Origin of the sequence: Streptomyces sp. NPDC020898, from assembly GCF_044333925.1 — a bacterium.
Classification (GTDB): domain Bacteria; phylum Actinomycetota; class Actinomycetes; order Streptomycetales; family Streptomycetaceae; genus Streptomyces.
Genome location: NZ_JBIRRV010000006.1, coordinates 118,356 through 176,026, shown reverse-complemented (window position 1 = coordinate 176,026; position 57,671 = coordinate 118,356). Strand labels below are relative to the sequence as shown.

Genomic DNA, 57,671 nt, shown 5'->3' with positions numbered 1-57,671 from the left:
GACGAACTGCGGGTCCTGAAGCCCCTCCGGCGCGTTCCGGGACGGCCTCGGACACAGCACGGTGACCGCGGTGATCTCCTGATCCAGGAGCCACCGGGTCACGTCCATCTCGTGCACCACGGAGTCGTTGATGTGCATCGCGCTGGTCCACCAGGGCGGGGAGGCCGCATTGCGATGCCGGTTGTGCAGCATGAGCGGCCGGCCCAACTGCCCTGTCCCGAGCAGCGACTTGAGCTCCAGGTACTCGGCGTCGTATCGCCGCATGAACCCGACCTGGACCAGGCGCCGTCCGAGCCGCTGCTCGGCCTCCAGTACCCGCAGCGCGGAAGCGGCGTCGGGCGTGAGCGGCTTCTCGCACAACACCGGCAGGCCGTACTCGAAGGCGGCGAGCAGGGCCGCCTCGTGAGCGGCCCCGGGCGAGGCGATGAGCACGGCGTCGACACCGGTGGATGCCATGGCGGCGACAGGGTCGCTGTACGCCGCACAGCCGTCGATGCCGGAAGCGACCAGCTCGGCACGCTCGGCGTCGATGTCCACGACAGCGACCACCCGGGCGCCACTGGTGACTTCCTCAAGACGACGAACGTGATCGGCACCCATCCGTCCGGTACCGATCACGACAACGCCGAGCACATCATGGTTCATCACAGAGAAACGGTGCCCCTTAACGACTTGGGGCGGGCGGTCCAACCTAGGGGCGCGGGGAACTGCGCGACAAGCCACACACAACCCGCACCCGACGAACCACCCGCAGACCGCCCGCTCCTATGCCCCGCAGGATTTAAGAAACTGCCGAGTCCGCACAGCAATAGGCATCGGCTTGTCCGGCTCACACGGATACATGTCCTGCTCGACAATCGCGAACAGATCCACGCCAAGGCCCTGCGCAGCAGTAAGCACAGGCCCCAACTCCGGTACCCCGGACGGAGGTTCACACATGACCCCCCGCTGAACGGCCGGCCCGAAGGGCACCTCGTTCTTCACCACGTCGGCCAGGATCGCCGGATCCACCTGCTTGAGGTGGAGATACCCGATCCGCTCACCGTACGTCTCGATCAGCTTGACGCTGTCGCCCCCGCAATAGGCGTAATGCCCAGTGTCGAGGCACAGGTTGACCACATCGGAGTCCGTGGCGTCGAGGAACCGCTCCACGTGCGTCTCGGTGTCGATGTGGGTGTCCGCGTGCGGATGGACGACGATGTCGAGGCCGTACGTCTCCTTCACCTCGCGCCCGAGCCGTTCCATGCCCCGGGCCAGGTGGCCCCACTGCTCGGCGGTCAGCTCCGGCGGCTCCAGGATCTCGGCGGTCTTGTCGTCCCGCCAGAACGAGGGGATGACGACCAGGTGCTTCGCGTCCATCGCCTGGGTGAGCGCGGCGACCTGGCTGACGTGCTCCCAGGTCGACTCCCACTCGGACGGACCCCGGTGCAGGCCGGTGAAGACGGTACCGGCCGACACCTTCAGGTCACGCTTGACGATCTCGTCCGTCAGACGGGCCGGGTCGGTCGGCAGATAGCCGTACGGGCCCAGCTCGATCCAGCGGTAGCCGGCTTCGGAGACCTCGTCCAGGAAGCGTTCCCACGGCACCTGTACCGGGTCGTCGGGGAACCAGACACCCCAGGAGTCCGGCGCCGAGCCGACCCGGATGCGGTCGAGCGGCGTCGTCATGATGCCGTCTTCCCTTCCGGGGAGGAAGCGACGGGTGCCTGGAGGTCTTCGGCTTCGGGGAGTTTCTCGACGTCGACGCCGCTGACCTGGGCCAACTCGTGCTTGAGGGCGGCGAGTTCGGCGCCGCCGGCCATGTGGTTGGTGAGCTCTTCGAGGCTGACCTCGCTGCGGGCGGCGCTCAGTTCCATGGTGCCCAGGCGCAGGACGCTGAAGTGGTCGCCGACCATGTAGGCGTGGTGCGGGTTGTGGGTGATGAAGATGACCCCGAGGCCCTTGTCCCGCGCGGCGGCGATGTACTTCAGCACCACACCCGACTGCTTGACACCCAGCGCGGCGGTCGGCTCGTCCAGGATCAGAACCCGGGCGCCGAAGTAGACGGCGCGGGCGATGGCCACGGACTGGCGCTGGCCGCCGGAGAGGGTGCCGATGGGCTGGTCGAGGTCGTCCAGGACGATGCCCATGTTGCGCAGTTCCGCGTCCGCGGTCTGCTTCATCTTCTCGATGTCGAGGCGGCGGACGGGCCAGGGGCCCTTGGTCATCTCGGAGCCGAGGAAGAAGTTGCGCCACACCGGCATCAGCGGGACCGTCGCCAGATCCTGGTAGACGGTGGCGATCCCGGCGTCCAGCGCCTCACGGGGGGTGGCGAAGTGGACGGGGTTGCCGTCGATGAGGAGTTCGCCCTCGGTGTGCTGGTGCAGCCCGGAGATGATTTTGATCAGGGTGGACTTGCCGGCGCCGTTGTCGCCCAGGACGCAGGTGACCTGGCCGGAGCGGACGGTGAGGTTCACCCCGTGCAGGGCACGGACGTTGCCGTATGCCTTGCCCGTGTTGCGCAGTTCGACGATCGGCGCGGCGTCCGCAGGCGGACTCTCTTGGGTGAGGGTGCCGTTGGGGGAGGTGGTTTCGTTGGTTGTCATCAGTTCACCTCCGGGTCGCCTGGCGGCGGACCCACAGATTGACGAGGGCGGCGACCAGGAGCATCACGCCGAGGAACGCCTTGAACCAGTCCGGGTTCCAGTTGGCGTAGACGATGCCCTGGGAGACCATGCCGAAGATGAAGGCACCGATGACCGAACCGATCGCGGAGCCGTAGCCGCCGGTCAGCAGGCAGCCGCCGATCACCGCGGCGATGATGTACAGGAACTCGCTGCCCACACCCTCGCCGGACTGCACGGTGTTGAACGAGAACAGCAGGTGCATGCCCACGAACCAGGCACACGCGCCGACGCCCATGAACAGGGCGATCTTCGTGAACTTGACCGGGACGCCGACCGCGCGGGCGCTGGCCTCGCTGCCGCCGACGGCGAAGATCCAGTTGCCGAACTTGGTGCGCAGCAGCAGCCAGGTCGCGATCGCGGCGAACACCAGCCAGTACACGATCGTGATCTTGAAGTCGACGTCACCGATGGTGAACTCGGACGCGAAGACGCTCTTGGCCTGGTCGAAGCCGTCCATGTCGGCGATCGAGTCGGAGGCGACGTTCCCGGTGAAGATCTTCGTGACGGCGAGGTTGGCGCCCTGCAGGATCAGGAACGAGCCGAGGGTGACCAGGAAGCTGGGCAGCCCGGTCTTGATGAGCAGCCAGCCGTTGAACGCACCCACAGCGAGGGAGACGAACAGGGCGACGATGACGCCGGTCCACACGTTCATCGACAGCTGGAAGCTGAGGATCGCCGCCGTGAGCGCGGAGGTGGTGACCGCGACACCGGCGGACAGGTCGAACTCGCCGCCGATCATCAGCAGAGCCACCGGCAGCGCCATGATGCCCATGACGGACGCCTGGTAGAGGACGGTGGACATCGCGCTGGTCTCGCGGAAGGCGGGAGCCGCCGCGAAGAAGAACAGGTACACGCCGATCGCGGCGATGAGGGCGCCGACCTCGGGGCGGGCCAGCAGCCTGCGCCCCAGGGACCGCTGGTTGGTGCGGCCGTCTTTCTGAGCGACCGGCGGAGCCGGCGGCGAGGAACTCGCCGCCGGTGCCGTTGTCTGACTCATCGACATCACCGAGTGCCCTTCGCGGCGAACTCGGCGATCTTCTCGACGTTGGACTTGTCGACGAACGCCGGGCCGGTCAGCACGGGCTGCTCACCGCCACCGCTGTAGTTGCCGTTGTTCTTGAAGAGCCACATCGAGTCGACGGCCAAGTAGCCCTGGAGGTAGGGCTGCTGGTCGACCGCGAACTGGATGTCGCCCTTCGTGATGGCGTCGGTCATCTCCTTGTTGAGGTCGAAGGTGGCGACCTTCGCCTTGCTGTTGGCGTCGCCCACCGACTGCACCGCGGTCAGCGCGTAGCTGGCGCCGAGCGCGACCACGTAGTCAATGGCCTTGTCCTGGTTGAGCTTCGCGGTGATCGTCGACTTCACGGACGGCATGTCGGTGCCGTTGACGTTGAGGGTCTCCAGCGTGCCGGTGAACGTCTTCTTCACACCGTCACAGCGCTGGGTGAGGCCGACGTTGCCCTGCTCCTGGACGACACAGACGGCCTTCTTGGAGCCGAGCTCGTTCAGCTTCTTGCCGAACGCCTCGCCCGCGACGGACTCGTCCTGGCCGAAGAACTGCTGGAGACCGAGGGTCTTCCAGTCGCTCAGACCGGAGTTGAGGCCGACCACCGGTATGCCGGCCGCCGTGGCCTTGGCCACGACGTCCTTCATGGCGTCCGGCTTGGCGAGGGTGATCGCGATGCCGTCGACCTTCTGGTTGATCGCGGTCTGGACGAGGTTGGCCTGGTTGCCCGCGTTCGGGTCGGCCGAGTAGATGAGCTCGATGTTGTCCTTGTCGGCGGCGGCCTGGGCGCCCTTGCGGACGATGTCCCAGAAGGTGTCGCCCGGAGCCTGGTGGGTGACCAGGGCGACCTTCATACGAGGAGTGGTGGCCTTGCCCGCCGAGGCGTCGGTGCCGCCCTCTTCGGAGTCTTTGCCACCGGAACTGCTGGAGCAGCCCGCGAGGACCAAGGCCGCTGCCGCGGCAGCGGCGACGACGGGGGCGATTCTGCGGGAGCGAGAAGAGCGGTCCATCTTTTCCTGCACCTCACTGTGCGACCGGGGAGAGGGTGGGGATCGTAGCGATCCCGGGCCCGGGTCCCGGAGGTCCGGGCCGTGTGCCGCGAACACGGCGATCGTGCTGGGACCGAATCCAAATCCTTGGACAGTCCGCTGTCAATACTTTGTTAAGACATTATTTCACTAGCAGGTCAGAATGTAAGAACATACTCTTGACAGCGTCACCCTTCGAGTCCTACACCTGGGAGACGACAGGCCCCTCGGGACCCGCATCCTCCGCAGCTCGAAGGAGCATCGCATGACCGAGTCAGCCCCGCCCTTCGACCTGGTCACCATGGGCCGCATCGGAGTTGATCTCTATCCGCTGCAGTCCGGTGTATCGCTGACCCTAGTGCAGACGTTCGGAAAATTTCTCGGTGGGTCGGCTGCCAACGTCGCGGTCGCGGCAGCCCGTTTGGGCCGTTCCTCGGCCGTGGTCACCCGTACCGGCGCGGACCCCTTCGGCGACTATCTCCACCAGGCGCTCGAGGAGTTCGGCGTCGACGACCGCTGGGTGACGCCGGTCGAGGGTCTGCCCACCCCGGTCACGTTCTGCGAGCTCTTCCCGCCGGACGATTTCCCGCTGTACTTCTACCGCCAGCCGACAGCCCCTGACCTGCAGATACGCACCGACGAGCTGGATTTCTTCGGCATCCGCGCCGCCCGCGTCTTCTGGATCACCGGCACCGGTCTGAGCGAGGAACCGAGCCGCTCGGCCACCCTCGCCGCCCTCAAGGCCCGCGACCGGTCGGGCATCACCGTGTTCGACTTGGACTGGCGGCCCATGTTTTGGAAAAACCCGGCGGAGGCCCGCCCGTACTACGCCGAGGCCCTGCGCCACGCGACCGTGGCGGTGGGCAACCTGGACGAGTGCGAGATCGCCACCGGCGTACGCGAGCCGCGTGCCTGCGCCGAGGCGCTGCTGGCGGCCGGGGTCGAGCTGGCCGTCGTCAAGCAGGGCCCGAAGGGCGTGCTGGCGGTCCACCGCGACGGCACCACCACCGAGGTCCCGCCCGTGCCCGTCGAGGTGGTCAACGGTCTGGGCGCCGGCGACGCCTTCGGCGGTTCCCTGTGCCACGGCCTACTGTCCGGCTGGGAGCTGGAGCGGACCATGCGGTACGCCAACGCGGCCGGCGCCCTCGTCGCCTCCCGTCTCGCCTGCTCGTCCGCGATGCCGACCCGGTCCGAGGTCGACGACCTCCTCGCGAGCGGATCGCACCGATGAGCGCGGACACGACCGCGACGATTCCGGGGGCGGCCGATCGGCCGCCCCGAACCCCTGAACGGAGCTTGTCTTGACCATCGGCATCCCCGACCTCGCCAGGGTCAGAGCCCGGCACCCGGAGGCCGTCGCGGAGGCCGCCGCCCGCCGGGTCCGGCGTCCGCTGATCGGCGACAGCGGGCGGCTCATGATCGTGGCCGCCGACCATCCGGCGCGCGGCGCCCTGGCCGTCGGCGACCGTCGGCTCGCCATGGCCAACCGCGCCGACCTGCTGGAACGCCTGTGCGTGGCGCTGTCGCGGCCCGGTGTGGACGGGGTGCTGGCCACCGCCGACATCCTGGACGACCTGCTGCTGCTCGGCGTGCTCGACGACAAGGTCGTCATGGGGTCGATGAACCGCGGCGGGCTGGCCGGCGCGGTCTTCGAGATGGACGACCGCTTCACCGGCCACCGCGCCCAGGACATCGCCCGGCTGCGCTTCGACGCGGGCAAACTGCTGGTGCGGATCGACTACGACGACCCGGGCTCACTCACCACCCTGGAGTCCACAGCCCGCGCCGTCGACGACATGGCCGCGCTTCAACTCCCGCTGTTCGTCGAGCCGTTCATCTCGCGCCGGGTCGACGGACGGGTGCGCAACGACCTGTCCGCCGAGGCGGTCACCCGCTCGATCGCCATCGCGTCGGGCCTGGGCGGCACCTCCGCCTACACCTGGCTGAAGCTCCCCGTCACCGACGACCCGGACGACATGGCCGAGGTGCTGGACACGTCGACGCTGCCCGCCGTGCTGCTCGGCGGCGAGGTCGGCGACGACCAGGAGGGCGCGTACGAGCGCTGGCGCAAGGCGCTGCGGCTGCCGACCGTCCAGGGTCTGGTCGTGGGCAGGTCGCTGCTCTACCCGTCCTCGGGCACTGTGGAGACGGCCGTGGACACGGCCGTGGGGTTGCTGTGAACAGGAGTGACAGATCATGACCACCGCCTACCACCTCCCGGCAGGCAAGGCCCTCGGCGGCCCCTACGTCGTCGACGTGAACCCCGAGAAGGCCGGCTGGGGCTACTCCAGCCTCCGGGTGCTGGAGCTGCCGCCGGGCGGCTCGCACAGCTTCTCCACCGGCGACAGCGAGTGGATCGTGCTGTCCCTGAGCGGTGGCTGCACGGTCGACGCGACGGACGACTTCGGTCACTCCACCTTCGAGCTGCACGGCCGTGACAGCGTGTTCAGCGGCGTCAGCGACTTCGTGTACGTGCCACGTGACGCCCGTGCGACCCTCACGTCCCACGCGGGCGGGCGCTTCGCGCTCACCGGCGCGCGCTGCACCCGGCGGCTGCCCGCCCGCTACGGGCCCGCCTCCGAGGTCCCCGTCGAGCTGCGCGGCACGGGGAACTCCTCCCGGCAGGTCAACAACTTCGGCGCGGCGGGCGTCTTCGAGTGCGACAAGCTGATCGCCGTCGAGGTGATCACGCCCGGCGGGAACTGGTCGTCCTTCCCGCCGCACAAGCACGACGAGCACCGGCCCGGTGAGGAGTCCGTCCTCGAAGAGGTCTACTACTTCGAGTTCGCCGACCACGAGGGCACGCCCGGCCTCGGCTACCAGCGGGTTTCCCCGTCCGGACAAGGCCGGAACACGGACGTGCTGGCCGAGGTGCGCGGCGGGGACGTCGTGCTCATCCCCGACGGCTGGCACGGGCCGTCGATGGCCGTGCCCGGCCACCACATGTACTACCTGAACGTCATGGCGGGCCCCGAGGCCGACCGCGCCTGGCTGATCTGCGACCACCCCGATCACGCCTGGGTCCGCGACACCTGGCCCGAACAGCCCGTCGACCCCCGCCTGCCCCTCTACACGGCCCCGGAGAAGTCCTGATGAGCACCACCCCTACCCGCCGTCTCACCGTCGCCCAGGCGCTGGTCACGTTCCTGTCCGTCCAGTACACCGAGCGCGACGGCGTCCGCCACCGGCTGATCTCCGGCACGTGGGGCATCTTCGGCCACGGCAATGTGGCGGGCCTCGGGCAGGCGCTCCTGGAGGCAGGTGAGGACACGATGCCGTTCCACCAGGGCCGCAACGAGCAGGCGATGGTCCACGCGGCGGTCGGCTACGCCCGTCAGCTGAACCGGCTCTCCACGCAGGCCGTCACCACGTCCATCGGCCCGGGCGCCACCAACCTCGTCACCGGCGCCGCCCTCGCGACGATCAACCGCCTCCCGGTGCTCCTGCTCCCCGGCGACTACTTCGCGACGCGCACCGCCGATCCGCTGCTCCAGCAGCTGGAGCACCCGGTCGAGGCCGACCTGTCCGTCAACGACACCCTGCGCCCGGTCTCGCGTTACTTCGACCGGGTGACGCGCCCGGAGGCGCTGATCCCGTCCGCGCTGAACGCCGTACGCGTCCTCACGGACCCGGTGGAGACCGGTGCCGTCACCCTCTGCCTGCCGCAGGACGTGCAGGCGGAGGCGTACGACTGGCCGGAGGAGTTCTTCGCCGAGCGCGTCTGGCACGTCCGGCGTCCCGCGCCCGACCCCTACGAGCTCAGCGCGGCCGTCGAGGCCGTCCGGGCCGCCGAGCGGCCGCTGATCGTCGCCGGCGGCGGGATCCACCACAGCCAGGCCGAGGAGGCGCTGAAGGCCCTGGTGGACGCCACCGGCATCCCCGTGGCCTCCACGCAGGCCGGCAAGGGCTCCCTGCGCTATGACCACCCCGCCGACCTGGGCGGCATCGGCCACACCGGCACGGCCGTCAGCGACGACCTGGCCCGCACCGCCGACCTGATCATCGGCGTCGGCACGCGCTACACCGACTTCACGACCGCCTCGAACACCCTCTTCCAGAACCCCGCCGTACGGTTCGTCAACCTCAACATCACCGCCTTCGACGCCCACAAGCTCGCGGCACGGACCCTCGTCTGCGACGCCCGCACGGGCCTCACCGCGCTCACCGAGGCGCTGGCCGGACACCGGGTCGGGCAGGCGTACGAGGACGAGTACCGGGCGGGCCGGGAGCGCTGGGACGCGGTCGTCGAGGCCGCCTACCAGGGCGACGACGACGCCGTGCCCACCCAGACGCAGGTGCTGGGCGCGCTGGACGCGGTCGTCGGCGACGACGACGTGATCATCAACGCGGCGGGCTCGCTCCCCGGCGACCTGCACAAGCTGTGGCGGGCCCGCAGTCCGCGCCAGTACCACCTGGAGTACGGCTTCTCCTGCATGGGCTACGAGATCCCGGCCAGCATCGGCGTCCAGCAGGCCGCGCCGGACACGCCGGTCTGGTCGCTGGTCGGTGACGGCACCTATCTGATGATGCCGACCGAGATCGTCACCGCCGTCCAGGAGGGTCTCCCGGTCAACCTGCTCCTCATCCAGAACCACGGATACGCCTCCATCGGCGGCCTCTCCGAGGCGGTCGGCGGCGAGCGCTTCGGCACGCCCTACCGCTTCCGGGCCGCCGACGGCACCTTCACCGGCGACCCGCTGCCGGTCGACCTCGCGGCCAACGCGGCCAGCCTCGGCATGGACGTCCTGCGCGCCAAGACCCTGGGCGAGCTGCGCACGGCCCTGGCCACGGCTCGCGCCTCGGACCGGCCGACCTGCGTCTACGTCGAGACGGACCCGGCGCCGACCTCTCCCCCGGCGGAGGCCTGGTGGGACGTACCGGTCGCCGAGACCGCCACCCGCGAGTCCGCCGTACAGGCCCGTGAGGACTACGACCGCCAGGTGGCCGACCGGCGCCGGCACCTCTGACTCACCCGGCCCCTCCCCCCTAGGAGGCCGCACCCCCCTTGAAAGGCCCGCACCATGAAGACCATCACCCACTGGATCGACGGCAAGCCCGTCGAGAGCACGTCCGGCCGCTTCGGCGCCGTCTACAACCCGGCCACCGGCGCCCAGGAGAAGCAGGTCGGCTTCGCCTCGGTGGACGAGGTGGACGCGGCCGTCGCCTCCGCGAAGGCCGCGTACGAGAGCTGGGGTGCGGCCTCCCTCGCCAAGCGGACATCGGTGCTGTTCAAGTACCGGGAGCTGCTGGACGCGCATCGCGACGAGATCGCGGAGCTGATCACCGCCGAGCACGGCAAGGTGCACAGCGACGCGCTCGGCGAGGTGGCCCGGGGGATGGAGATCGTCGAGCTGGCCTGCGGGATCAGCGTGCAGCTGAAGGGCGAGCTGTCGACGGAGGTGGCGACCCGGGTCGACGTCTCGTCGATCCGGCAGCCGCTGGGTGTCGTCGCCGGCATCACGCCGTTCAACTTCCCGGCCATGGTGCCGATGTGGATGTTCCCGCTGGCCATCGCCTGCGGCAACACGTTCGTGCTGAAGCCGAGCGAGAAGGACCCGTCGGCGTCGTACCGGCTGGCCGAACTGGCCTCCGAGGCGGGCCTTCCGGACGGGGTGCTGAACATCGTGCAGGGCGACAAGGTCGCCGTGGACCGCATCCTGGAGCACCCGGACATCGAGGCGGTGTCGTTCGTCGGCTCGACGCCCATCGCGAAGTACATACAGATCCAGGCGGTTACGCACGGAAAGCGCGTCCAGGCTCTCGGCGGCGCCAAGAACCACATGCTGGTCCTGCCCGACGCCGACCTGGACTACGCGGCCGACCAGGCGATCAACGCCGCCTACGGCTCGGCGGGCGAACGCTGCATGGCGGTGTCCGTCGTGGTCGCGGTCGGTGACACCGGTGACGAGCTGGTCGGGAGGATCGCCGAGCGGGCGAAGGGCCTGCGCATCGGCCCCGGCACCGACCCCGAGTCGGAGATGGGGCCGCTGATCACGCGCGAGCACCGCGACAAGGTGGCCTCGTACGTGGCGAGCGCGGCGGCGCAGGGTGCGGAGGTCGTCGTCGACGGCACCGGATTCACGGTCCCGGGGCACGAGGACGGCTTCTTCCTCGGCGTGTCGCTGCTGGACAGGGTGCCGGTGACGGCTGACGCGTACCGGGACGAGATCTTCGGCCCGGTGCTGTGCGTGGTGCGCACGGAGACGTACGACGAGGCCATCGCGCTGATCAACGGCTCGCGTTGGGGCAACGGTACGGCGATCTTCACCCGGGACGGCGGCGCCGCCCGCCGCTTCCAGCTGGAGGTGAAGGCGGGCATGGTCGGTGTGAACGTGCCGATCCCGGTGCCGGTCGGCTACCACTCCTTCGGCGGCTGGAAGGACTCCCTCTTCGGCGATCTGCACATCTACGGCAGCGACGGCATCACCTTCTACACCCAGGGGAAGGTCATCACCACGCGCTGGCCCGATCCGTCCGACGGCGGTATCAACCTCGGTTTCCCCAGCCATTCCTGACGAACCGTCACAACCTGAAGGGAGGTGCCCCGGTGGCGACGACCGGTGATCGTGCCCGTGCGGCGTCCGGCTCCCCGCTCGACACGCTGGACTTCGCGCTGGACCGCTCCAGCCCGGTCCCGCTCTACTACCAGCTGGCCCAGCAGCTGGAGGCGGCGATCGAGCACGGGGTCCTGGCGCCGGGCAATCTCCTGGGCAACGAGATCGACCTCTCGGTCCGCCTGGGCCTGTCCAGACCCACCGTCCGCCAGGCGATCCAGTCCCTGGTGGACAAGGGCCTGCTGGTACGCCGCAGAGGCGTCGGTACGCAGGTGGTGCACAGCCAGGTCAAGCGCCCGCTCGAACTGAGCAGCCTGTACGACGACCTGGAGGCCGCCGGACAGGGGCCCACCACCCAGGTCCTGCGCAACGAGGCGGAGCCGGCGTCCGCCGAGGTCGCCGCCGCTCTCGGGGTGAAGGAGGGCAGCGAGGTCGTCGTCCTGGAGCGGCTGCGCTGTGCGCACGGCGAGCCGGTGGCGTTCCTCGTCAACCATCTGCCGTCGGGACTCCTCGAACTCGACGCCGCCCGGCTGGAGTCGACGGGTCTGTACCGGATGATGCGCACCGCGAGCATCACGCTGCACAGTGCCCGTCAGACGGTCGGCGCCCGTTCGGCCACCGCGGCGGAGGCGAAACGCCTGGCGGAGCGCGAGGGCGCCGCCCTGCTCACGATGCAGCGCACGGCGTACGACGACACCGGGCGGGCCGTGGAGTTCGGCACGCACATCTACCGGGCGTCGCGTTACGCCTTCGACTTCCAGCTGCTGATGCGGCCCTGATCGCCCCCACCCCGGTCGTCTTCGGTCTCTTCGGTGAGTTGGGCGAAGTCGGTGACGACTGGGGCGAGTTGGCCAGCCGCCCACAGGGGCAGCTGGTCGCGGTGGTGGGCGTTCCCGGGGATGCCGTTCGCGCCCAGGGGGACGATCCAGAGGCTGTGGTCACGGTCGGCGAGGTCCCAGACGTACCGGGCGGAGGGGCCTCGTGAGCTGAGGTCGGTGATACCGGGGACGCTGGAGGTGGCGAGGACGCAGTCGTGGTCGCCGCCGAGGCCGGGCCACTGCTCGTCGGCGCCGCTACCGGGCAGGGCCCGCAGTGGGGCGAGGCGGTGCAGCTCGCCCCACGTCACGGGGTCCGCGTCGGCGGTCTCCTCCAGTGCGCCGGTGAGGATGGCCGGGCGGTCGAGGCCGGGGAGCAGGTCGGTGACCAGGAGGTTGTCCAAGGCGAACGCGACCTTGCCGGTGAGGTTCAGCCAGGGCTCGAACACCGCCGGGTAGGGCAGCGGTCCGGCGAGGCTCTTCAGCTGCGGGGCGGCGGCGATCCGGCGTACGACGGCCGAGCGCAGGCGCGCGTAGTCGGCGGCGGCGCCGCTTTCGGCGTCCATGCGTCGGTCCCAGGAGAGGAGCCGGTCGCGCAGGCGTGCGGCGGCGGGAGTGAGGCCGTCGAGCCGTGCCAGCCCGTCCAACAGGGGTGCGGTGGCGGGGAGTCGGGTGTCCATGTGGACGGCCGCCATCTCCGGGGCCGTCCACGCGTGGGACCGGCGGAGCAGTTCGGTGATGCGGTCGGCGCGGTGCGGCGGGGCGAACTCCGCGCCCAACGGGGTGGCGATTCCCCGCGCGTTGGCCATGACGGCGAGGTCGTCGACCTCGGCGCGCGGGGTGTCGTGGCAGCCCCGCCACTCGTGCCCCGGCTGCCGTGCCGGGACGACGCGGAGCGTGTTGTCGGGGTGGCGGACGGGGACGTACCCGGCGACCCGGTGCAGCAGCCCGCCCTGAGTGTCGGCGGCGTGGACGACGTTCACGGGCTCGATCCAGCGGTCGAACGCCCGGTCGATGTCGGCGACGGTACGGGCGTGCAGGAGTTGCGGGATCGCGGCGAAGCCGAGGTCGGCGGTGACGCGGGGCGGATAGCGGAGGCTGATGACGGTCGCTTCGGCGCGGCTCGCGCCCGCGAGGCTGCCGGTGTCGCCGATGATCACCGGGCCGCGTTCCGTCTCGATCACGTCGACGTCGACAGGGTCGCCCCCCGCGACCTCGACCGTCTCCCGGTGCCGGTGGAGCACGGGTCGCCAGCCGTCGGGGCCCAGCGCTTCGACCCGGCCGCCGGTCGTGCCGTCGTCCGCGCCGCGCAGCGTCTCCTCGTACAGGTCGTGGTAGTCGGCCATGGCGTTGGTGATGGCCCAGGCGACCGTGCCGGTGTGGCCGAAGTGGGCGATGCCGGGGACGCCCGGGACGGCGAAGCCGACGACGTCGAACTCCGGGCAGGAGAGGTGGAGTTGCTGATAGAAGCCGGGGTTCTGGAGGGGCCGGTGGGGGTCGCCCGCGATGATCGGGGCGCCGTGCGCGGTGCGGTGTCCGGGAACGAGCCAGCCGTTGGAGCCGGAGGTGCCCGGGCCGTCCGTGGCGAAGAGTTCGAGGGCGGGGTCGCCGAGGCGGCGGGCGACCTCCTCGCGCCACAGCTTGGTCGGGAAGCCCGCGAAGAGGATGTGGTGGGCGAGCCAGACGCCGAGGGGCGTCCACGGCCGCCAGGGTGTCGGCGTGAGTCCGGTCGCCGCGAACTCCGGTGCGGCGGCGGCCCCTTGCTCCAGGCCTGCGTTGACGCCGTCGACGTACGCCGTGACCCAGGCGGCGGTCGCGGGGTCGAGGGCGTCGAAGCAGCGTCGGGCGGTGTCGTCGAGGCGTGCCCGGCGGGCGAGGAGGTCCCAGGAGAGGGCCGGGGCACCGAGGAAGGCGGCGGCGGTGCCCTGGGAGCGGTGGCGTTCGACCTCGATCTGCCAGGCGCGGTCGTGGGCAGCGTTTTGGCCCTGTGCGTGGGCGAGTTGGTGGGGACCGGCGGCGCGGAGGTGCGGGATGCCCCAGGCATCGCGGTAGGTACGGCTTCTGTTCGGCACTGGATACCCCTTAACACCGACACGGAAAGTTAGCTTAGGCTAAGCTAACTTCACGGGAAGCGGCTCGTGCACGCACGCCGTCAGGGGGAGGTACCACGCCATGGGCACCACAGTCGTCGACTCCTATCCGATGCCCGACAGCTCCGCCGTACCGGGCTCGGCCCGCCCTTGGGCCATCGATCCGGCACGCGCCGCCCTGCTTGTCCACGACATGCAGAATCCCTTCGTCCAGGCGTTCCCGAAGGACTGCTCGCCCGTCGTGGAACTGGTCGAGAACATCGCCACCCTGCGCGAACTCGCCGGCACACTCGGCATGCCCGTCGTCTTCAGTACCGAGACCAACGCGGCCTCGATCGTCCCGCGGCTCGCTCCGCGCGTGGGCGAGCATCTGCTGCTGAACGTGCGCCACAACGCCTTCCTGCGCAGCCATCTCGGACGGCTGCTGCGGGAGGCGGGACGCGACCAGCTCATCCTGTGCGGGGTCCGCGCCCACCTCGGCATACTGCTGACGGCGGCGGACGCCTTCATGCACGACATCCAGCCGTTCATCGTGGCCGACGCGGTGGCCGACTTCTCCGCGGAGGACCACGCGATGGCCCTCAAGTGGGTGGCACGCACAGGTGTCGTCTGCACGACCGACCACCTGCTGCGGGAACTGCTGCACGGAAAGGCCGCCGCACAAGGATTTTGACGGCCCGTCAACATCCGTTCCCCGCACGGCTATTGGGAGCAGGGGCGCCCCGGGTACTCCGCGCTCTCCGGTACGCCCGCCGCGCGCATCCGGCGCAGCACCTCGCCCCGGATCGCCTCGTCGTCGATGTAGAGGGGGCAGTTGACGTCCCGGTCGAAGACCAGAACGTCCCCGGCGGTGTCCCAGAGCACCCAGCGGGGTGCGTGGGACGAGTCCTGCCACAGCTGGGTGTACTCGCCGATGAAGTCCGTCGTCGGAGCGCTCACAGCGTTCCCTCCTCGTTCTCCCGGCCGTCGACGAGTGTCGCCACGACCTCGATGTCCCCGATGCGCGAACTGTCGACGCTTCGGGGGTCGTCTCCCAGCACGACCAGATCGGCCCGCTTGCCGGGCGTGACGCTGCCCGCGCTGTCCTCCCAGTGACAGGCCCAGGCGCCGTCGACGGTGTACGCGCGCAGCGCCTCGTCGACGGTGATCCCCTCGTCCGGGCCGATCAACTGCCCTGACACAGAGGCCCGTTCGACCATGAACTGAACGGCCCGCAGCGGCGACCCGTCCGCCACCGGCCGGTCGGAACTCCCCACCAGCCGGATGCCGTGCTCCAGGAACCCCCGCCCCCGGTACAGCCAGGGCGCCCGCTCCTCCCCCATGATCGACGCGTAGTCGTCGCCGAAGTACCGCAGGAAGTTGGGCTGTACGACGGCCGATGCGCCGAGCCGGGCCAGCCGGGGCAGCTGATCGGGCCGGATCAGCCCGGCGTGCTCGATGCGGTGCCGGGCGCCCGGCCGGGGCCGCAGTCGCTGCGCCTCCTCCAACGCGTCGATCGCGACGTCTGCCGCGCGGTCGCCGATGGCGTGCACGGCGAGCTGCCAGCCCGCGAGGTGCCCGTCCACGATGGTCTGTCTGAGGAGTTCGGGGTCCTCCTGCAACTGCCCTGCGGTGTCGAGCCCTTGGTAGGGGCTGCTGAGCGCGGCGGTACGGGCCATCATGCCGCCGTCGGTGTAGACCTTCAGCGCGCCGACGGACAGCCAGTCGTCGCCGAAGCCGGTGCGCAGTCCGAGGTCGAGGGCGCGCGGGATGCCGTCGGCCTCGTGGGCGGAGATGGAGTGCAGCCGGTCGGCGGCCACCATCAGCTGCACCCGCAACGGCAACAGGCCGCGTTCACGGGCGAGTTGATAGGCGCCCAGTTCGACCGGACTGTTGCCGAGCAGGGCGCCGCCGATGCCCGCCTCGGCGCACGCCGTGATCCCCTCGGCCAGACAGGCCCGGGCGGCCCGTCCGATCGCCTCCGCCAACTCCTCCTGGGAGTGCGGGAGTCGAAGCGCCCGTGCCGCGCCCATGGCCCCCTCGGCGAGGAAGGCGCCCTCGTGCGGGACCACGCCGGGCAGCAGTTCCAGCACCGGGCTGCTGACCGCGCAGCCGTGTCCGGAGTCGTGCATCAGGAGCACTTTGCGCCCGTCGGCGGCCTTGTCCAGCTCGGGGAGGGTCAGATGACGACCGAGCCCCCGCTGGTCGTAGCCCGCGACGTCCACCCAGCCGCCCGGCGGCACCTGCGCGGCGGCCTCGGCGACGACGGCGAGCACGTCCTCGACGCGAACGCACGGCGCGACTGTGGGCGTGGCCGCCTTGAACCCCGTCCAGGCCAGATGCACATGGCTGTCGATGAACCCGGGCAGCACGGTCGCTCCCTGGAGATCGATCACCCGCTCGGCGGGCAGCCCGGTCACCGCCTCGTCCAGGCCCACGATCCGGCCCCGCCAGATGCCCACGTCGTGGGCGACGGGGTGGTCGGGGTCCATGGTGAGGACGCGGGCGTTGGTCAAGCGCGTGCTGAGCATGGGCGGTTCCTCGTTCCGGGGCCGGGGCCGGGGCCTGGTGCTGGTCCTGGTCCGGTTCTCAGCCGGTCCGCTCCATGCGTTCCGCCAGGCTCTTGGGCCGCATGTCCGTCCAGTTGGTCTCGATGTGGTCCAGGCACTCCTGGCGGGGCGCCGGGCCGTGGACGACGGTCCAGCCGGCCGGCACGTCGACGAAGTCGGGCCACAGGCTGTGCTGGCCCTCCTCGTTGACGAGCACGGAGTAGACGCCGTCGGGGTTCTCGAAGGGGTTGGTGCTGCCGGCGCTCATGCGCGTTCTCCTAGGTCGGGGTGGATGAGTGGGGTCAGTGCTGGTCAAGGGTTTCGGCGCGGGCGACCAGCGCCCTGAGCGCCCGGAACCAGGTCTCCGCCAGGTCCCGGACCGCCTCCTCGGACAGGACGGCCGCGGGCCACGACAAGTGCGCGGCCAGGACCGGGCCGTCGGCGCGGTCCTCGGTCACGACGTTGAGTTCCAGGGCGTGGCCCTCCCGCATCTCCGGCTCGGCGCCGATGTCCGAGACGTCCTCTTCCGGAGCGTACGACCAGTCCGTCGCCTCGGGGATTCCGAAGCGGCCGAGGTAGTTGAACTCGATCGCCGGTGCCGCGAAGCCCGCCAGGACAGGGGCCGTACGGGGGTTGAGGTGGCGGAGCATGCCGTAGCCGGCGCCGTTCGCGGGCAGCGAGCCGAGGTGGGCGCGCACCCGGGCGAGTGACTCCTCGATCTCCGGCCCGCCCGCCAGAGCCGCGTCCAGGTCGACAGGACCGGGATCGAGGAGGACCGGGAAGACGCTGGTGAACCAGCCGACCGTACGGGACAGGTCGGCGTCCCCCGCCAACTCCTCGTCGCGGCCGTGGCTTTCGAGGTCGACGAGGACCGGGCCCTGTTCGCCGTCTCCGTGGCGCCGCCGCCAGTCGGAGACGGCGAGGCCGAGGCCGGTGAGGAGCACGTCGTTGACGTTCGCGGTGAAGGCGGCGGGCACCGCGGACAGCAGCGGGCCGGTGTGCTCGGCGGGCAGCCGCAGTTCCAGTCGCCGTACCGTGCCGGCCGTGTCGCGGGCCGGGTCGAGCGGCCTGTCGAGCGGGAGGGGCGTGGCTCCTTCGAGTACGCCGGTCCAGAACGGCAGTTCCGCCTCGCGGGCCGGATCCTGGGCCAGCTCTTCGAGCCTGCGGGACCAGGTGCGGAACGAGGTGTCGACGGGCGCGAGCGTCGTCGGCCTGCCTGCCTCGACGTCGGTCCAGGCGGCGGCCAGGTCGGGCAGCAGGACGCGCCAGGACACACCGTCGGTGACGAGGTGGTGGGCCATCAGGAGGAGCCTGCCGGGCTCCGTGCCCGCGTCGAACCACACGGCCCGCACCATGGCGCCCGTGTCCGGGTCCAGGGTCGCGCGGGTGGCGTGAGCACGCTCCCCGACGACCGCCCGCAGCTCGTCCGCGTCCATTCCGGCGACGTCGACCCGCTCGATCCACGTCCCGGTGTCCACCGATCCGGCCGCCGGCACTTCGAGGCTCCAGTCACCGGTTTCCGTACGGACGAGGGTGCTGCGCAGCATGGCGTGCCGGTCTGCGAGCGCCAGGAGCACGGCGGCGAGCTTGTGCCGGTCCAGGGCGGCGGGCGTCTGGACGAGGGCCGACTGGTGATAGCTCTTGAACGGGCCGCCCAGTTCGCGCAGCCAGTGCATGACCGGCGTGAGCGGTACGGTGCCGATCCCCTCGTCCACGGGACGGGCGGCGGCGGAGCCGGTGGTCGTCGCCACCTCGGCGAGAGCGGCCACCGTACGGTGGCGCAGCACGAGACGCGGAGTGATCCGCACGCCCGCCGCCCGTGCCCTGCTGACCAGTTGCATAGCCATGATGCTGTCGCCGCCGAGCGCGAAGAAGTCGTCGTCGACGCCGATCTCGTCCAGCCCGAGCACGTCGGTGAAGACACCGCACAGGGCCTTCTCCACCGCGGAGCCGGGTGCCCGGCCCGTGGAGAGGGCGGCGAAGTCCGGGGCGGGCAGGGCCGATCGGTCCAGCTTGCCGTTGGCGAGTTCGGGCAGCCGGTCCAGGAGGACGACGGCCGCCGGCACCATGTGGTCGGGCAGATGCCTGCCGACATGGGCGCGCAGCCGCCCCGGGTCGGGGAGTTGCCCCGGTACGGGGACCACGTACGCCACCAGCAGCTTCCGCGTGCCTTCCTGACGCACCGTCACCACGACCTGGGCGACGTCCGGTTCGGCCGCGAGCACGGACTCGATCTCGCCGGGTTCGATACGGAACCCGCGGATCTTGACCTGGTCGTCGGCCCGGCCGAGGTAGTCCAGGTATCCGTCGGCGGTCCAGCGGGCCAGGTCGCCGGTGCGGTAGAGCCGGGAGCCCGGTTCGCCGAACGGGTCGGCGACGAAGCGCTCGGCGGTCAGCGCGGGGCGGTCCAGATAGCCACGGGCGAGGCCGCCGCCGGCCAGGTACAGCTCGCCGGTCACGCCGGGCGGCAGGGGTTGCAGCCGGTCGTCGAGGACGTACGCCCGGGTGCCCGCCACGGGGCGGCCGACGAGCGGCCGGTCGCTATCGCGCACCCGTGCGACCAGGGCGTCGACGGTGGACTCGGTGGGTCCGTACAGGTTGAACGCCTCGGTGCCGGTCAGCCGCCCGAGCCGCTCCCACAGCGCCATGGGTACGGCCTCGCCGCCGACGCCGACGACGGCGAGGGGGCAGCTCCCGTCGTCCCGGACGAGGCCGGTCTCGGCCATCTGTGCGAAGAACGACGGCGTGACCTCCAGGAAGTCGAAGCCGTGCTCGACGACAGCTGCCGCGAGCAGCTCCGGGTCACGCCGGGTCTCGTCCGACACGACGTGCACGCAGTGCCCGTCGAGCAGCCACAGTTGCGGCTGCCAGGAGGCGTCGAAGGAGAACGCCCAGGCGTGTCCGGCTCGCAGATGACGGCGGCCGGTGGTGGCCTTCGCCGGTGCGTACAGGGTCTCGCGGTGGCTGTGGAAGAGGTTGCCGACGGTCTCGTGGGTGATGACCACGCCCTTCGGGCGGCCGGTGGAGCCGGAGGTGTAGATGACGTACGCCGGGTGGCGCGGGGTGAGGGGCGCGAGGCGGTCGCCGTCGAGGAGGTCGGTCGCGTCCTGGGCGGCGAGCAGTTCGGCGGTCGCCGGGGCGTCCAGCTCCAGCATCGGCGGGCCGTCCGCGGGGAGTCGCTCCGCGATGCCCGTCGTGGTGAGCGTCAGCACCGGGCGGGCGTCGGCGAGCGTGTCGCGGAGGTGGTCGGCCGGTGCGTCCGGGTCGAGCGGCAGATAGGCGGCGCCGGCCTTCTGGACCGCCAGGATGGCCAGCAGCGTACGGGCGGTGCGGGGCAGGGCGAGCGCCACGAGCCGCTCGGGTCCGGCGCCCTGCGCGACCAGCAGCCGGGCGAGGCGGTTGGCCTTGGCGTTGAGCTGGGCGAACGTCAGCTTGATGCCCTCGGAGGCGACAGCGGGTGCGTCCGGCGAGAGCTCGGCCTGCCGCTCGAAGAGGGCCGGCACGGTGGTCGGCTCGGAGAGCAGCGGCCGGGCGTTCCACTCGGTCAGGATGCGGCGGCGTTCGGCGGTGCCGAGGATGTCGATCCGGCCGATCGGGGCGTCGGGGGCGACGACCACGGCCCGCAGCAGCCGGACCAGTCGCTCGCCGATCGCCTCGGCGGTCGCGGGGTCGAACAGGTCGGTGCTGTACTCCAGCACTCCGTCGACGCCGTCTCCGCCGGCACGTTCCACGAAGTCGAAGGAGAGGTCGAACTTGGCGCCGGCCGCGCCGATGTCCTCCCGTCGCGACTCCAGCCCCGCGAAGCCACCCCCGTCGACGCCTGCGGCCAGGTACACGACCATGACCTGGAAGAGCGGATGCCGGGACAGCGAACGGGCGGGGCTGAGCATGTCCACGACCCGCTCGAACGGCACCTCCTGGTGGTCGAAGGCGGCCAGGTCGGTCTCCCGCACCCGGGCGAGCAGTTCGCGGAACGCCGGGTCGCCGGAGGTGTCGGTGCGCAGCACCAAGGTGTTGAGGAAGAACCCGACCAGATCCTCCAACACCTCTTCGGTGCGTCCGGCGATCGGGCTGCCGAGGGGGATGTCCGTGCCGGCGCCCAGCCGGGTCAGCAGTGCCGCCACCGCCGCCTGGACGACCATGAACATACTGACGTTGCTCGACCGGGCCAACTCGCGCAGCCCTGCTGTCAGTTCCGCGTCCAGGGCGATGTCGGCCGTGCCACCGCGGTAGGTGGCCTCCAGCGGGCGCGGCCGGTCGACGGGCAGGGCGAGCTCCTCGGGGAGCCCGTCCAAGGTCCGCTTCCAGAAGGCGAGTTGACGGAAGGCCAGGCTCTCCTGGTCCTTCTCGTCACCGAGCAGCGCCCGCTGCCACAGGCTGTAGTCGGCGTACTGCACCGGCAGCGGCGCCCGCTGGGGCGCCCGGCCCGCCGCGCGCGACTCGTAGGCGGCGGTCAGGTCGCGGGTGAGCGGCGCGTCGGACCACTCGTCGCCCGCGATGTGGTGGAGCAGGAGCAGCAGGACGTGCTCGTCCTCGGCGGTGCGGAAGAGGTGCACGCGGAGCGGTGCTTCCCGGTCCAGCTCGAATCCGTACGAGGCGGCCTCGGCGAGCCGCTCGGCGAGTTCCTCCTCGCTGCGGACAGCCTCGGTCGTCACCTCGACACAGGCCTGTCGCGGCTCCAGGACCAGCTGGTACGCCCGCCCGTCCTCCTCGGGGAAGACCGTGCGCAGCGGCTCGTGCCGGGCGACCAGGTCGTCGACGGCCAGTCGCAGCGCGTCGGCGTCGAGCCGTCCGGTGAGGCGCCAGGCGAGCGGGATGTTGTACGTGGGGCTGGGCCCTTCCACCCGGTACAGCACCCACAGGCGCTGCTGGGCGAAGGAGAGCGGCATCCGCTCCGGCCGCTCGGCCGGTGCGAGGACGGGCAGGCCGGCGCCGGTCTCCTCGCCGCCTTCCCTGAGGCGCTCGGCGAGCCGGGCGACCGTGGACGCCTCGAACACCGTACGCAGCGAGACCTCGACGGCGAGCACGGCCCGGATGCGGGCAGCCAGTCGCATCGCGACGAGGGAGTGCCCGCCGAGGGCGAAGAAGTCGTCGTCGACGCCGACGCGTTCGAGGCCCAGGACGTCCGCGAACAGGCCGCAGAGGATCTCCTCACGCGGGGTACGCGGCAGCCCCTCGCCGGTCCCGGTCCCGGCCGCCGGCGTGAAGTCGGGGGCGGGCAGGGCACGGCGGTCGAGCTTGCCGTTGGGGGTCAGCGGCAGCGCGTCGAGGACGACGAAGGCCGCGGGGACCATGTGCTCGGGCAGCTCGGCCGCGGTGTGGCGGCGGAGTGCGGCGCTGTCGATACCGGAGGGGGTGGCGGGGACCACGTACGCCACCAGCCGCTGGTCGTTCGCGACGACGACGGTGTGGGCGACGGTGTCGTGCCGTACGAGGACGGTCTCGATCTCACCCAGCTCGACACGGAAGCCGCGGATCTTGACCTGGTCGTCGGTCCGGCCCAGGTATTCGAGCGTTCCCTCGGTTGTCCAGCGTGCCAGGTCACCCGTGCGGTACATGCGTGAACCGAGTTCACCAAACGGGTCCGCTGTGAACCGCTCGGCCGTGAGACTCGCGCGCCCCAGGTAGCCACGGGCCAGCTGAACACCGGCCAGGTAGAGCTCTCCCGCCACACCCGGCGGCACCGGCCGCAGAGCGCCGTCGAGGACATACGTACGCGTGTTCCACACCGGGCGGCCGATCGACACCCGCTCCGTCGTCTCCGTCACCTGGGTCGCGGTGACGTCGACCGACGCCTCCGTCGGCCCGTACAGGTTGTGCAGCTCGGCCGGCAGCAGGGCACGGAACCGCTGGGCCAGTTCGTCGGACAGCGCCTCCCCACTGCACAACACCCGCCGCAGACCCAGGCAGCTCTCCGCCGCGGGTTCCTCCAGGAACATCTGGAGCATCGACGGTACGAAGTGCACGGTCGTGATGCCCTGCTCCCGGATCAGCCCGGCCAGGTACACGGGGTCCTTGTGCCCCTCGGGCCTGGCGACCACCAGCGCGGCGCCGGTGATCAGCGGCCAGAAGAACTCCCACACCGAGACGTCGAAGCTGGACGGCGTCTTCTGCAGGACGCGGTCGTCGGCATCCAGCCCGTACTCGCCCTGCATCCACAGCAGACGGTTGACGATGCCCTCGTGCGGCACCACAACGCCCTTGGGACGCCCGGTCGAACCGGAGGTGTAGATGACGTACGCCGGGCTCAACGGGTCGTAGGAATCAGGCAGTTCACCGGTCGCGGGTCCGTCCGGCAGCGCATCCCGGATCACGGCCACCGGACGGGCGTCCGCCAGCATGAACGCCAGCCGCTCCTCCGGATAGTCGGCATCGAGGGGCAGGTAGGCCCCGCCCGCACGGTGCACCGCCAGCAGCGCCACCACCAGATCCACCGAGCGGGGCAGCGCGACGGCAACCGTTCGCTCCGGCCCGACTCCCATGCCGGCCAGCACACGCGCCGTGCTCTCGACGCGCTCGTCCAACTCGGCGTAGGTGAGCTGCTGTTCGCCGAAGATCAGAGCCGGCGCGTCCGGCGTGCGGGACACCTGCGCCCGGAAGAGCGCAGGAAGGCTGGTCTCCGCCACCTCGTGCGCGGTGTCGTTCCAGTCACCCAGAACCGATCGGCGTTCGGCGTCTTCCAGCACCTCCACGTCCCGTACCAGCACGTCGGGTTCGCCCGCGACCTGCGCCAGCAGCCGCACCAGCCGGTCGGCCGTTCGCTTGGCCGTCGTCTCGTCGCAGAGGTCGGTCGCGTACTCCAGGAGAAGCGCCAGGCGGTCCGACTCGTCCACGAAGGTGAAGTGGAGGTCGAACTTGGCCATGCCGGTGTCCATGTCGGACCACTCGGTCGGCATGCCGAGCACGTCCGGGTCGCCGTCGGGGCGGTAGTGGTAGCCGAGCATCACCTGGAAGAGCGGGTTGCGACCGGCCACACGGGCCGGGTTGACGGCCTCGACGACCTGGTCGAAGGGCAGGTCCTGGTGCTCGAACGCGGCCAGGGACGATTCCCTCACCCGTGCGACCAGTTGGCGGAAGGTCAGGTCGTCGCCCGACACATCCGTGCGCAGCACGAGGGTGTTGACGAAGAAGCCGACGAGGTCGTCCAGGGCATCGTCCGTGCGGCCCGCGATGGGGGCGCCGAGGGGGATGTCGTCCCCGGCGCCGAGACGGTGCAGCAGCGCGGCCGTGGCGGCCTGGAACAGCATGAACATGCTGGTGCCGGTGGCGCCCGACAGGTCGCGCAGGGCCAGACCCGTGTCGGCGGGCAGCTCCAGCCGGACCTTGCCGCCGCGCCCGGTGGGCTCGGCGGGGCGGGGCCGGTCCAGGGGCAGGTGCAGTTCCTCCGGGAGGCCGCGCAGGGTCTCGGCCCAGTGGGCGAGTTGGGCCTCGCCGACCTGGCCGAGCAGCTCGTCCTGCCAGAGGGTGTAGTCGGCGTACTGGACCGGCAGCGGCGCCCACTCGGGGGCGCGGCCCGCACGCCGGGTCCGGTAGGCGGTGGTGAGGTCGGCCAGGAACGGGCGGTCGGACCACTCGTCGGTGGTGATGTGGTGGAGGACGACGGCCACGACATGGTCGGCCGGTCCGATCCTCAACACCTCGCAGTGCAACGGGAGTTCGCTGGTGAGGTCGAAGGGGCGGCGCTGGGCCGACTCGATCCGGCCCGCCAGCTCCTCCTCCCCGCAGTCCGTCACGGTGAACTCGGGGTCGGCCTCGGCCGCCGGGACGATCTGCTGGTACGGCTCCCCGTCCTGCTCGGAAAACAGGGTCCTCAGCGCCTCATGGCGTGCCGCCACATCCCGTAGGGCCGACCGGAGTGCGTCGAGGTCCAGGTCGCCGCGGAGTCGGAAGACCAGCGGGAAGTTGTAGGCGACACCGCTGCCGGTGATGCGTTCGACCAGCCACAGACGACGCTGGGCGGCCGAGAGCGGGATGCGCTCGGGCCGGGCGACGGGGGCGACGGCCGGGCGGGCCGGGCCTGAGCTGTCGGCGCGGGCCGCCAACTGCTCGGGCGTGGGCGCCTCGAAGAGGTCCCGGATGGCCAGTTCGGCGCCCAGCTCGGTGCGGGCCCGGCTGATGAGACGGGTGGCGAGCAGGGAGTGCCCGCCGAGGTCGAAGAAGCCGTCCTCGGCGCCGACTTCGGGCAGGCCGAGCACCTCGGCGAAGAGCCGGCAGAGCACCTCTTCCTGCGGGGTGCGCGGTCCCCGGCCGGTGCCGAGGGCGACGGCCGGTTCGGCGTCGGGCAGGGCGCGTATGTCCAGCTTGCCGTTGTCGTTCATGGGCAGCCGGTCGAGGGTGACGAACGCGGCCGGGACCATGTACTCGGGCAGCCGCTGCTTGAGGTCGTCGCGGAGCTGCCGGATCAGGCTGTTGGCATCGCGGGCAGCCGTCGGGGAGTTGGCGTACGGGGCCTCTCCACCGCCGGGAAGGTAGAGCCCGGCGGTCAGCTGAGGTACCTCACCGGTGACGAACACGGCATCGTACGTGCCGTGTTGGCCGGACCAGGTGGTCAGGACACGGTGCCCGAGTTCGGCGGCGAGGTCGCGCAGCATCTCCGGGTCGACTCCCCCGGGGGTACCGATACGGGCGTCGGGGATGCCGGTGAGGCGTACCGGGGCCGTGGTCAACAGGTCGGCCAACTCGCCGCTGTCGACAGCGGCTTGATGGGCCTCGTAAGGAACGGCCGGCACATCCGCCAACCGCAGGCCCGGCTCGTCGGCGTAGAGCACGGCGTCGTAACGGTAACGGGTGAGTTCGTTGTGGTGGCGGGCCTGCTTGGTGCGCAGGTCGACGCCGTAGCCGAGGGTGGTGAAGTAGTCCGGGTCGACGAGGAGTTCCTTCTCCAGACGCAGGCCGCGTTCGACGGCCCGGCCCAGCGCGTCGCCACTGACGCCCTTCGCCTCCTGGATCTCGGTCTGGAAGGCGCGGGCGAGCCGCAGGTTGCGGACGTCGCCGACGAACAGCGCGCCGCCGGGGGCCAGCAGCTCCATCGCGCCCCGGATCACCGAGGTCAGGTAGTCGATGCTGGGGAAGTACTGGATGACGGAGTTGATGACGATGGTGTCGAAGTAGCCGTGGCCGGGCAGGCCGGTGAGGTCGTCGGCGGGCTGCGCGCGGAGAGTGATCCTGGCCGCCAGCTCCGGGTCCTGGAGCAGCTCCTGGCCGATCTTGCGGATGACGGGGGCGGCGAAGTCGGTGGCCCAGTACTCCTCCGCGTCCGGGGCGAGCTTGGACAGCAGCAGGCCGGAGCCGACGCCGATCTCAAGGATCCTGCGGGGTCCCAGGGAGCGGATGCGCTCCACGGTGGCCTCGCGCCACTCCCGCATGTGGTCGAAGGGGATGGGCTGTCCGTCGTACGAGGAGTCCCAGCCGGCGTACTCCTCGGTGAAGACGGCGGTGCTGATCTCCTCGTACTCGTCGGAGTAGATCTCCTGCCATTCGCCGACCTGGTCGCGTTCCGCCACGGACCGCTCGGTGCCCGCGAGTTGGGCGGGGACGACGTATCCGACGAGGCGCTCGTCGCGGACGATCACGGCGGCGTGGGCGACCCGCTCGTGCTGGGCGAGGGCGGTCTCGATCTCGCCCAGTTCGACGCGGTAGCCGCGGATCTTCACCTGGTCGTCGGTGCGGCCGAGGAAGTCGAGGTTGCCGTCGGGGTTGCGGCGGACCAGGTCTCCGGTGCGGTACATGCGCTCGCCGGGTTCGCCGAAGGGGTCGGCGACGAACCTTTCGGCGGTGAGCGACGGCCGGTCCAGGTAGCCGCGGGCCAGGCCGATACCGGCGATGTACAGCTCACCCGGCACGCCCTCGGGCACCGGTCGCAGCCAGGCGTCCAGGATGTGGGCGCGGGTGCCGCGGATCGGACGGCCGACGGTCGGCGTGGCGCTGTCGAGGGTGCCGCCGCCCAGGGTGTTGATGGTGTACTCGGTCGGCCCGTAGAGGTTGTAGCCGTACGTGCCCTCGGTGTCGCGCAGCCGGTTCCACACCGTCTCCGACACGGCCTCGCCGCCGAGCAGCACCAGCGGCGGGCGGTGACCCTCCAACAGGCCCTCCTCGATGAGGAGATGGGCGTAGGTCGGGGTCACGTTGACGACATCGACGCGATGACGCTCGCAGTAGGCGACCAGAGCCTCGGCGTCGCGCCTCAACTCCTCGTCGCAGATGTGGACTTCATGCCCCTCGACCAGCCACAACAGCTCCTCCCACGACATGTCGAAGGCGAAGGACACAGTGTGCGCGATGCGCAGCCTGCGTCCGCCCGCCGACGCGATCGCCGGTTCGAAGATCTCCTTCTGGTGGTTGAGCTGCATGTTGGTCAGACCCCGGTACGGCGTCACTACGCCCTTGGGGCGGCCGGTGGAACCGGAGGTGTAGATGACGTACGCCGGGTGCTCCAGACTGAAGGAGACGGAGACCAAGTCCCCCGGGAGCGCGGCCAGTTCGGCGGCGATCACCGGGTCGTCGAGCAGCACACGGGGTGTCTCGCCCACCAGGCGCGCCGACACGGCGGCCGTGGACAGCAGCATCGCCGGGCGGGCGTCGTCGAGCATCGCGGCGAGCCGGTCGTCCGGGTAGTCCAGCTCCAGCGGGAGGTAGGCGGCCCCCGTGCGCAGTACGGCGAACAGGGCGACGACCATGTCCAGGGAGCGGGGCAGGCCCAGGGCGACGACCCGCTCGGGAGCGGCGCCCCGCGCGATCAGCAGACGGGCCATCTGGTTGATACGGACGTCGAGTTCGGCGTAGGTGAGGGTCTGTGCGCCGAAGACCAGTGCCGTGTCGTCCGGAGTGGCGGCGGCCTGGGCGGCCAGCAGGTCCGCGATCGTGTCCGTGGGGTCGGGGACCCGTCCGGCGGCCCGCTCGTGCTCCAACTCGGTGTGCTCGGCGGGCAGTAGCGGGTCGAGGCGGCCCACCGGGGCGTCGAGGTCGTGGGTGAGGCGGTCCAGGAGGAGGGTGAAACGGTCGAGGAGGTCCTGGGCCTGTGGGCGGGCGATGACATCGGCCCGGTGGGTGAGGGTGACCTGGATGGAGCGGCCCGGGGTGACGACGAGGTTGACCGGGTAGTGGGTGGCGTCGACGTTGGCGACGGCGGCGGCGCCGTGCCGGTCGCTCAGTTCGGCGAGCCGCTCCTCGGTGTCGCTGTTGCGCAGCACGAACAGCGTGTCGAACAGCCGCCGGTGCCCGGTCTCCGCCTGGAGGACACCAAGGCCCAGGTACTCGTACGGCATCACCGCGAGCCGCTCGTCCTGGACGCGGCGCAGCAGGCCGAGCACCGGCTCGGCCGGGTCGTAGGCGATACGGGCGGGGACGGTGTTGAGGAACATGCCGATGACGTTCTCGATGTCCGGCACCTCGCTCGGCCGGCCGGCGACGGTCGTGCCGAAGACGACGTCGGTACGTCCGGTCGCGCTCGCCAGGGTGAGCCCCCAGGCGGCGTTGAGCACGGTGTTGAGGGTCAGCCCGTGGAGCCGTCCGATGGCACGCAACCGGTCGCCCACCGCGTCCGGGACGAGGACGTCGAGGCTGGCCGGGATGTCCGGTTCCAGGCCCTGGTCGGCGGCGGCGAGCAGCGTGGGCTCGTCGAGTCCGGCGAGGGCGCGGCGCCAGGCGCCGGTGGCGACGGCCGTGTCCTGGACCTCCAGCCAGGTCAGGTAGTCACGGTAGTTGCCGGGGGCGGGCAGGGTGCTCGCGTCGCCGCCGTTCTCGTACAGGGCGAAGAGCTGGTCGAGGAAGATCCAGGCGGACCAGCCGTCCCAGAGGAGCAGATGGCGTCCGACGATGAGCCGGTCGCCTCGGTCCGCGCCGAGGCGGACGAGGAGCATGCGGAAGAGCAGCGGCCGGGTGAGGTCGAAGCGGCGGGAGCGCTCGGCGTCGGTCAACTCCCGCAGCCGTACGTCCTGTTCGGCCTTCGGCAGCCCGGACAGGTCGACCTCTTCGAGCGGGATCTCGGGGTCGCGCACGATGAACTGCACCGGCTGGCGCAGGCCTTCACTGGTGAACCCGGCGCGCAGGCTGGGGTTGCGGTCGAGCAACACCCGTACGGCGGTGCGCAGTCGGTCAGTGTCGAGGGGTACGGCGAGGTCGAAGGACTCGTGGACGGTGTAGACGTCCAGGGCGCTGTCGTCGTACGTGGAGTGGAAGAACAGGCCTTCCTGGAGGGGGGCCAGCGGCCAGATGTCCTCGACGGGGGCGGGGCTGAGCCGGTGGACGCGCTCGGTCTCCTCGGCCGTGAGGGTGAACGAGGAGCGCAGGGCGGCCACTTCGGCCACGGGCGCCGCCGCTGCCGCGAGGGCGGCGGGGGTGCGGTGTTCGAAGACGTCACGCGGGTTGAGGTCCAGGCCGGCCCGGCGGGCGCGGCTGGAGACGCCGATGGAGGTGATGCTGTCGCCGCCAAGCATGAAGAAGTCGTCGTCGATACCGACCTCTTCGAGCTTCAGTACGGCGGCGAAGATCCCCGTGAGGGCGTGTTCCCGTTCGTTGCGCGGGGCGCGCGTCTCGGCCCGTACCGCCTGCGGGGCGGGCAGCGCGGCCCGGTCGAGCTTGCCGCTCGGGGTGAGCGGGAGGGCGTCGAGGACGACGTAGGCGGCCGGGATGACGGCGGCGGGCAGTTCCTGGGCCAGTGCGGCCTGGAGGTCGGCGGGCGGCGGGACGTCGGCGTCGCGGGCCGGGACAACGTACGCGACCAGTTGGCCACCGGTCACGGTGACCGCGGACTGGGCAACCGTCGGCTGACGGGTCAACGCGGCCTCGATCTCGCCGAGTTCGATGCGGTTGCCCCGGATCTTCACCTGGCGGTCGGTGCGGCCGAGGTACTCGATCACACCGTCGGCGCGGCGCCGTACCAGGTCACCGGTGCGGTACATGCGCGCACCGGGCTCGCCGTACGGATCGGCGACGAAGCGCTCGGCGGTCAGTTCCGGCCGGGCGTGATAGCCGCGCGCCAGCTGGACACCCGTCAGGTACAGCTCGCCGGGGACCCCTTCGGGCGCCGGGCGCAGGCAGGAGTCCAGCACGCGCAGACCCGTGTTCCACACCGGACGCCCGATGGGCACGGTGGTGCCGGGCGTGCCGTCGTACGGGTGGTACGTCACGTCGACGGCGGCCTCGGTGGGGCCGTACAGGTTGTGCAGCGGTACGCCGGTCAGCTCGCGCCAGCGGGCGGCGGCGGCGCCGGGCAGCGCCTCGCCGCTGCTGAAGACGTTGCGCAGGGAGGCGGCCCAGATCGGGTCGGCGGTGATCTCGTCGGACTGGAGGAAAGCCTCCAGCATCGACGGGACGAAGTGCATCGCGGTGATGCCCTGTTCGCGGATCAGTTCGGCCAGATAGGCCGGGTCGCGGTGCCCGTCCGGGCGGGCGAGGACCACGGCGGCGCCCTCGCACAGCGCCCAGAAGAACTCCCAGACGCTGACGTCGAAGCTGGCCGGGGTCTTCTGCAGCACCCGGTCGGCTGCCGTCAGTCGGTACTCGCCCTGCATCCACGCCAGCCGGTTGAGGATCGCCCGGTGGGTGACGACGACACCCTTGGGACGGCCGGTGGAGCCGGAGGTGTAGATCAGGTAGGCCGGGTCGTCGGGGTGGGCGGTGAGGGGTGCGGGGCCTTCCTCGGACGACGGGGCGTCGAGCAGCAGGAGGGCGTGCCCTGACGGGAGTTGAGGGGCGGTCGCCGAGGTGGTGACCACGGTGGCGGCGCCGGAGTCGGCGAGCATGTGGGCGACGCGGTCGGCGGGATAGTCCACGTCGACCGGCAGATAGGCGGCGCCGGCCTTCAGAACGCCGAGCAGCGCGACCATCAGCTCCGCCGAGCGCGGTACGGCGACGGCGACGACCGTGCCGGGGCCCGCGCCCCGGGCGGTGAGACGCCGGGCCAGCTCCCCTGCTCGGGCGTCGAGTTCGGAGTAGGTGAGCGTCTCGCCCTCGTACACGACCGCCGTGGCCTGCGGGCTGCGGGCCACCTGTGCCTCGAAGGCCGCCGCGAGGGTCGTGCCGGGGATGTCACGGTGTTCGCCGGTCGGGTGGGCGCCGAGGAGTTCCTCGGCGGACAGCAGGTCCACGTCGGCGACGGACTGGCCCGGGTCGGCGGCCAGAGCGTGCAGGATGCGGGAGAGACGGTCCGCGATCCGGCGTACGGCCTCGGCGTCGAGCCGCTGGGCGTGGTGCTTGAGCCGCAGGTCGAGCCGTTTGCCGGGCTTGACGATGAGGGCGAGCGGATAGTGGACGGCGTCGTGGAACTCGTGGCCCGTCAGCCGGAGCGTGCCGGTCGGGTCGGCGAGGCCGGTCGCGCCCGGGTAGTTCTCGAACACGACGAGGGTGTCGAAGAGTTCACCGGCGCCCGCGAGGCCCGCGACGCGCTGGAGTTCGGCGAGGCCGAGGTGCTGGTGGTCGAGGAGCTGGGACTGCTCGTCCTGGAGGCGGCCGAGGAGACCGGCGAGGGTGTCGGAGGGTTCCCAACGGAAGCGCGTCGGGAGGGTGTTGATGAACAGGCCGATCATCGACTCGATGCCCTCGACCTCGGCGTCACGCCCCGAGACCGTCGTACCGAACACGACGTCCTGACGTGCCATCAGCCGCCCGATGAGCAGCCCCCAGGCGCCCTGGACGACTGTTCCCAGGGTCACGCCGTGCTCGCGCGCCCGCGCCGCCAGCCTGGCGGTCACCTGCTCGGACAGTTCGAGGCGGATCTGCGCGGGCTCGACGGGCGTACCGTCGGCCGGTGTCTCGACGAGCCTGGTGGGCTCCTCGACGCCCGCGAGGGCCGTACGCCAGGCGTCACGTGCCGCCTGGCGGTCGGCGGTGGCCAGGCGGCGCAGGTAGGAGCTGTAGGGCGCGGGTTGCGGCAGCGCGGCCGGGGTGTCCCCGTAGGCGGCCATCAGTTCGCGGTGCAGGACGGGCAACGACCAGCCGTCGGCGACGATGTGATGGAACGTCAGGAGCAGGCGGCTGCGGTGGTCGTCGAGGCGGATCAGCGCGCAGCGCACCAGGGGCGGGTGGGCGAGGTCGAAGCGGCGGGCACGCTCGGCGGCGGCGACCGCGTCGGCCAGCGGCACGCGGGCGGGCCCGTCGTGGACGGTCAGGTCGACTTCGCGCCAGGGCAGGTCAAGTCCTGCGGCGATGATCTGCACGGGCTGCCCGTCCGGGCGGCGGCGGAAGCAGGCGCGCAGCGGGGCGTGCCGGTCCAGGACGCGCTGGGCGGCCCGGCGCAGGGCTTCGCCGTCGACCGGTCCGGTCAGGTCGAGTGCCTGCTGGACGACGTACGCGTCGAGGTCCGTGCCGTCGACGAGGGAGTGGAAGTAGAAGCCCTCCTGGAGGGGGCTCAGCGGCAGTGACTCCTCGACGGTGACGGGGAACTCGCCCTGGATCTCGGCGAGTTCGGCGTCGGTGAGGCTGACCAGCGGGGCGTCCGGCTCCGCGTCCTCCCGGACGGGGACGAGTTCGCCGGCCGCTGTCGCCAGCGCGGCGACCGTGCGGTGCTTGAAGACGTCCCGGGAGCTGAGGCGCAGGCCTGCCCGGCGGGCGTGGACGAGGAGCTGGATGGCGGTGATGCTGTCGCCGCCGAGGGCGAAGAAGTCGTCGTCGATGGTGGCGGAGCGCAGACCGAGGACGTCGGCGTAGGCCGCGCACAGGAGTTCCTCGCGGGCGTCGCGGGGCGGCCGGCCCGCGCTGAGGGCGCCGTAGTCGGGCGTCGGGAGCGCGGCGGAGTCGAGCTTGCCGCTGGGGGTGACCGGGAGACGGTCGAGGGGGACGACGGCCGCGGGGACCATGTACTCGGGGAGGTGCTCGGCCGCGTACGAACGCAGCGCTCTCATCAGGGCGTTGACGTCCCGGAAGGGGGCGGGGCGGTTGGCGTGCGGGGCGGTGCCGGAGGGGCGGTAGAGGCCGGTGAGCGGTGTGTCGCCGAGGGCGAACACGAGGTCGAGGCTGCCGTCGTCGGCGGTGCCGTTCCAGGTGACGGCGGTCCGGTGGCCGTAGCGGGCGCCGAGTGCGTGGAAGACCTCGGGGTCCGGGGCGTCGGCCGTACGGCTGCTGTCGTCCAGGGCGGACAGTGCGGCCAGGTCCTCGGCGAGACGGGCATTGGGCACGCCGGTGACGCGGAGGAGTGCGGGGCCTTCGGCCAGCTGGGCTTCGAGTGCCCCCGGCCCGCTCCAGACGATCTCCGTACCGGAAACCGGCTCCGCAGCCGGGGTCTGCTTGCTGAGCACCACGTCGTACCGGTACCGCGTCAGTTCGTTGTGGTGGGCGCCGCGCTTGACGTGGATCTCGGCGTCGAAGCCGTCGAGGGCCGCGAAGTAGTCGGGGTCCAGGAGGAGTTCGCCCTCCCAGGCGACCGACCGCTCGACGGCGGTCCGCAAGGCGTGCTTGTCCTCGGCGTCACCGGTGCGGCGGCTCTCGACGGCGGCGCACAGGCAGCGCAGCAGCCGGGCGTTGCGCACGTCGCCGACGAACAGCCGGCCGCCGGGGGCGAGGAGCGTGCCGACCGCGCGGACGACATCGGTCAGATAGTCGGCGCTCGGGAAGTACTGGGCGACGGAGTTGATGACGACGGTGTCGAAGTGGGCGGCCGGCAACCCCGTGGTGTCATGCGCGGGTCGGGCGCTCAGCCGTACCCGGTCGGCGAGTTCCGGTACCGCCTCGACCTGGGTGCGCAGGGCGCGTACGGCCTCCTCGGAGAGGTCGGTGCCCCAGTACTCGTCGCAGTCGGGCGCGAGGCGGGAGAGGATCAGGCCGCTGCCGACGCCGATCTCCAGCACCCGGCGGGGTGCCAGGTCCGTGATGCGGGCGACGGTCGCCGCCCGCCACTCACGCATCTCCTCGACGGGGATGGGCAGCCCGTCGTACATGCTGTTCCAGCCCGCGAAGTTCTCACGGAGGCCCGCCCCGCCATCGGTTCCGCCTTCCGATCCGGCGGCGGAGTAGAGCAGTTCGTGGAGGTCCTTCCACTCCTGCACCTGGTCGGCGGTGTCGTGGCCGGCGGTGTCGCCGTCCAGTGCGGGTACGACGTACGCGGCGAGGCGCCGGTCACCGGGCCGGTCCTCGCGCACGACGACCGCGGCCTGGTCCACGGCCGGGTGGGCGCGCAGTACGGACTCGATCTCGCCCGGCTCGATGCGGAAGCCGCGGATCTTGACCTGGGAGTCGGCGCGGCCGAGGAACACCAGGCGGCCGTCGGCCTGCCAGCGCACGAGGTCGCCGGTGCGGTAGAGGCGTTCGCCCGGTGCGCCGAACGGGTCGGCGACGAACCGCTCGGCGGTCAGGTCGGGCCGCCCGAGGTAGCCGCGGGCGAGGCCTGCGCCGCCGAGGTACAGCTCGCCCGGAACACCGGCCGGGACGGGCTGCAGGCGGGCATCGAGGACGTAGGCGCGCGTGCCGGGGTCCGGGAGGCCGATGGGGACGATGGAGCCGGCCGGGATGTCGGGGTCGCACAGGCCGAGGGTGGAGTTGGTGGTCGCCTCGGTGGGGCCGTACGCGTTGAACATCATCCTGCCGCGCGCGTACCGTCCGACCAGCTCGGGCGAGACGCGTTCGGTGCCCGCGAGCAGGGTGGCGGGCGGCAGTTCGACGCCCTCGGGCATCGCCGCGAGCAGGGCGGGCGGCAGGATCATGAACGTGATGCCGTGCGCGTGGGCGTAGTCGGCCAGCGCCGGTCCTGGCACCCGGCGTTCGGACGGGACGACGACGAGCCGACCACCGGAGAGCAGACCGAGGCACAGGTCCCAGAACGCCACGTCGAAGCTGGGCGAGGCGAACTGGAGCACCCGGCTGTGCGGGCCGATCCCGAACCGCTCGGTCTGCGTGGCGACCAGCTTGGCGACACCGGCGTGGGTGAGGACGACGCCCTTGGGGCGGCCGGTGGAGCCGGAGGTGTAGATGACGTAGGCAGCGTTGGTGATGGTCAGCGCGACCGAGTCGGCTCCTGCCGGCTGATGCCCCTCCAACTCCCTCACGGTGTCCGGCGCGTCGAGGACCAGGACGTCCGTGCCGTCGTTCGCCGGGATGTCCGCGGCGACCTCGGCGGTGGTGACCAGGCAGACGGGGTGGGCGTCGGCCAGCATGTAGGAGATGCGGTCGGCCGGGTAGTCGGTGTCCACGGGGAGGTAGGCGGCGCCGGACTTCAGCACCGCGACCTCGGCGACGATCAGCTCTGCCGACCGGGGCACCGCGAGGGCGACCACGCGCTCGGGTCCGGCCCCCCGTGCGATCAGAGCGGCCGCCAACCGGCCCGCACGCTCGTCCAGTTCGGCGTAGGTGAGCTCGGTGTCCTCGAAGACCAGCGCGATGTCGTCCGGGCGCTGGCGTACCTGGTCGGCGAACATCTCCGGCCAGGTGCGCAGCGGGACGGCGTGGTCGGTGTCGTTCCACTCGCGCAGGACGCGGTGACGCTCCTCGGCGCCGAGCAGGTCCAGTTCGCCGACGGGGGCGAGCGGACGGGCGAGGGCGTCGGCGAGCAGGGTCGTGTAGTGGTCGGCCATGCGCTCGGCGGTCGCGGCCTCGAAGAGGTCCTGCCGGTAGGTCACGTACAGGTCGCCGTCGCGGACCTCGAAGGCGAGGTCGAGCCGGTCGCCGCCGTCCGCCGCGCCGAAGGCCGTGTTGAACAGCAGGCCGCCGCCCCGGGTGGGCTCCGGGCGCAACCAGGTGACCAGCGTGGCGTGTTCGACCCGGTGGGCGCGGGCGTCGTCGCGCGCCTCGGTCACCCGCCGTACGAGGTCCGCGAAGGACGTGCCGTCGTCGACAGCGAGCCGGAGCGGCAGACCGTCGTACCCGATGGTGATGTCCTGACCGCCGCTGTAGCGGTGCAGCAGGGCTGCGTACGCGGCCAAGAGGGCCGGCTCACCGACCGTCGCCGTCATCAACGGGCGGCTCAGTGTCCGCCGTTCGCCGGTGGGGTGCAGGGGGTACGGAAAATCGACCGGGAGAGCTGTCTCCTGCGGGAGCGGTGCCAGGCGCCGCCGCCAGAAGGCGGGGACCGCACCTTCCGCGCCGTCGTCGATACCGGGCACACGTGCTTCGAAACCGGACACAGGCGACCGTGCCTCCAGGGTGTACGGACCGGCTCAGCCGGAGGACCGCAGGCCATACTAAGGTAAGCATTACCTAACCAAAAGACCCCACTCTCGGCGGACCTGCTTCTCACCACTACGATTAAGGCCTGCCTAACCTAAGGGAGTTGCCCGTTGGAGACCGCACGGTGACGCGGGGCAGAAGAGTTCGCCCCCTTCTTCTCGTGGCAGTGCTCGGTGCCGTACTGCTCGGGCTGTGCCTGCTGTCCCTCGCTCTGGGCGCGGCCAGCATTCCGCCCGATCAGGTGGTGCGGGCGCTGTTCGGCGACGCGCCCAGCCGGTTCGTGGACAACGTCATCTGGTCGGCTCGGGTACCTCGTACCGCGCTCGGACTGGCGGCGGGGGCGGCGCTCGGACTGTCGGGGGCACTCATGCAGGCACTGACCCGTAATCCGCTTGCCGACCCCGGAATCCTCGGGGTGAGCGCCGGTGCCTCGTTTGCGATCGTGGTGGCCGTGGGGGTCCTCGGAATCGGGTCGTTCTACGGATACGTGTGGTTCGCGTTCGCGGGTGCGATGGCTGCCAGCATCCTCGTCTATCTGCTGGGCCGGCTCGGGCGTTCCGGGCTCACGCCGGTCAAACTGGCGCTCTCCGGCATCGCGGTGACCTCCCTGCTCTCCTCCCTGACCAGTGCGATCGCGCTGACCGACGCCGACGCGCTCGACCGCTACCGCTTCTGGTCGGCCGGTTCGATGGCCGACCAGGACGGCGAGACCGTCCTGCGGATCCTGCCCTTCCTCGCGGTGGGCGCGCTGCTGGCCTTCGCGTCCGCGCCCGCCCTCAACAGCATGGCCCTGGGCGACGACGTGGCCGCCTCGCTCGGCCGGCGGCTGGGTCTGGTGCGGCTCCAGGGGGTGACCGCAGTGACATTGCTCACCGGAGCTGCGGTCGCGGTCATCGGACCGGTCGTCTTCATCGGTCTCGTGGTGCCCCATGTCGCCCGCGTGCTGGCCCAGATGGCGGGCATCGGCCCCGACCAGCGCTGGCTGCTGCCGCTGTCCGCCGTGCTCGCGCCGAGCCTGCTGCTCACCGCGGACATCATCGGGCGTCTGGTGGCCCGGCCCGTCGAGGTCCAGGCCGGGGTGATCGTCGCCTTCATCGGCGGGCCCTTCTTCATCGCGCTGGTCCGGCGCCGGAACCTGGCGGAGGTGTGAGCATGACGAGTCCCAAGACCGCCGGCTCCGCGACGACAACGACTCCGGCGGCCGCTCTCCCTTCCGGCCGCGGCCAACGCACCTACCGGCTGGCTGTGCCTCCGGTCTCCGGGATTCTCCGTCCCCGCCTGGTGGCCGTCACCGCGCTCCTCGCCGTGGGCACGTTCCTCGTCTTCTGCTGGAGTCTGACGACCGGCGACTACCCGATCGCCTTCACCGACGTCGTACGCGCCCTGGTCGGCTCCGGCGACCCCGGCACGGTGCTCGTCGTCCAGGAACTGCGGCTGCCGCGTGCCCTGGTGGGGCTGCTGGCCGGGATCGCGTTCGGGATGTCCGGCGGGCTGTTCCAGACCATGACCCGCAATCCGCTGGCCAGCCCCGACATGATCGGCCTCACCCAGGGCGCGGGCACGTTCGTGGTCGTGGGCATCGTCCTGGGCTGGGACGGCGGCCTCGGCACCCAGGCGCTCGGGCTGCTCGGCGCGCTGACCACCGCTCTCGTCGTGTACACGCTGGCCTGGCGGCGCGGCACCACCGGCTACCGGATCATCCTGGTCGGCATCGGCGTCGCCTGGATCTGTACGAGCGCCACCGACTACCTCGTCGCCAGGGGCGGCCGGTTCCAGGCGCAGGCCGCGCTGGGCTGGCTGGTCGGCAACCTCAACGGCCGTACGTGGTCGCAGGTCGGCCCGCTCGCGCTCGCCCTGGCCGTCCTCGTGCCGACGGCGCTGCTGCTCGGCAGGCTGCTGCGCACGCTCCAGCTGGGCGACGACGTCGCCACCGGCCTCGGTACCCGCGTACAGCCCGTACGCCTCGGCATCCTGCTCACCGGCGTCGGGCTGATCGCCTTCGCGACCGCCGCCGCCGGACCGGTGGCCTTCGTGGCGCTCGCCGCCCCGCAGATCGCCCTGCGCCTCGCGCGCACCGCCTGGCCGCCCACGCTCGCCTCGGGACTGACCGGGGCGCTGATGGTCCTGGGCAGCGACCTCATCGCCCGTACGCTCATCTCCGGCACGGAACTGCCGGTCGGAATCGTCACCGGCGTGCTCGGCGCGCCGATCCTGCTCTGGCTGCTCGTCCGCGCCAACCGCGCGGGTTCAGGAGGCTGATCCCATGTCGACGGACCCCACGATGCCGACTGACGCCCTGTCGACGGCCAAGGCCACGACCACGACCACCGAGGACGCCATGCCGGCCGATCCCCTGCCCACCACCCCGGAGCCGCCCGCGGACCCGGACCTGAGAGCGACGGGACTGCGGCTGGCGTACGACAGCCGGGTGGTGGTGGACGGCCTCGACCTGGCCGTGCCGCCCGGCCGGATCACGGCCATCGTCGGCGCCAACGCCTGTGGGAAGTCGACGCTGTTGCGCGCCCTGGCACGGCTGCTCACCCCCAGCGAGGGCGCGGTCCACCTGGACGGCAAGGCTCTGCACTCCATCCCCTCCAGGGAGTTGGCGCAGCGCCTGGGCATCCTGCCCCAAAGCCCGGTGGCACCCGAGGGGTTGACGGTGATCGACCTCGTCAACCGGGGCCGTTCACCGCACCAGACGTGGTGGCGGCAGTGGTCGAAGGCCGACGAACAGGCCGTGCACGAAGCGCTCGCCGCGACCAACATGACCGACCTCGCGGACCGCCCGGTGGACGAGCTGTCCGGCGGTCAGCGGCAGCGGGCGTGGATCGCGATGGCGGTCGCCCAGGGCACCCCCGTACTCCTCCTCGACGAGCCGACGACGTATCTCGACCTGGCCCACCAGATCGACGTACTGGATCTGATCACCGACCTCAACCGGCGAGAGAACCGGACCGTCGTGATGGTCCTGCACGACCTCAACCAGGCCTGCCGGTACGCCGATCACGTCGTCGCCATGAAGGCCGGCCGGATCGCCGCGCAGGGCCCGCCGGCGGAGGTCATCACGGAGGAGACGGTGGAGGACGTCTTCGACCTGACGTGCCGCATCACCCTGGACCCCGTCAGCGACACCCCGATGGTCATCCCCATGGGCCGACACCACCAGGACGTACGTGCTAAGACGACCTCATGACCCTGAAGTCCAGCCGAACCGACGCCCGCACCTGGCCTGTTGAGCCGCTGAAGGAACTCTTCAGCGAGAGCTTCCCCCTGTTCATCACGGCCGACCGGCTGGTGTCGGAGTACATAGGCCGGGTCCGGGAGTTGTTCCCCGCCTGGGACCTCACGCTCGTGGACGAGCACGAGGTGCCGGTGGCGGCGGGCTGGGGCGTGCCGGTCCACTGGGACGGGTCGGCCGAGGGGCTCCCGTCCGGGTACACGGACTCCCTGGTGCGGGCGGTCGAGGGCCACCAACAGGGTGTGACACCGGACACGTTGGTGATCTGCGGCGCGGTCGTGACCCCTTCCCTGAAGGGGCGCGGCCTGGCGGGCGAGACCCTGTCCGCCCTGCGCCGCACCGCCCTGGAATCCGGCCTGACCCGAGTGATCGCACCGGTCCGCCCGACGACCAAGGCACGCTATCCCCTGACACCGATCGAAAAATTCATGTGCTGGCGGCGCGCCGACGGAACAGCCCTCGACCCGTGGATCCGCGCCCACGAGCGCCTGGGCGCCGAGATCCTGGCTGCGGCCCCGCGCTCCCAGACGATGACCGGCACGGTCGCCGACTGGGAGGAGTGGACCGGCCTCGCCCTCCCCGAATCGGGCGACTACGTCATCCCGGACGGCCTGAGCCTGCTCCACGTCGACCGCGCCGCCGACGAGGGCGTGTACCAGGAGCCCAACGTCTGGATGCGGCACGTCTGACCTCGGGGTACCGGTCAGCGCCAGGCGCCGGCCCGGATCCCGAACACCACGTTGCGGCGCAGCGGCCCCTCCGGGACGGCCGGGTCGTCGAAGTCCTTGTCCGGGTCGTGGCTCATACCGAGTCGGCGCATCACCGCCTGTGAACGGAGGTTGGTGGCCGTCGTGATGGCCAGGACCTCTTCGAGGCCGAGGCCCTTCTCGTCGAAGGCATGGGCAACCACCGCCCGGGCGGCCTCGGTCGCATAACCGTGCCCCCACGCGGACCGGGCGAGCCGCCACCCCGCCTCGACCCCGCCGAACGCCATGTCGTCCTCCACGGGGTCCAGCCCGGCGAACCCGATGAACTCACCGGTGCCCACGACCTCCACCGCCCACCAGCCCCAGCCCCGTTCGTCGAGGCCGGTCTGGAAGTGGGCGGCGGAGGCATCGCTCTGCTCGCGGGTGAGGACGTCCCCGAGGTGCTCGCGGACCTCCGGGTCGGCGTTCATGGCCGCCCAGGGGACGAGGTCGGACGCGCGCCAAGCGCGCAGGAGGAGACGTTCGGTTCGCAGGTCTGGCATGGGAGCCATCCTGTCGTGATCACGAACCGGCGTCGATCACATATCCACCTGCCCGCGCCCCGCCCTCAGGGCCTGGCCGTCAGATACCCGCCCATCGTCCGGAAGTACTCCGTCGCCGCGATCTCCGTGCCGTCCTCCGTCCGGACCCTCTTCACCAGGAGCCCCCGCAGGCGTCCGTTCCGGGCCTCCGTGCCCGCGACGACGACGATTCCGTCGCCCTCGCGGATGAAGATCCGGCCCGGGGTGCCGCCGTAGCAGCCCTCGGAGACCTCGGCCTCGACGATGCGTATCCGCTGGCCCTTGTGATGGGTGAAAGCGTTGGGGTACGGGTCCGACTGGGCGCGGACCAGGCGTTCCAGGGCCTCGGCCGGCCAGGTCCAGTCGATGCGGCTGTCCTCCAGAGAACGCTTGTGGAAGAAGCTCGCGCGGCTGCGGTCCTGGGGAATCCAGTCCGCACGGCCGGAGGCGATGAGATCCAGAGACTCGTGGACGACCGGTGTGATCAAGTCCACAGTGCGATGGAAGAGGTCGGTCACCGTGTCACGCGCTCCGACCGGCACCGCGCGCTGAAGCAGCACGTCACCGGCATCCAGCTCCGCGTTCATACGGTGGGCGGTGACACCGACCTCCCGCTCGCCGTTGATGAGCGCCCAGATCAGCGGGGAGAAGCCCGCGTACGCCGGGAGCAGCGAGTCGTGGATGTTGAGCGTGCCGTGCGCCGGGAGGTCGAAGATCTCCGGCGGCAGCACCGTTCGCCAGTTGTTCGCGACGATCAGGTCCGGCGCCAACTCCCTTAGGGCAGCCAGGAGTTCGGGATCGTCCGGGCGATTGCGCAGCAGCACCGGGATGCCGTGCTTCTCGGCGAGGTCGGCCACCGAGTCGTCCCAGATCTTCTCGTATACGTGGTCGCTCTTGGGGTGGGTGACCGCCATGACCACCTCGTGATCGGAGTCCAGCAGAGCCTGGAGCGTGCGATGCCCCCAGGTCTGATAGCCGAACATGACGACCCGCATAGCCGATCCTTCCGTAGGACACACCATTGCAAGGTAAGGCTAACCTTATTTAACATCAGTGGCGCCTAGGGGAAGGAAAGTTGCGGTGAACGCACTGCACGACGAACCGGACGCCGTCCATGACGTGCTCGGTATTGGATTCGGCCCGTCAAATCTGGCACTGGCCATAGCCATCGCCGAACACAACGCACAAGCGGCGCCCGAGGAGCGGATCCACGCCGAGTTTCTGGAGCGCCAGCCACAGTTCGGCTGGCACCGCGGCATGCTCATCGACGACGCGACCATGCAGGTGTCCTTTCTCAAGGACCTGGTCACCATGCGCAACCCCACCAGCGATTTCAGCTTCCTGTGCTTCCTGCGGGACCGCGGCCGGCTGGTGGACTTCCTCAACGCGAAGACCCTCTTCCCGCTGCGGATCGAGTTCCACCAGTACTTCGAGTGGGCGGCGGCCCGCGTCGCCGACCAGGTCACGTACGACTCCGAGGTCGTCTCCGTGGAGCCCGTACTGGCCGAGAACGGCGAGATCCGCTGGTTCGACGTGGTCAGCCGCGTGCCGAGCGATCCACGGCGGACGGTGGTCCGCCGGGCCCGCAACATCTCGGTGGCCGTCGGTCTCGAACCTCACGTACCGCCGGACACCGCGCTGTCGGACCGCATCTGGCACAACAGCGAGCTGGTGCCGCGTACCCGTGAACTGAGCGGTTCGGGCGCCTCCGTGGGCCGGATCGTCGTCCTCGGGGCCGGTCAGAGCGGCGCCGAGGCGGTCGACTACCTGCACCGTTCCTTCCCCGATACCGAGGTCTGCGCGGTCTTCGCCAAGTACGGCTACACGCCCGCCGACGACAGCCCGTTCGCCAACCGGATCTTCGACCCCGAGGCGGTGGACATCTACTTCCGGTCCAGGCCGGAGGTGAAGCAGTCCCTGTACGACTACCACCGCAGCACCAACTACTCGGTGGTCGACATGGACCTGATCGAGACGCTGTACGCCACCATGTACCGCGAGAAGGTCCAGGGCAACGAGCGGCTGCGGATGCGCAACGTGTCCCGCATCCGGGACGTCGAGCAGCTGGACGACCGGCTGGACGTGACCGTCGAGTACCTCCCCACCGGAGAACGGGAGGTGCTCTCCTGCGACGTGCTCGTGCACGCCACCGGGTACCGCCCCCGGGAACTCGAAACCGTGATCGGCAGGGCCGCGAAGCTCTGCCTGCGGGACGACAACGACGCCGTACGGGTCGGCCGCGACCACCGGGTCGAGGCCGCGCCCGAAGTCACGGCCGGGATCTATCTGCAGGGGGCGACCGAGCACACGCACGGTCTCACCTCGACCCTGCTGTCGACGACAGCCGTACGCTCCGGCGAGATCCTCGACTCCCTGCTCATCCACCGCACGAGCGATGCGAGCGCCAGCGCTGGGCAACCGTCACCAACTTAGAGTAGCCTCACCTAAGTTTTCGGGCCTGCCGAAGTGCACGCACACGCACTTAGGCAGGCCTTACTGGCCCCAACCGAAGTCCGATCCCCGGAGGGGTGCGGGTGAGTAGTCCTTCACAGCTGTCGGGGCGAGACGTCCTGCGACAGACAGTCAGAGGGCAGCGGCGTGACGTCGCCCTCGGCGCACTCCTCAGTTCCGGTCATCAACTGGGCGAGGCCATGGTGCCCGTCCTCATCGGCCTCGTCATCGACCGCGCCGTCACCGGCTCCGACACCGGCGCCCTGCTGCGCTGGCTCGTCGTCCTCGCCGTCGTCTACGTCGGTCTCGCCCTCAGCTTCCGCTTCGGCGCCTGGTCCGGCGACCGGGCCGCCGCCCAGGCCGAACACACCCTCCGCATCTCCCTCGTACGCCGGGTCCTGGCACCCGGGGGCGGCGCCGAGGAGGGCCGGCTGCCCGGCGCCCTCGCCAACATCGCCACCGAGGACGCCAAGCGCGTCGGCGCCGTCAACATGGCGGTCATGTACGGGATCTCGGCCATCGTCGGCATCCTCGCCGGCGCGGTCATCCTGCTGCGTACGTCCATCACGCTCGGCCTGGTCGTGCTGCTCGGCACACCCGTGCTGCTGTGGCTGGGCCATCTGCTGAGCAAGCCGCTGGAGACGCGCAGCGAGGCCGAGCAGGAGCAGGCCGCGCACGCCTCGGCCGTCGCCGCCGACCTGGTCGCCGGCCTGCGCATCCTCAAGGGCATCGGCGGTGAGTCCACCGCCCTGGCCCGCTACCGCACCACCAGCCGCGACTCCCTCCGGGCCACCCTGAGGGCCGCCCGCGCGCAGGCCTTCCAGAACGGCATGGTGCTCTCGCTCACCGGCTGTCTGATCGCCGCCGTCGCCCTGGTCGGCGGCCGGCTCGCCGCCCAGGGGGACATCAGTCTGGGCCAGTTGGTGTCGGCGGTCGGGCTCGCGCTCTTCCTGCTCGGCCCCCTGGAGACTCTCGCGTGGGTCAACGCCGAGCTCGCCCAGGGCCGGGCCTCGGCGACCCGCGTCGCCGAGGTGCTGGCCGCACCGCCCACCGTCACCGCGGGTGAGCGCACCCTGGACCAGCCGGTGCGCGGCGCGGTCCGGCTGACCGGCGTCACCCTCGGCGGACTCCGGGGCCTCGACCTCGACATCGCACCAGGTGAGCTGCTCGGCGTGGTCGCGACCGATCCCGTGCACGCGACCGACCTCCTGCGCTGCCTGGCCCGCCGGTGCGACCCGGAGACGGGCACCGTCGAGCTGGACGGCGTCCTTCTGCGGGACCTGGACCCGGCCGAACTGCGCACCGCGCTGCTGGTGGCCGAGCACGACGCCGACCTCTTCGAGGGCACCGTCCGCTCCAACGTCACGGCGGCCGCCCCCGACGGCACCGACCCGGAACCGGCGATGGCGGCGGCCGGCGTGACGCAGGTCGCCCAGACCCTCCCGGACGGCGAGGACACCGCGGTCAGCGAGCGGGGCCGCTCACTCTCCGGCGGGCAGCGTCAACGGGTCGCGCTGGCAAGGGCGCTGGCGGCGGAGCGGCCCGTCCTGGTGGTCCACGATCCGACCACCGCCGTCGACACGGTGACCGAGGCGGGCATCGCCACCGGCATCCGCGAGATCCGCAAGGGCCGTACGACGGTCCTGGTGACCAACAGCCCCGCCCTGCTGTCGGTCACCGACCGGGTGGTGCTGCTGGAGGACGGGCGGGTCACCGACACCGCCCTGCACGCGGACCTGATCGACCGTCACGAGACCTACCGAGCGGCGGTGTTGGCATGACCGATGACGAACTCCCCGGCGCAACCCGGGAGTTGCTGCCCACGGCGACCACCGCGCGCACCCGTGCCGCGGTGGGCGAACTGGTCCGCCCGCACCGCGGGCTGGCCCTCGGGGCCTTCGCCGTGATGGTCGCGGCGACCGCTGTCGGGCTGCTCGTCCAGCCGCTGCTGGGCCGCATGGTCGACCTGGTCGCCGAGCAGCGCCCGCCCGACGACCTCACCCTTCCCGTCGTCTTCCTGGTCCTGGTGGCCGTCGCCCAGGGCGGCTCCACCGCGCTCGGGCTGTCCCTGGTGTCCCGGCTCGGGGAGACCGTGCTGGCGCAGTTGCGTGAGCGGTTCGTCGAACGGGCGCTGCAACTGCCGCTGGAGCAGGTGGAGAAGGCCGGGTCCGGCGACCTCAACGCCCGGGTGACCAGGGACGTCTCGGTGGTCGGCGAGGCGGTGCGCAACGCGTTGCCGGAGCTGGTCCGCTCCCTGCTCGCCATCGTGCTGACCTTCGTCGCGATGGCCGCGCTGGACTGGCGCTTCCTGCTGGCCGCACTGCTCGCGGTGCCCGTCCAGGCGGGGACCGCGCGCTGGTACGTGCGCAACGCCGTGCCGCTGTACGCCAAGCAGCGCATCGCCACGGGGGCCCAGCAGCAGCAGCTTCTGGACAGCATCGCGGGCGCCGGCACCGTGCGGGCGTTCCGCCTGGAGGAGCCGCACACCGAGTCCGTCACCCAACGTTCGTCCGCCGCCGTCGCGTTGACGATGCGGGGCGTGCGGCTGGTGCTGAACTTCTACAACCGGCTGCACATCGCCGAGTACACCGGCCTCGCCGCGGTCCTGGTCACCGGGTTCCTGCTGGTGCGCGCCGACTCCGTGTCCATCGGTACCGCCACGGCCGCCGCCCTCTACTTCCACAGCCTCTTCGGCCCGGTCAACCAGGCCCTCGCGCTGCTCGACGACGCCCAGGCGGCGACGGCGGCCCTGGCCCGGCTGGTCGGCGTCGCGGACGTACCGGCTCCCGAGACGGCTCCCCCCGCGCCCACGGCACAGCACCGGGAGCCCGGCACGGTCACCGTGACCGGCGTCCACCACGAGTACGTGCCCGGGCGTCCCGTCCTGCGGGACGTGCATCTCACACTCGCGGCCGGGGAGCGGGTCGCCCTGGTCGGACCGAGCGGTGCGGGCAAGACGACGCTCGCCAAGCTGATCGCGGGTGTGCACGAGCCGACCTCCGGCACGGTTCACCTGACCGGCGCGTCGACGTCCGCCGGCAGCCTGCCGGTTGCCCTGGTCACCCAGGAGACGCACGTCTTCGCCGGTCCGCTCGCCGACGACCTGCGTCTCGCGCGCGCCGACGCGACGGACGAGGCCCTGCACTCGGCCCTCACCGAAGTGGCCGCGCTGGACTGGGTGCTGGGCCTGCCCGAGGGTCTGGCCACCGTCGTCGGCGAGGGCGGGCACCGGCTCACCGCCGCCCAGGTGCAGCAACTGGCGCTGGCCCGGCTGGTGCTGGCCGATCCGCCGGTCGCCGTACTCGACGAGGCGACGGCCGAGGCCGGCAGCACCGGCGCGCGGCTGCTGGAGAAGGCCGCCGACCGGGCGATCGAGAACCGTACCGCCCTCGTGGTCGCCCACCGTCTCACCCAGGCCGCGGACGCGGACCGGATCGTCGTCATGGACGGCGGCCGGATCGTGGAGAGCGGCACCCATGACGAGCTGTGCGCGGCAGCCGGAACCTACGCCTCCCTGTGGCAGGCCTGGTCCGGCACCCGTACTACAGCCGAGAAGCCCCCCACGCCCCGTACCGGCACCGACACAACCACCACCAAAAAGGAACACTGATGCTCGGCTCTCCCAGAGGCACTCGGCTCGCCGCGGCGCTCACCTCTGCACTACTCCTCTTCGGTACCGCCACCGCCTGCGGTTCCGACGACGACTCCTCCGACACGGCGGGCTCCGAGGCCACCGCGTCGGCCAACTCCGCCTTCCCGGTGACCCTTTCGCACAAGTACGGCAGCACCACGATCAAGTCCGAGCCGAAGCGGATCGTCACGGTCGGCCTGACCGACCAGGACGCCGTGCTCGCGCTGGGCAAGGTGCCGGTCGGTACGACCGAGTGGCTGGGCGGCTACAAGGGCGCCATCGGCCCGTGGGCCGCGGACAAGCTGGGCAGTGCGGCGGCGCCGACCGTCCTCACGGACACCGGCACGGGCCCGCAGACGGAGAAGATCGCCGCCCTGCGGCCGGACCTGATCCTCGCGGTCTACAGCGGTCTGACGAAGGCGCAGTACGACACACTGTCGAAGTTCGCCCCGGTGGTGGCCCAGCCCAAGGAGTACAACGACTACGGCGTGCCGTGGCAGAACCAGACCGAGATCATCGGCAAGGCGCTCGGCCAGGAGGCCAAGGCCAAGGAACTGGTCACCGGGGTCGAGTCCGACTTCAAGAAGGCCGCTGCCGAGCACCCCGAGTTCGCCGGTGCCACCGCCGTGATGGCGACCCCGTACGAGGGCACCTTCGTCTTCGGCAGCCAGGACCCGCGCTCGCGTGTCCTCACGAACCTCGGCTTCAAGCTGCCCGTCGACCTGGACAAGGTCATCGGTGACGAGTTCGGTGCCAACATCAGCAAGGAGCGCACCGACCTCCTGAACACGGACGCGATCGTGTGGATCGTCTCCGACATCGCCAAGGACGAGGCCGCGCTGAACAAGAACGCCCTCTACGCGGACCTGAAGGTGGCGAAGGAGGACCGCGAGGTCTTCGTCAAGGAGAGCAGCGACTACGGCAACTCGGTGTCGTTCGTGTCGGTGCTGAGCCTGCCGTACATGCTGGAGCGGCTCGTCCCGCAGCTGACGGCCGCGGTCGACGGCAAGCCGGCCACGAAGGTGACCGAGCCCGCGAACTGACCGTCAGGTCAGCTGAATTGACTGCACGTCACGTGAGTGTGGCCCAACCGGAGTTCCGGTTGGGCCACACTCACGTCACTGACCAGCGGTTCAGGTGGTGGGCTTGAGCTGCCACTGCTGGCAGTTGTTGTTCAGCCAGGACCACTGCCGTACGTCGGCGCCGTTCGCGGTGGAGCAGTCGGCGACGTCGGCGACCTTGCCGGTGGACTCGTTCACGATGCGCACGTAGTCACCGGTGGCGGTGTGGACGAGCCTGAACTTCTGGCAGTTGTTGTTCAGCCAGGACCACTGGCGCAGATCGGTCCCGTCGGCCGTGGCGCACGCCGCGGTGTCCATCACCTTGCCGGTGGCGACGTTGACCAGTCGGCTGGTGTCGCTCGCCTGGTCCTCGATGCGCCACTTCTGGTTGTTTCCGCCGTTGCAGGTCCACTGGAAGATGTTGGTGCCGTCGGCGGTGTTCCCGCCTTCCACGTCAAGGCACTTGCCGCTCTGGCGGTTCACCAGCGTGTACGCGGTCGGGGTCACCGCGGTCTCGCCGGACGGGCCGGGCAGGGTGGTGCCGAGCGCGACCGGGGTGCCGAAGTTCGGGGTGCCGTCCGCGTTCCAGGTGAACTTCTGGGCGCGGGTCGTGCGGCCGTTGCCGCAGCCGCCGGAGGCCGAGTCGTTGGCGTGGTAGACGAGCCAGTTCTCGGTGCCGTCGGGCGAGGTGAAGAACCCGTTGTGGCCCGGCCCGTAGACCCCGGCCGCGTCGTTGCGCTGGAAGACGGGCGTCTGCTTCTTCGTCCAGGACGACGCCAGCAGCGGGTCGGTGCCGGTGAGTTCGAGCTGACCGAGCTTGTAGTCGGCTGTCACGCAGTAGCTCGCGGAGAAGGTGAGGAAGGTCCGGCCGTCGTGGTAGAGCGGCTCGGGGCCCTCGTTGACGGGCGCCCCGGAGGTCTCCCAGGCCAGCGTCGGCTGGGAGATGAGGCTGAAGGTGGAACCGCTGACCGTGTACGGGTTGGTCATCGGCGCGATGACCAGGCTCTGCTTGCTGCCGCCGATGGCGCCGCTGCCGACCAGGTAGAGCTTGTTGTTGTACTTCAGCACGGTGGCGTCGATGAGCCAGCCGCCGGGCGTCAGATTGGACCCGGTGAGCTGGCCCTTGAAGGTGTACGGACCCATCGGGTCGGTGCCGGCGCTCTCCACGACGTACGTCCGCTGCTCGTCGCAGCACGCGGCCCCGCTCGGCGCGCCGGAGTAGTACAGATACCAGCGGCCGTCGAGGAAGTGCAGCTCGGGCGCCCAGAAGTTGTTGTTGCGGGTCGAGGTGGTGTCACTCCAGACCTGCACGCTGGCCGCCGTCGACAGGCCGGCCAGGGTCGGCGACTTGCGCATGGTCAGGACGCCGGTGAAGGACGTGGTGACCAGGTAGTAGTTGCCGTTGTAGTACTCCAGCCAGGGGTCGGCGCCCTTCTGGGACTTGACCGGGTTCGTGTACGGGCGCCCCTCGGCCGCGACGGCGGGTTGGATGGCGACGGGCACGAGCAGCGCCAGCAGCGCCGCCAAGAGGGTCAACCAGTGACGGGTACGGAACACAACGGGTCCCTTCTCATTCACATCTCATTCACATTGTTCGAAATCCCGGACAATGTACGTAACTTCGACCAGAACATAGGTACGCGAGGTGCACACGTCAACGTTTGTGACAGGTTCGGTTCCGGTTGACGTCCGTCGCGTTAAAACAAGTTGTCCGACCTGCCGAACGTTGTTCGAAAACCCTTGACGCTCCCGGTCGCAGCGATTGACACTCTCGCAACGCGAGGTCACACAGACGAAATCTGATCCCTCCCGTTACCTCCCCCGTGCCTGAACAGAGGAAGCCCACACGATGCAACTCGCGAGATCGCGCGGCCGTACGAGATCCTGGTCGGAACGGCTCGCCGGACTGACCGCCGCATCGCTTCTCCTCGGGCTCGCCGGGCCGTTGGCGATGTCCTCCTCCGCCCAGGCCGCCGCGGCCGACATCACCGACGGGCTCGCCCTCTGGTACAAGCTCGACGCCGCCTCCGGCACCGCCGTCGCGGACGCCTCGGGCAACGGCCGTACCGGCACGGTCAACGGCACCGCCGGCTGGTCGAACTCCGGCGAGGGACTGGGCTTCAACGGTTCCGACACCTACATCAAGGTGCCGGACAACATCATGAGCGGCCTGAACTCGATCACCGTCTCGATGGACGTGAAGATCGACTCCACCCAGTCCAACCCGTACTTCATCTACGGCTTCGGCAACACCAGCGGCACGGCCGGCAACGGCTACCTGTTCACCACGGGCAACTCCTACCGGACCTCCATCGCCAGCGGCAACTGGTCGACGGAACAGACGACCCGGTCCCCGGGCACGAACCTCCAGCGCGCCGTCTGGAAGCAGATCACCTACACCCAGACCGGCACCACGGGCGTGCTCTACGAGGACGGCGTGGAGGTGGGCCGCAACACGGCGGTCACCCTCACACCCGGTTCCATCGGCTCGGGCACGACGACCGCCAACTACATAGGCAAGTCGGTCTACCCCGGCGACAACCTCTTCAAGGGCAACATCCGCGACTTCCGCGTCTACAACCGGGCGTTGGCCGGCACGGAGGTCGAGGAACTCTCCCTCCCCGTCGCCACGCAGGGCGTCGCCGCCGACAAGTCGGCCCTGACGCTGGGCGACACCAGCGCGGTGATCGCCGACCTGACCCTGCCGAGCGCGGGCCCGGCGGGCGGCTCCGCCATCACCTGGGCGAGCGACAACGCGTCCGTGGTGTCGTCCTCCGGCGCCGTCACCCGCCCCGCCGCCGGGCAGCCGGACGGCCGCGCCACGCTCACGGCGACCCTGAAGAAGGGCCCGGTGAGCGACACCAAGACCTTCGACGTCACGGTCCCGGCCACCTTCGACGACGCCACGGCCACCCGGCAGGCCGCCGAGGCGCTGACCGTCCCGGACATCGATGACGTACGAGGGAACCTCACTCTTCCGTCAACGGGCGCCTTCGGTACGGCTGTTGCCTGGTCCTCGGCGAACCCCGCCGTCATCGCCACCGACGGTGTGGTGCACCGCCCCGCGCACGGAGCCGGCGCCACGACGGTCGAACTGACCGCGACCGTCACCAAGGGCAGCGCCACGGCGACCCGCGTCCTGACGGCCAAGGTCCCCGAACTCCCCGTGAAGGAAGCCCTCAAGGGCTACATGTTCAGCTACTTCACCGGCGAGGGCACCTCGGACGGCGAACAGCTCTACGCGGCCCTCAGCAAGGGCAACGACCCGCTGAAGTGGCGGGAGTTGAACGACGGCAAGCCCGTCCTGACGTCCACGCTCGGCGAGAAGGGCCTGCGCGACCCGTTCATCATCCGCTCCCCCGAGGGCGACAAGTTCTACCAGATCGCCACGGACCTGCGGATCTACGGCAACGGCGACTGGGACGCCTCGCAGCGCACGGGCAGCAAGTCCATCATGGTGTGGGAGTCCACCGACCTGGTCCACTGGACCGACCAGCGGCTGGTGAAGGTCTCCCCCGACGCGGCCGGCAACACCTGGGCGCCCGAGGCCTATTACGACACGAACCTCGGCTCCTACGTCGTCTTCTGGGCCTCGAAGCTGTACGACAACGCCGACCACTCCGGCGACACGTACAACCGCATGATGTACGCGACGACCCGTGACTTCCGCACCTTCAGCGAGCCCAAGGTGTGGATCGACCGCGGCTACTCGGTCATCGACTCCACGATGATCAAGGACAAGGACACCTACTACCGCTTGTCCAAGGACGAGCGGAACAACTCCTCCTCGACGCCGAACAGCAAGTTCATCTTCGAGGAGAAGAGCGACTCGATCCTCAACCCGTCCTACACCGCCGTCGCCGAGGGCATCGGCAAGGGCGCGATGAGCGCGGCCGAGGGTCCCCTGGTGTTCAAGTCGAACACCGAGGAGAAGTGGTACGCGTTCCTCGACGAGTTCGGCGGTCGCGGCTACATCCCCTTCGAGACGACGGACCTCGCGTCGGGCGTGTGGACCCCCTCCACGGACTACGACCTCCCCGCGGAGCCCCGCCACGGCACGGTACTCCCGGTCACCCAGGCCGAGTACGACCGGCTGCTGAACGCCTACCAGCCGGACCAACTCGTCGCATCCGTCGAGGACATCACGGTCAAGACGCGCACCGGTGAGGCCCCGGTCCTCCCGGGCACGGTCATCGCCACCTACGCGGACGGCGTCAAGCGCCCCGTCTCCGTCACCTGGGACACCGTCCCGGCGTCGGCGTACGCCCAGCCCGGCACCTTCACGGTGCTCGGCGCCCTCCCGAACGGCGAGGCCCTCCCGGTCCGCGCCACCGTCACGGTCTCGGCCGAAGGCCCGGACGTCCCGGCCGACCTGGTCCTGCACTACGACTTCGACGAGACGGGCGGCAACATCGCCCGTGACTCCAGCGGCCACGGCTACCACGGCACGTACGTCCGAACTCCCGACTTCGGTACGGGAGTCGAGGGCGGCTCCTTCAAGATGGCCGGCGGCAACAGCTCGTCCACGTCGCCGTACGTCAGCATCCCGAACGGCGTCCTCAAGGACACCAGCAGCGTCACCGTCTCCACGTATGTGAAGTGGAAGGGCGGGGACAACTTCCAGTGGTTGTTCGGCCTCGGCCCGGACAACAACAAGTACCTGTTCGCCACGCCGTCCAACGGCGCCGGGAAGCTCTTCTCCGCGATCACCAAGGCGACCTGGTCCGGTGAGAAGCAGATGATCGGGGGCGCGCAGCTCACCGCCGGTCAGTGGAAGCACGTGACGGTCACCCTCAACGGGGCCACCGGCACGGCGATCCTCTACGTGGACGGCGCCGAGACGGCCCGGGTCACCGACGTCGTCATCAAGCCGTCCGACCTGTACGACGCCTCGAAGGGCTACTCCGGCTACATCGGCAAGTCGATGTACTCGCCCGACCCGTACTTCGGCGGCGAGGTCGACGACTTCCGCATCTACAACCGGGCGCTCTCCCCGGCCGAGGTCCTGGAGATCTCCGGCAACACGACCGGGATCGCCGCGGCGACCCACCCCGCGCTGAAGGTCGGCGCGATCCTCGACGACGCGGGCAGCAAGATCACGCTGCCGGTCACCCCCGGCACCGAACTGACCGCCCTGGCACCGGAGTTCACGCTGGCCCACGGTGCGGCGATCAGCCCGGCGTCGGGCACGGTCCGCGACTTCACCAAGCCGGTCACGTACGAGGTCACCGGCTCGGACGGCAAGAAGCGCACCTGGACGGTGACGGCCGTGGAGATGAAGAGCCCGGTGCTGCCGGGCCTGAACGCGGACCCGAACATCGTGCGCTTCGGCGACACCTTCTACATCTACCCGACCACCGATGGCTTCGAGGGCTGGAGCGGTACGCAGTTCAAGGCGTACTCCTCCACCGACCTGGTCCACTGGAAGGACCACGGGGTCATCCTTGACCTGGGTCCCGACGTCAGCTGGGCCGACAGCCGCGCCTGGGCGCCGACGATGGGCGAGAAGAACGGCAAGTACTACTTCTACTTCTCCGCCGACGCGAACATCGGCGTGGCGGTGTCGGACTCGCCGACCGGTCCCTTCAAGGATCCGCTGGGCAAGCCGCTGCTGAAGGCGGGTGCCTACACGGGCCAGATGATCGACCCGGCGCTCTTCACCGACGACGACGGCCAGTCGTACCTGTACTGGGGCAACGGCCGCGCCTACGTGGTCCCGCTCAACGACGACATGGTCTCCTTCGACGCGTCGAAGGTCACCAACATCACGCCGCCCAACTACAACGAGGGCACGTTCGTCATCAAGCGCGGCGGCACCTACTACTTCATGTGGTCGGAGAACGACACCCGCGACGAGAACTACCAGGTGGCCTACGCGACCGGTTCCTCGCCCACGGGTCCCTGGACCAAGCGCGGTCTGATCCTGGAGAAGGACCTCTCCCTGGGCATCAAGGGCCCCGGCCACCACTCGGTGGTCCACGTCCCGAACACCGACGACTGGTACATCGCCTACCACCGCTTCGCGATCCCCGGCGGCGACGGCATGCACCGCGAAACGACCATCGACAAGCTGGAGTTCGACGCCGCCGGCCTGATCAAGAAGGTCGTCCCGACCCTGTCGAGCATCGACCCGGTGACGATCGTCCACGCGGGCCCGGACACCACGGGCCAGGAGGGCAGCGCGATCCCGCTCACGGGCACCGTCTCGGGGGCAGCCACCCCGGTGTGGAGCGTGGGAGCCACGACCCCCTGCACGGTCGCAAGCAGGACCACCGTCCCGACGTCGATCACCTGCACCGACAACGGCACGTACGAGGTCACACTGACCGGAGGCCGCAGCACCGACACGCTGACGGTGACGGTCACGAACGCGCCGCCGGCCATCGTCTCGGCCGAGGGCCCGAAGACCCCGGTACCGGCCGGCAAGGGCACCCCCGCCCGGATCAAGGTCACGTTCACCGACCCGGGCCGGTCCGACACGTACACCTGCAAGATCGACTGGAAGGACGGCACGGCACCGACGTCCGGCAAGGTCACGGGCGGCATCTGCGAGGCCACCCACGCCTATCTGTCGGCGGGCATCCACAGCCCGGTGATCACGGTGACCGACGACGACGGGGCCTCGGACACCGCCCAGCTCCCCGAGCTGATTGTCTACGACCCCAAGGGCTCCGCAGCGGGCGCCGGCGTGATCGCGTCCCGGCCGGGCGCCTACCCGGCGGACCTCGCCCTGTCCGGCAAGGCGGCCTTCTCCTTCGCCGCCCTCTACAAGAAGAACGCGACGGTCCCGACGGGCACGGCGACCTTCGACTTCAAGCCGGAGAAGGCCGGCAAGCCGGCGGGACCGGTCGTGAAGTTCCGCGCCACGTCCTCCGACTGGCTGGTGGTCACGGGCTCCAAGGCCGTGTACCAGGGCTCCGGCACGGTCAACGGCGCCACCGGTTACGCGTTCCGCATCACGGTGACGGACGGGCCGGACACGTACCGCATCAAGATCTGGAAGAAGTCGACGGGAGCGGTCGTCTACGACAACCGCACCGGCGTCACGACGAAGGGCATCGTCCTGGGCCGCTAGGCCAGATGTACCGATCGCGCCGGACAGCTGAACCCGAGGCGCGCACACGGAGTTGGGCCTGACCGCCCGCTCGGTGTGCGCGCCCTCGGCGTTCTGGTGCCGGCCCCTCCCAAATACGCGTCTCACATGCAACCCGTCCCCTATACGCACACGGCGAAGGCCATCGCCCAGTTGCACCACCTGGCGGTGATCGAGACACGGCGCGGACGCAACGGCGGGCTGACGCTCACCGATGCGGGCCGGAGCACTCGCGTGGGGGATCTGGTCAGGACACCGGAGGGCGACCGGGAAGCAGTCGCATGCGAGGGCGACACCCCCTGCCCCCTCTCGGGCGATATCAATTCATCTGAACACGATCACGGAGCTGTTCTACCGGCGGAAGTTCGAGGAGTGTCCCGAACTGCTGCGGCACCTGTTCAACCGGACCAACCAGGTCACCGGCGCCCAGCGCGAGGCACTGGCCGGCTCGGTGGCGGCCTTCGCCACCCTTTTGGTCGAGCAGCCCGACGAGCGCCCGGACGCCGTCCTGTCGCGCATCGCCCCTTCGAGTTCGTCGAAGCGATCGCGGACATGTCCACCGAGGGCGACACCGTGCGTCTGGCCCCCGTCAAGTTCCAGCCCAGCCACTCGGACGACGTGGCCGTGGCCGTCGGGCGCACCGCGGTCGGCACCCCGGTCAACGCGTGGTGGAGATCGCCGGCCCCGGCCTGTTCCAGCTCGACGAGCTTCTGCGCAAGGTACTCGCAGTCAGGAAGGTCCACAGCCTTCTTCCGGCCCCCACCAGGACGACGGACCCACCCCAACAGAGCCTGACCACACTCCAGTTCATCCGCTCCGCGCGAGACCGTGCCCTCCCGAACCCCAGCCGCGGCAGCGACGAGCCTGATCCCACCATGCCCCGACGACAGCGCTTCCGCCCCTATGGCCAGCCGACGCTGCCGCTCGTCGAGATGCGGCAACAACACCTGGAACTCCGCAGCCAGGACGGCCTCGATCCCCTCCGGTCTCCCCACACCAGAGCAACGAGCCGCACAGCTGGAAACCACGACTTGTTCCCGGGCCGGACGCACACATCACGGAGACCCGTTTCGCCTACTGGGTCGGGCAGCAGCAGTAAGTACTACCATTGGCCGAGTCGCCGAGAACGATCGAGAACGCCTGACGCACGTGGCCGCGTCTACATTTCGGCCCCGGAGGTCCGCGACGTTCCCCCCTCGGCACTGCTCGATGTCTCGGCTTGCCGGGCGACGGCAAAATCACGATTCCGCAGTGTCTGCAGACGATATGCTTCCGGCAGATCAGGAATCGCCAGGAGGCGGTCACATGCTTCGAGGGAACCCTGAATATCCCCTGCCCAGTAAGAAACGATGGAATATTCGAAGAGCAGCCCCCACGTGTAGACCCATGGGTGAGTGAAGAGGATATCGTCGGGCTCCACGCGATTGATCCCCGCACACGCGAAGGCATGCCCAGCACGATAGTTTCCACGCTTGCGCAGCCGTGAGACCAATTCGAAGCATGCTTCAAGGCGCTGCGGCCGCTGTTCCCATGCCCGCGAGAGGGTATCCATTGCTCCCGGCCAGTCACCGGACTCATCCTTGAGGATTCCTGCCTGCAGGAGCGCGTAATAGATCTCCTCTCCCCAGCCCCCCATCTCCGCACGGCGTTCGTAAAGGGCGATCGCCTCTTCTGTGCGACCCATGTCACGCATGGTCTGGGCCAGGTAGAACGTGCTGCGCGCGTTTGTAGGATCGCGCTCGAGCTCCGAGCTCAGGAGGGCCATGTCCCGTTCGAACTTGTCGTGCCGGGAGCCGCCGTCAGCGAAGTGCTCGATCACGAGGGCGTCGAGGTTCTCCTGTTCGTGCTCCTCGTCGGCAGTGAGGTACTCGTGCGTCACGCCTTCGTAGCGCCAGTGCAAATCGCCGCGGACGAGACGCTTGATCCGGTAGGAGAGACTTCCGGCGTGCGGGATCATATAGGACGCACAGGACAGCGAAGGCAATGGCCCTTCTTGCCGGATGGTCATGTCGGCGTCCATAAGAAGCAGGTAGTCGGCCTTCCCGCGGGCGCGTTCGATGTTGAGCGTTCGATTGACTCCGAAGTCAACCCAGGGGTCGTCGTGCAGCTCACCGGGGACGCCATCGAAGGCTTTTCGAATCAGATCCTGGGTGCCATCCGTCGAGCCTGTGTCAGAGATGATCCAGGTGTCGACGATGTCGCGTACCGAAGCGATACACCGCTCAATCACGGCCGATTCATTCTTTACGATCATGCAGAGGCAGATGGTCGGTTTCATGGTTCTGGCCCTACCTTCGAGTTTCCAATCGGGCATGACGATAAAAGTCGAATCACGTGGAAGGAAGTCGCCGCCACTTTAGACACTTCGACTCAAGGATTGTCGACGCAACGCCGATTCCTGTTATGAGCGAGACCGACTGCCCCCCTTGCCTCACGGAGTGGGTACACGAAGCAGGTGTCACGGAGCTGGCCGTTTCACGTCAAAGCCGGCCCTGAGATTGCCATGCGCATGATCACAACAGGACGGCAGCTCGGACGGAGCGGCAACGTCACACAAAGTGCGCGATCAATCGCAGATGGTAATGATGTGAGTGTCGCCCCAGCCGGGGTGGCGTGACTATTCGACTTCGCGAAAACAGGAGACCGCATGAGCCCTGACTCCAGGACACGTTCCTCACTCGGGCCGCTCCCGCTCCCCAGGCGGAGCACTTGGATTGCGGGCAGCAGCCTTGCATCCCTCGCTCTCGTACTCACAGGCATGGCCAGCCCGGCTCTCGCGATGGAGCACACGAAGACAGTCGCCGCCATAGCTTCTGGCGCCAACCCGAGCGGCGACGAATGCCAAGACGGCCATTGCGACGACTACGGCGACCAGGGTCACGAGGGCGAGCCCGGCCCCACGGGGCCCGCGGGGCCGACGGGCCCGACCGGCCCCGCGGGTGCCGACGGTGAAGACGGCGCCGACGGCGAAGACGGCGCCACCGGCCCGACCGGCCCCGCAGGCGCCGACGGCGAAGACGGCGCCACCGGCCCGACCGGACCGACCGGACCTGCGGGCGCCGACGGTGCCACCGGCCCGACCGGACCTGCAGGCGCCGACGGTGCCACCGGCCCGACCGGACCTGCAGGCGCCGACGGTGCCACCGGCCCG

31 protein-coding genes and 3 pseudogenes (1 of these 34 only partly in view) are annotated in these 57,671 nt (G+C 70.4%); 19 read left to right on the top strand and 15 right to left on the bottom strand.

Annotation, left to right across the window (positions count from 1 at the left end; translation table 11 throughout):
• The 5 genes from ACH4TV_RS20685 to ACH4TV_RS20665 form a co-directional block, all read right to left on the bottom strand.
• Window positions 1–645: the 5' portion of a Gfo/Idh/MocA family protein gene (locus ACH4TV_RS20685; protein WP_398400719.1), read on the bottom strand. 372 nt of this gene lie to the left of the window's left edge; only the first 645 of its 1,017 coding nucleotides appear in the window; it begins with the start codon at window positions 643–645; its stop codon lies off the left edge, out of view.
• Between the two features lie 120 nt (window positions 646–765).
• Entirely contained in the window at window positions 766–1,668 is a 903-nt protein-coding gene (locus ACH4TV_RS20680; RefSeq protein ID WP_398400046.1) for a sugar phosphate isomerase/epimerase family protein, read from the bottom strand.
• Window positions 1,665–2,585 (bottom strand): ATP-binding cassette domain-containing protein, encoded by a 921-nt coding sequence (locus tag ACH4TV_RS20675; RefSeq protein ID WP_398400044.1) that lies wholly within the window; start codon window positions 2,583–2,585, stop codon window positions 1,665–1,667. The genes ACH4TV_RS20680 and ACH4TV_RS20675 overlap by 4 nt, the downstream gene beginning before the upstream one ends.
• A gap of 4 nt (window positions 2,586–2,589) precedes the next feature.
• On the bottom strand, window positions 2,590–3,663 hold the full coding sequence (locus ACH4TV_RS20670) for an ABC transporter permease (RefSeq protein WP_398400042.1): 1,074 nt from the start codon (window positions 3,661–3,663) through the stop codon (window positions 2,590–2,592).
• A gap of 5 nt (window positions 3,664–3,668) precedes the next feature.
• Complete coding sequence (locus tag ACH4TV_RS20665) at window positions 3,669–4,682, bottom strand: substrate-binding domain-containing protein (RefSeq protein ID WP_398400040.1); 1,014 nt, start codon at window positions 4,680–4,682, stop codon at window positions 3,669–3,671.
• Between the two features lie 283 nt (window positions 4,683–4,965).
• Here ACH4TV_RS20665 and iolC point away from each other — a divergent pair, with 283 nt between their 5' ends.
• From iolC to ACH4TV_RS20635, 6 genes are all read left to right on the top strand, one after another.
• On the top strand, window positions 4,966–5,931 hold the full coding sequence (iolC, locus tag ACH4TV_RS20660; RefSeq protein WP_398400038.1) for a 5-dehydro-2-deoxygluconokinase: 966 nt from the start codon (window positions 4,966–4,968) through the stop codon (window positions 5,929–5,931).
• A 70-nt stretch (window positions 5,932–6,001) separates the two neighbouring features.
• On the top strand, window positions 6,002–6,880 hold the full coding sequence (locus ACH4TV_RS20655; RefSeq protein ID WP_398400036.1) for a deoxyribose-phosphate aldolase: 879 nt from the start codon (window positions 6,002–6,004) through the stop codon (window positions 6,878–6,880).
• A gap of 16 nt (window positions 6,881–6,896) precedes the next feature.
• The gene (gene iolB / locus ACH4TV_RS20650) at window positions 6,897–7,793 is read left to right on the top strand and encodes a 5-deoxy-glucuronate isomerase (protein ID WP_398400034.1); all 897 of its coding nucleotides are present in this window, start codon (window positions 6,897–6,899) and stop codon (window positions 7,791–7,793) included.
• On the top strand, window positions 7,793–9,667 hold the full coding sequence (gene iolD, locus ACH4TV_RS20645) for a 3D-(3,5/4)-trihydroxycyclohexane-1,2-dione acylhydrolase (decyclizing) (RefSeq protein WP_398400032.1): 1,875 nt from the start codon (window positions 7,793–7,795) through the stop codon (window positions 9,665–9,667). The genes iolB and iolD overlap by 1 nt, the downstream gene beginning before the upstream one ends.
• A gap of 54 nt (window positions 9,668–9,721) precedes the next feature.
• Window positions 9,722–11,215, top strand: a complete 1,494-nt coding sequence (locus ACH4TV_RS20640; RefSeq protein ID WP_398400030.1) for a CoA-acylating methylmalonate-semialdehyde dehydrogenase — start codon at window positions 9,722–9,724, stop codon at window positions 11,213–11,215.
• A gap of 32 nt (window positions 11,216–11,247) precedes the next feature.
• Window positions 11,248–12,033 (top strand): GntR family transcriptional regulator, encoded by a 786-nt coding sequence (locus tag ACH4TV_RS20635; protein ID WP_398400028.1) that lies wholly within the window; start codon window positions 11,248–11,250, stop codon window positions 12,031–12,033.
• On the opposite strand, the gene ACH4TV_RS20630 is transcribed toward ACH4TV_RS20635, so the two are convergent.
• On the bottom strand, window positions 11,997–14,141 hold the full coding sequence (locus ACH4TV_RS20630; RefSeq protein WP_398400026.1) for a penicillin acylase family protein: 2,145 nt from the start codon (window positions 14,139–14,141) through the stop codon (window positions 11,997–11,999). The two genes, ACH4TV_RS20635 and ACH4TV_RS20630, sit on opposite strands and share 37 nt — an antisense overlap.
• A 100-nt stretch (window positions 14,142–14,241) precedes the next feature.
• Between ACH4TV_RS20630 and ACH4TV_RS20625 the strand changes: the two genes are divergently transcribed.
• Entirely contained in the window at window positions 14,242–14,832 is a 591-nt protein-coding gene (locus ACH4TV_RS20625) for an isochorismatase family protein (protein WP_398400024.1), read from the top strand.
• A gap of 29 nt (window positions 14,833–14,861) precedes the next feature.
• Here ACH4TV_RS20625 and ACH4TV_RS20620 read toward each other — a convergent pair whose 3' ends face one another.
• Genes ACH4TV_RS20620 through ACH4TV_RS20605 form a run of 4 tightly spaced genes read right to left on the bottom strand, consistent with a single transcriptional unit; the run spans window position 14,862 to window position 35,736 of the window.
• Window positions 14,862–15,098 (bottom strand): hypothetical protein, encoded by a 237-nt coding sequence (locus ACH4TV_RS20620; protein ID WP_398400022.1) that lies wholly within the window; start codon window positions 15,096–15,098, stop codon window positions 14,862–14,864.
• Entirely contained in the window at window positions 15,095–16,669 is a 1,575-nt protein-coding gene (locus ACH4TV_RS20615) for an amidohydrolase (RefSeq protein WP_398400020.1), read from the bottom strand. The genes ACH4TV_RS20620 and ACH4TV_RS20615 overlap by 4 nt, the downstream gene beginning before the upstream one ends.
• Before the next feature lie 58 nt (window positions 16,670–16,727).
• Complete coding sequence (locus ACH4TV_RS20610; RefSeq protein WP_318322891.1) at window positions 16,728–16,955, bottom strand: MbtH family protein; 228 nt, start codon at window positions 16,953–16,955, stop codon at window positions 16,728–16,730.
• Window positions 16,956–16,989: 34 nt separating this feature from the next.
• Window positions 16,990–35,736, bottom strand: coding sequence for an amino acid adenylation domain-containing protein (locus ACH4TV_RS20605; protein ID WP_398400018.1), 18,747 nt, complete (start codon window positions 35,734–35,736; stop codon window positions 16,990–16,992).
• Window positions 35,737–35,903: 167 nt separating this feature from the next.
• Between ACH4TV_RS20605 and ACH4TV_RS20600 the strand changes: the two genes are divergently transcribed.
• From ACH4TV_RS20600 to ACH4TV_RS20585, 4 genes are all read left to right on the top strand, one after another.
• Window positions 35,904–36,929 (top strand): FecCD family ABC transporter permease, encoded by a 1,026-nt coding sequence (locus tag ACH4TV_RS20600; protein WP_398400717.1) that lies wholly within the window; start codon window positions 35,904–35,906, stop codon window positions 36,927–36,929.
• A gap of 2 nt (window positions 36,930–36,931) precedes the next feature.
• Complete coding sequence (locus ACH4TV_RS20595) at window positions 36,932–38,038, top strand: FecCD family ABC transporter permease (RefSeq protein WP_398400016.1); 1,107 nt, start codon at window positions 36,932–36,934, stop codon at window positions 38,036–38,038.
• 79 nt (window positions 38,039–38,117) lie between these two features.
• The gene (locus ACH4TV_RS20590; RefSeq protein ID WP_398400715.1) at window positions 38,118–38,972 is read left to right on the top strand and encodes an ABC transporter ATP-binding protein; all 855 of its coding nucleotides are present in this window, start codon (window positions 38,118–38,120) and stop codon (window positions 38,970–38,972) included.
• The gene (locus ACH4TV_RS20585; RefSeq protein ID WP_398400014.1) at window positions 38,969–39,706 is read left to right on the top strand and encodes a hypothetical protein; all 738 of its coding nucleotides are present in this window, start codon (window positions 38,969–38,971) and stop codon (window positions 39,704–39,706) included. The genes ACH4TV_RS20590 and ACH4TV_RS20585 overlap by 4 nt, the downstream gene beginning before the upstream one ends.
• A 14-nt stretch (window positions 39,707–39,720) precedes the next feature.
• On the opposite strand, the gene ACH4TV_RS20580 is transcribed toward ACH4TV_RS20585, so the two are convergent.
• Together ACH4TV_RS20580 and ACH4TV_RS20575 are read right to left on the bottom strand one after the other, a co-directional pair.
• A complete protein-coding gene (locus ACH4TV_RS20580) occupies window positions 39,721–40,266 on the bottom strand; it encodes a GNAT family N-acetyltransferase (protein ID WP_398400012.1) in 546 nt (181 codons plus the stop codon).
• Window positions 40,267–40,331: 65 nt separating this feature from the next.
• Window positions 40,332–41,279: a methionyl-tRNA formyltransferase gene (locus ACH4TV_RS20575; protein WP_398400010.1), complete on the bottom strand. Its 948-nt coding sequence runs from the start codon at window positions 41,277–41,279 to the stop codon at window positions 40,332–40,334.
• Window positions 41,280–41,364: 85 nt separating this feature from the next.
• Between ACH4TV_RS20575 and ACH4TV_RS20570 the strand changes: the two genes are divergently transcribed.
• The 4 genes from ACH4TV_RS20570 (at window position 41,365) to ACH4TV_RS20555 (ending at window position 47,409) form a co-directional block, all read left to right on the top strand.
• On the top strand, window positions 41,365–42,717 hold the full coding sequence (locus ACH4TV_RS20570) for a lysine N(6)-hydroxylase/L-ornithine N(5)-oxygenase family protein (protein ID WP_398400008.1): 1,353 nt from the start codon (window positions 41,365–41,367) through the stop codon (window positions 42,715–42,717).
• A 101-nt stretch (window positions 42,718–42,818) separates the two neighbouring features.
• Window positions 42,819–44,516 (top strand): ABC transporter ATP-binding protein, encoded by a 1,698-nt coding sequence (locus ACH4TV_RS20565; RefSeq protein WP_398400006.1) that lies wholly within the window; start codon window positions 42,819–42,821, stop codon window positions 44,514–44,516.
• Complete coding sequence (locus ACH4TV_RS20560; RefSeq protein WP_398400004.1) at window positions 44,513–46,345, top strand: ABC transporter ATP-binding protein; 1,833 nt, start codon at window positions 44,513–44,515, stop codon at window positions 46,343–46,345. Before ACH4TV_RS20565 ends, ACH4TV_RS20560 begins: the two co-directional genes overlap by 4 nt.
• Window positions 46,345–47,409 (top strand): iron-siderophore ABC transporter substrate-binding protein, encoded by a 1,065-nt coding sequence (locus ACH4TV_RS20555; protein ID WP_398400002.1) that lies wholly within the window; start codon window positions 46,345–46,347, stop codon window positions 47,407–47,409. Before ACH4TV_RS20560 ends, ACH4TV_RS20555 begins: the two co-directional genes overlap by 1 nt.
• A gap of 90 nt (window positions 47,410–47,499) precedes the next feature.
• Here the strand turns inward: ACH4TV_RS20555 and ACH4TV_RS20550 are convergent, their stop codons facing one another.
• Entirely contained in the window at window positions 47,500–48,984 is a 1,485-nt protein-coding gene (locus ACH4TV_RS20550) for a family 43 glycosylhydrolase (protein ID WP_398400000.1), read from the bottom strand.
• Window positions 48,985–49,276: 292 nt separating this feature from the next.
• On the opposite strand from ACH4TV_RS20550, the gene ACH4TV_RS20545 reads away from it, so the two are divergent.
• The 3 genes and pseudogenes from ACH4TV_RS20545 to ACH4TV_RS20535 all read left to right on the top strand — a co-directional run.
• Window positions 49,277–54,502 (top strand): family 43 glycosylhydrolase, encoded by a 5,226-nt coding sequence (locus ACH4TV_RS20545; RefSeq protein ID WP_398399998.1) that lies wholly within the window; start codon window positions 49,277–49,279, stop codon window positions 54,500–54,502.
• Window positions 54,503–54,637: 135 nt separating this feature from the next.
• Window positions 54,638–54,835: pseudogene (locus ACH4TV_RS20540) on the top strand (Rrf2 family transcriptional regulator); the annotation flags it as partial.
• A 1-nt stretch (window position 54,836) separates the two neighbouring features.
• Window positions 54,837–55,058: pseudogene (locus tag ACH4TV_RS20535) on the top strand (hemin transporter); the annotation flags it as partial.
• Between the two features lie 196 nt (window positions 55,059–55,254).
• Here ACH4TV_RS20535 and ACH4TV_RS20530 read toward each other — a convergent pair.
• Together ACH4TV_RS20530 and ACH4TV_RS20525 are read right to left on the bottom strand one after the other, a co-directional pair.
• Window positions 55,255–55,515 (bottom strand): annotated as a pseudogene (locus ACH4TV_RS20530) (ISAzo13 family transposase); the annotation flags it as partial.
• A gap of 164 nt (window positions 55,516–55,679) precedes the next feature.
• Window positions 55,680–56,798, bottom strand: a complete 1,119-nt coding sequence (locus tag ACH4TV_RS20525) for a glycosyltransferase (RefSeq protein ID WP_398399996.1) — start codon at window positions 56,796–56,798, stop codon at window positions 55,680–55,682.
• Window positions 56,799–57,278: 480 nt separating this feature from the next.
• Here ACH4TV_RS20525 and ACH4TV_RS20520 point away from each other — a divergent pair.
• A partial coding sequence (locus ACH4TV_RS20520; RefSeq protein ID WP_398399994.1) for a hypothetical protein occupies window positions 57,279–57,671 on the top strand: 393 nt, incomplete at its 3' end.

Excerpts from the sequence above, each read along its gene's own strand:
- ACH4TV_RS20625 (WP_398400024.1), top strand. The coding sequence starts at position 14,242 with ATGGGCACCACAGTCGTCGACTCCTATCCGATGCCCGACAGCTCCGCC.
- ACH4TV_RS20615 (WP_398400020.1), bottom strand. The coding sequence starts at position 16,669 with ATGCTCAGCACGCGCTTGACCAACGCCCGCGTCCTCACCATGGACCCC.
- iolD (WP_398400032.1), top strand. The coding sequence starts at position 7,793 with ATGAGCACCACCCCTACCCGCCGTCTCACCGTCGCCCAGGCGCTGGTC.
- ACH4TV_RS20595 (WP_398400016.1), top strand. The coding sequence starts at position 36,932 with ATGACGAGTCCCAAGACCGCCGGCTCCGCGACGACAACGACTCCGGCG.
- iolB (WP_398400034.1), top strand. The coding sequence starts at position 6,897 with ATGACCACCGCCTACCACCTCCCGGCAGGCAAGGCCCTCGGCGGCCCC.
- ACH4TV_RS20665 (WP_398400040.1), bottom strand. The coding sequence starts at position 4,682 with ATGGACCGCTCTTCTCGCTCCCGCAGAATCGCCCCCGTCGTCGCCGCT.
- ACH4TV_RS20525 (WP_398399996.1), bottom strand. The coding sequence starts at position 56,798 with ATGAAACCGACCATCTGCCTCTGCATGATCGTAAAGAATGAATCGGCC.
- iolC (WP_398400038.1), top strand. The coding sequence starts at position 4,966 with ATGACCGAGTCAGCCCCGCCCTTCGACCTGGTCACCATGGGCCGCATC.
- ACH4TV_RS20575 (WP_398400010.1), bottom strand. The coding sequence starts at position 41,279 with ATGCGGGTCGTCATGTTCGGCTATCAGACCTGGGGGCATCGCACGCTC.
- ACH4TV_RS20545 (WP_398399998.1), top strand. The coding sequence starts at position 49,277 with ATGCAACTCGCGAGATCGCGCGGCCGTACGAGATCCTGGTCGGAACGG.
- ACH4TV_RS20680 (WP_398400046.1), bottom strand. The coding sequence starts at position 1,668 with ATGACGACGCCGCTCGACCGCATCCGGGTCGGCTCGGCGCCGGACTCC.
- ACH4TV_RS20585 (WP_398400014.1), top strand. The coding sequence starts at position 38,969 with ATGACCCTGAAGTCCAGCCGAACCGACGCCCGCACCTGGCCTGTTGAG.
- ACH4TV_RS20610 (WP_318322891.1), bottom strand. The coding sequence starts at position 16,955 with ATGAGCGCCGGCAGCACCAACCCCTTCGAGAACCCCGACGGCGTCTAC.
- ACH4TV_RS20560 (WP_398400004.1), top strand. The coding sequence starts at position 44,513 with ATGACCGATGACGAACTCCCCGGCGCAACCCGGGAGTTGCTGCCCACG.
- ACH4TV_RS20640 (WP_398400030.1), top strand. The coding sequence starts at position 9,722 with ATGAAGACCATCACCCACTGGATCGACGGCAAGCCCGTCGAGAGCACG.
- ACH4TV_RS20590 (WP_398400715.1), top strand. The coding sequence starts at position 38,118 with ATGCCGGCCGATCCCCTGCCCACCACCCCGGAGCCGCCCGCGGACCCG.
- ACH4TV_RS20555 (WP_398400002.1), top strand. The coding sequence starts at position 46,345 with ATGCTCGGCTCTCCCAGAGGCACTCGGCTCGCCGCGGCGCTCACCTCT.
- ACH4TV_RS20670 (WP_398400042.1), bottom strand. The coding sequence starts at position 3,663 with ATGAGTCAGACAACGGCACCGGCGGCGAGTTCCTCGCCGCCGGCTCCG.
- ACH4TV_RS20580 (WP_398400012.1), bottom strand. The coding sequence starts at position 40,266 with ATGCCAGACCTGCGAACCGAACGTCTCCTCCTGCGCGCTTGGCGCGCG.
- ACH4TV_RS20675 (WP_398400044.1), bottom strand. The coding sequence starts at position 2,585 with ATGACAACCAACGAAACCACCTCCCCCAACGGCACCCTCACCCAAGAG.